The sequence below is a fragment of the Candidatus Acidiferrales bacterium genome (genome assembly GCA_035515795.1).
Classification (GTDB): Bacteria; Bacteroidota; Ignavibacteria; order Kryptoniales; family JAKASW01; genus JAKASW01.
This window is the reverse complement of sequence record DATJAY010000022.1, coordinates 1-47,104: the sequence shown is the minus strand read 5'-3', so window position 1 is coordinate 47,104 and position 47,104 is coordinate 1. Positions and strand designations below refer to the sequence as shown.

The following is a 47,104-nucleotide window of genomic DNA, read 5'->3' as shown; positions in this document are numbered from 1 at the left end:
AAATTCCTTCAAGAGGAAATTTGATCGGAGTAATTCTGGTCGCGGTCGGACTTTACCTGCTGACGTCGCCGAGCGGGCAAGGCTTTAATATTGGAGACCTGCTCACCCTTTTTTGTGCCATTTCCTACGCGATATACATTGTCTATTTGGACATTTTCTCTAAAAAACATGACGTATCGAAACTCACTCTTCTCCAGCTCGCGGTTACCTGTCTTCTCTCCATTGCGGCGGCTCCGTTCTTCGAAAGGGTGGAAGTACATCTTACAACGGGACTGATCTGGGCACTCCTTTATACTTCGATACTCGCAACTGTTTTTTCAACTTACCTGCAGACAAAATATCAGCGCGAGACCACACCGGTAAAAGCCGCGATAATTTTTTCCATGGAGCCGGTTCTCGCGAATATCATCGCGTTTTTCGCCTTCGGAGAATTCGTCGGAAATGTCGGGGCGATCGGAGGGGTTCTCATCGTGGCGGGGCTGCTTACCTCGGAACTGTTGTAGGATAACAAGATAGCGAAGCTGGAAAACTTCAACTACTCGAAATTCAATTCCCACTTTTCGTAGTAATCTTCCGGAACCACATCGATAAACCTGCTCGGCTTCGTGAAGATCCTTCCGCTTTCCCTGTCGTAGATGTTCATCGGATACGTGACATAAAGATTTTCTTTTGCCCTCGTACACGCAACGTACATCAGACGTCTTTCTTCTTCAAGCTCGTCGTCGTCCTCGCCTGCATGCAAAGATGGGAATTTCCCGTCGAGAGCCCAGATAATGAAAACGCTATTCCATTCGAGTCCTTTGGCCGAATGGATTGTCGAGAGCGCGAGCTGCTCCTGCTCCTGATCTATTTCTCCCATGTCGACTTCACTTTGCGTGGGCGGTTCCAACGCGAGGTCGGCGAGAAAATTTTGAAGCGAACGGTAACGTTCTGCAATTGAAGCAAACATAACAAGGTCCTTTTCTCGCTTGGCATAATCATCGTACTTCGACCGCATCAAAGGCTCGTAATATTTCAGCACTGACTCAACCTTTTCCGACGGCTGATTCTTTCTTCCGCCTTCTTCATTGATGAATTCGATGAGTTCAGCAGTGCTCGTAGGGATTTTTAGTCCGGGTTCTTCAACGGTACTTGCAGGTCCGCCGCCTGCAATCCGGTCGAGAACTTTTTCCGCGACTCTCGGCCCGACCCCCGGATGAAGCAGAAGTATTCGATGCCAGCCAACCGCATCCTGAGGATTTTCGATGACCCTCAGAAAGGCAATTACATCTTTTATGTGGGCGGACTCCACCAGCTTCATCCCGCCGAATTTTGTGTACGGTATATTCGCCCTGGTAAGCTCTATTTCGAGGTCGAACGATAGATAAGACGATCTGAAAAGAACGGCGATGTTGTTTAGAGAGATCCCGGCCTCGCGAAGCTCGAGTATTCTCTGCACGACGAATTTCGATTGGACATTCTCGTTTTCCGTCGCGATGACCGCGGGTTTTCCCCCTACTTTCTTCCTCGAATAGAGCTCCTTATCATACTTTTCTTTTGCTGCATCGATGACTTTGTTGGTGAAGTTGAGTATTCCCTGCGTCGAGCGGTAGTTCTCCGTAAGCTTAATGATTTTACAATCAGGAAAATACGAAGGAAAGTCGAAAATATTTTTGAAATTCGCGCCACGGAAAGAATAAATGCTTTGGGCATCGTCTCCTACGACCATGACGTTCTGCTTGTCGGCCCCAAGAAGCCTCACGATGTCTCCCTGGACTTTATTCGTATCCTGGAATTCATCGACCATGATGAAGCTGAATTTGCCTGCGATGGACTTCCTAACGGATTCATTCTGCCCCAGGAGCTCGCGTAGATTTTTCAGAAGATCGTCGTAGTCCATCAAATTATATTTCCGCTTATATTCGTCGAACTGTCTCTTCAATTTCAGAACATCGTCGAGCTGTTCAATGAACCGCGGATAATTCTTGAATACGATTTCCTCTATCGGAGCCAGAGTGTTCTCGGACTTGCTGTAAATATCGACGAGTGTTTCCTTCTTAGGAAACCGCTGGCCTTTCTTTTCGGGGCTGATTTTGGTTCGCAGGAGGTTCACGACATCCGCCGCATCGGAATCGTCGAGAATTGTAAACTGCTCGCCGTAGCCAAGCGTCTTCGCATAGCGCCTTAAAGTAGAATTTGCAAACGAATGGAAAGTCCCGCCGGACGCCTGCTCCGCCGAAGTCGACTTCAGCAGAGAAGCGGCGCGCTTCAGCATCTCGCCGGCGGCTTTGCGCGTGAAGGTGAGAAGTAAAATAGATTGTGGATTGCCCCCGAGCTCGACGAGATACGCGACACGATATGTCAGCGTCTTTGTCTTTCCTGTTCCAGCGCCCGCGATGACAAGCACGGGGCTGTCTACAGTTCGGACGACATCGAGCTGGTCGGGATTGAGGTCTCGTTCGTAATCAATTTTGAAAACCTGCCGCTGAGCCTCGCCAACCGTGCTCTTCTTGATTGTGTATTTCATCTTTTAGAAATAAAAATCATCGTACGAAAGCAAGATGCAGGGAGTCAAAACGGCTGACGTCTTGCCTTCGACTTCTGACTCCTCATTGCGGTATAGTAAAGAAAAATTTAGAACCCCGGCTGATTTCGCTTTCGGCCCAGACTCTTCCACCGTGCAATTCGACTAGGCGTCTCGTAAGCGCAAGGCCCAATCCGACGCCGCGGTACTTTTTTGCATAAGGATTCTGCGTCAACTGCTCGAACGGCTTGAAGAGCCGTTCAATGTCTTCCGCTTTTATTCCCATCCCAAAATCCTCGACGCAGAAGTGAATCGACTCCTCATTCTTTCGAACGGTCAGGTCTATTTCACTGTTCATATGGCTGAACTTCACGGCATTGGACAACAAATTTATGACTATCTGCCTGAGTTTTTGCGGGTCGGCAAAAATTTCGCCGAGCGATTCTTCTATCTCCATATGGATAGTAATTTTTTTCTCGGCGGCCATCGGCTGCACGATCTCGACAGCTTGCGCCAGCTCGTCGTACAACTTGAACCTCGACTTCTCCAGCTTGAGTCTTCCGATTTCGAGCCGCGACAGATCCAGAAGATCGTTGACGAGTTCCAGTAGATGTCTCCCGCTGTGATTGATGTGGCCGATGAACTGGTGAGTCATTTCGGGAGGCATTTCATGCAGATCCGTATTCAAAACTTCGCTGAAACCTATGATGGCGTTGAGCGGAGTTCTCAATTCGTGACTCATGTTCGCAAGGAATTCGGTCTTTGAGCGATTTGCATTCTCAGCCTTGCGCCGCTGGACTTCGAGTGCAATCGTGTTTTGCTGCATGTCGTCGAACAGCTTTGCGTTCCGCATTGCGAGCGAGCATTGATTCGCAAAAAGCTCGAGAAGCACCTGGGAATAATCTCCGTTGGGAAAAAGATAGCAGAGAATCCCTTCCGATATGTTGTCGATACTCAGCGGAACCAAAACAAATTCTCTCACCTTCCATTGGTCCAGTAAGCCAGCATCGGGGACAGGTTTGTCTCCCATATAAAAGTCGAGGAATTCGCGGCAGTCCGAGCTTATGTATGGTTTCCGGCCCGCGGCGAGTCGCTTAAGGAACTCCAATTTGTCCGCTGGAAGTTCGACATTGCGCAGATCGATGTTACTTGTTTCGACAAGTTTCTCAATAGTTTCCCCGCCCCTTCCGGAATAATAACTTGCGTTTATCATGTTGGAGCGAGAGTTAAAAAGAAAGATCGCGGAAAAATATGCTCCTGTCACTCCTTGAGCAATCGAGACTACTCGCTGTAAAACGTCTCCGAGACTTCCGGGCGAAGCGAGCACGATGCCGCTCTCCTGGAGTTTGAGAAGATGCTTCGTAAATGCTTTGCTTTGTTCCAGGTATTTTTTTTCAGCGAGTATACCCATGTATTCCGTTATACCGGGTATCAGCTTCACCATAGCGTAGCCAATCAAAGAAATTCCGGGGAGGTACAGGCCGAAATACTGAACAATGTTATAAAAGGTGGTGAAGCGGTGGGGGACAATGGGTTTCAAGTTGCCCATCACCATTCCAAAAGTTATCATAGACAAACCGATGGGAAGATACTTCCAGCCGACGAGGGTATCATACCCGCCGTGCTTTCCCTGATAAACCGTGAATGAGGTGATCGCCGCCATGACAAAAAAGACAGCGACTTGATAAATCGTGAAGACCATCTGACTAAATCGTTCTCGAATACTCCGATGTATCGAGCTTCCAGACCGGAACGCCGCAATAACGTCTTCCTTCGGGACAATACGGTTTTGTTCCGGCCATCATGCGCACCGTGCAAGGCGGGAGCAGAAATTTTCCAAGAGTCGGATGAACAGCTTTTATCTGTTCCACTTCGTCGAGAGACGCCTTCCAGATTTCTTCCTGCGCGTTGTAGCACAGCCGCATTTCTACTTTGTGATGGAGGTTCAGCAGATCTGCCGACTCCGTGAAACGAATCGGAAAGGAGTTGGGGAGAAGATAAGCTGCGTATTCTTTGCCGACATTCATAGACAGAAGTTTATTAATAGCTTCCCAGGTCATATCCATCGTCCGGCGGTAGAGTTTTTCGGCGGCTTCTTCCATCTGCACCAGTTTTGGAAGAATGTAGTCCGGCTCATCACTCATGTGCTCGGTTATGACCGGTCGGGATGCCGGGGTCATCCTATGACGCTGGTCCTGCGAATCCGCCGTGTGGCTCAACTTCTTCTTGAATGTGTATGAGGCATGGTACAAAGCACGGGACACTTTATCGTGAGTCGTCAGGACAAGCGAGTTGCCCAGGATTTTATTCTTTGCAGGATCGATCGCAAGAGAGATAGCTTCATTGTCCGGAAGTTCCGCCCGACTTCTGCCGAGAACTTCGCGAACCGAATCGGCAATAGTTTTCTCCGAATTTGCTTTGTAATCGACCAGCTTGGAAGTGTGATTCCCGATCTCGCGGTCGAATTCCGCGATAAACTCGCCGGTATCCGCCCCCATAGTCCCGCGGATGCTGGAAACATTCTCCGTGAAATAATTTTCAGGGAGGGGATCTTCCAAAACCGTTTTATAATTCTCATCGAAATTCAGAAGCTCCTGTACCATCATACCGACGACGAGCCGCTGTTCATAAGGCGTGTCCCCGGCATTACACATTTTCGCGTACCTGAGCAGTGTAATCCCGCTTATGGTGTGATAAAGATAGGAAAAAGTCGCAACCGGGAGCGCATATCTCGCAATTTCTTGGGCCTTCTTCTTCACCTCGCTTGCAAACCGTCTGTCATTTCTACGGTTCGGAAATATTTCATAATACTCGCCGGCGGCAGGTTTCATCAAAAGCTCGACCAGCTTCCGGTAGGATTCCACCTGAGCAGAAGCGGTCTTGGTGAAAAGCTCGAGCGCCTCGCCGCGCAGTGGAGGAAGAAAATAATTTCCGTCTTTCACCTCAACGTACCGCTGGCTTACCTGCTCGGAATTATAAAACGGATGCGAATGAAGAAAAGACCAGATGAACTGCCGGGAAATATTCGAAAGCTGGAATTGGAAAGTCGCATGCTGGAACGTGGTGTGGTGCCCGGCTTCGTAGATACTCAAGGCGAGGTCCCGGTATTTATCGAGATCGACCGAGTCATCCTCGATGATTCCCTTCGAGGAATAACACGTCCGCGCCGTCGCGATGACATTCTTGAAGGAATTCGCAAAAGCCTTTACAAGTTTTACTTGAGGAAGCTTTGTCTGCGGTGAATGAACCAGCGCCATCACATCATTTAATTGTTCCATCGATCTGCCGTTCCGTTATTCCATCGTTACAATATTCCTGTGAAGTAATTCCTCATCGAGAGGAGCCCGTTGAGACCGGATAATTTCTCATTTTCGTACATTATGCGATCCTTCTGATCACTACCAAGGTCTTATCGTCAGCATACGCCGACGATGCGGAGAACCGTTGTACATCTTCCATTATTCCGTAACAAATTTTTTGCGGCTCACTATCCACGAGCTCGCTTATTTTTCGCTTCAGTCTCTCTTCGCCATACAGGGAAAAATTAATATCGGTAGCCTCTGTAATTCCATCGGTGTAGAGTATGAGCAGGTCGTCCTTTTCAAAGTTCACGTTTCCGATACGGTAACGCGCATTCGGCGCAACTCCGAGAGCCGGACCGGTAGGATCGAGCTGGGAAAACTCCCCCTTATTTCTCTTATAGAATATCGGCGGATTATGACCGGCATTTACGTATAGAAACAGCCCGCTTTTACCGTCGGTGAACTCGCCGTAAAACAACGTCACGAAACGAGAATCCGAAAAAGTCCAGTTGACAAGATTGTTTATTTTTTTGACAAGTGAAGCCATGTTAGTCTGAAGCTCGACTCCCATTTTCAATGCGCCGGATACATACAGCGCCTCGACTGCCGCGCTCAATCCTTTGCTCGCAGCATCGCCAACGGCGACGCCGAGCCGTTCGCCTTCTTCACCTGACGGCAGGTAGTCGAAAAAGTCGCCGCCAACTACTCGTTCCGGGACCGAGACCCCAAACATCTCAAACGAACCGTACTTTTGTTCGTGCTCGGGAAGAATGCTCCTCTGGATCTCGCGCGCCTTGTCGATATCCTGCTCAAGCTGTTTTGTTCGCGCGAGAGCATTTCGCTCGCGCAGAACCGCAGTGACTGCGCTTCCAATGACGTTGAGCGCGTCGAAAAGCTCCGGGTTTTCACCGTTCGTGTTGAACGCCAGGACATACTGGTAAAGCGGCACGCCCTTGACTTTGACTTTCTCGCCGACTCCTGTCGCCGAATATTTCTCGATGCCTCTGCTACGAAGGTCCTGGTTCTGTTCAGTATTTAGAAGAGTTTTCTGAATCCCGATCTTGACGAAATCAGCGTAATCCGAGACCTTCAGCATGAAGTCGTCGGGCAAAGCTTTGACTTTGGCGATCTGCTTGACGAGAACATAGGCGTTCTTTCTCGGAACGAGCTTCCATATTCTTCCCCCTTTTATTCGCATTTCGTCTGAGCCGATTATTTCGCGCACGACGCTCAGAAGCAATTCCTCATCGTTGCGATAATCCTTCGATGCAGTTTTTTCTATCGTGTGGAAAAGCTGTCGCTGATTCACTTGTTCAAATTCTCAGTTCCCGATTTCGTCGCCGTCAGTAATTCACTCTGCGCCATCGTTCCACGACGCCCGCGACGTCCACCGCGGGCGGGAGGATGCTCCACTTCGTGTAGAACTCCACATCCCTGCTCCGCGGGAACGGATCAGGCGCATCAATTTTCGTTCGAAGCGGAATAATGCAGGCATCCCCTAGAAGAAGGCCTTCTCCCTGTCTCAACACCGGAACTATGTCAAGGAGGTCTCCCATCGACTCCGGAATCAGTTTCCTTATGAATGCCTGATCATCCGGGTTCGAAAGACGAAGAGTCACGAAGTTGCTGCATTGCGAAAGAATGGATTCCGCTACATCGGTTGGACGCTGGCTCACCACCATGCAGCTCACCCCGTACTTTCTCCCTTCTTTGACGACTCGCTCGATCGTTCGACGGGCCGTCTGCGATTGACCGCGCGGGTTTAGATAATTATGTGCCTCTTCGAGGACGAGAAGTATCGGAAGATTTGCCCGGACAGGATTCCACATGTTGAAGTCAAAAACCAATCGGGAGAGGAGTGAGACCAGGGCGTTCGTCACTTCCTGCGGCACGTTGCTCAGGTTGAGGACCACGACAGATTTCCCGGATTTCAATCCGAACAATGAATCCAAAAATTGAGAAAAAGTTTCGGTGGTTTTGAAACGTTTCGGCTTGAAGAGAAATTCGTACCGTTTGTCATTAAACTTGGTATCAAATTTAAAGACGAATCGAGTGAAATTGCCGAAGAACGGGCCTTCCTTTCCGTTCGGGAGCCGTTCTGTATCGAGCGCCTGCATTCTTACCTTTATGTCGGAGAGATCGAAATAGACGGGGGAATCGACGGAGAGAGAATCTTTATAAGCGAGATTTTTCAGCCTTTTGCTGCTCAATACGATTTCAGACATTGCCACAGTTTCAGTTCGCGCGAAAGGATCGTCGGGGTCGACAAAAGTTTCTACCAGCTCTTCAAAGTTCATCCCCCAATACGGCAATTCGAATTCACCGATGTTGACGCGCTCGGCGAGGTCGCCGAACGCTTCGCCGTATTCGTCGTGAAGGTCGATCATGATTATTCTCGCCCCGGGAAGTTTGGCAACTTTTTGAAGTATGGAAGCGACCGTGCAGGATTTTCCCGATCCCGTCGCGCCGACGATCGCAATGTGCCTGCTGAAAAACTTGTCGGGGTCAATATAGTTTTTCTTGCCGCTAAGAAGAGAAATTTCTCCGAGAGCAAAATCATGCTTTCGGTAAGTATTGAAGATGATATCAAGCTCGGACTCCGACGGTATCTCGATTATCGAGCCAGGCCATGGGAGGTCTTCTGTTCCTCTCTCGAATTTTCCGGCGACCGATTTCCCGAAGAGGTTGGCGACGAACCTGACCACTGCATTGGGCGCCAGCTCGACAGAGGTGACTACGCCAAGTATCTTTGTATCATGTACTGCAATTGAAATATACGCTCCTACACTGAAGTTTTCGGCCGCCGCCGTTTCGCCGACTATGGTTGAACCGCGGACCGACACCACACGACCCGTTTCCTGCATTTACTTTTCCCTTTCAATTATTTTCTTAATTTCGGCAATTTTGTTGAGAGCTTCAACCGGAGTGAGGTTGTTCACGTCAACGCTCTTTATCTTATCACGAAGTTCCTCATCGCCGAGCTGGAACATATCGATCTGCAAATCGCCTTCCTTGTTTTTCGATATAACCCTGTGCGGTCTCGGCATCTTCTGAGTGCGAAGCGAGTCCAACTTGGATTGAGACCCTGAAGCAGTCTCCGTCGCAGAAAGCTCGAACGATTCTAAGTTTGTCAAGATTTCTTTTGCGCGCGATGTCACGCTCCTCGGTAGGCCCGCCATCTCAGCGACATGAATTCCGTAACTGTGATCTGCGCTTCCTTCAACGACTCTGTGGAGAAAGATTACTTTACCGCCGTATTCACGCACGTCCGCCTTGAAATTTTTTACACGCGGATAAAGATCGGAGAGCTCGTTGAGCTCGTGATAATGTGTGGCGAACAGAGTTCGGGCATTCCGCGCGGGGTTCTGATGTAGGTATTCGACGATTGACCATGCTATCGAGACGCCATCGAAGGTGCTTGTCCCTCTCCCGATTTCGTCCAGGAGGATTAAACTTCTCGGAGTTGCATTATTCAGAATATTCGCCGCCTCCTGCATCTCGATCATGAAAGTACTCTCGCCTGCGCTGATGTTATCCGAGGCGCCGACGCGGGTAAAAATTTTGTCCACAATTCCGATCCGTGTACGTTTTGCAGGTACGAAAGAACCGGCCTGTGCCATCAAGACTATGAGGGCAACTTGTCTGACGAAGACAGATTTCCCCGCCATGTTCGGTCCCGTAATGAGCGCGATCTGCTCCTTTCCTTCAGTCAAACGCAGGTCGTTCGGGACGAAACTTTCACTGCTCGGCAAGACTTTTTCCACCACCGGGTGTCTTCCGGCTTCGATCTCGATATCGAACGACTCATCAATTACGGGACGCACGTAGCTATTTGCAACCGCTGCATTCGCAAATGAAATTAGAGCGTCAGCGAGAGCGAGAACCCTCGATGTTGCCAGAAGCGACGGCGACTGCAAAGCGACCTCGCTTCTCAACTCCTCGAATAGCTGCGCCTCCAGCTTTTGGATTTTTTCCTCGGCATGAAGAACTTTTTCTTCATACTCTTTTAGCTCCTGCGTAATAAATCGCTCCGCATTTACAAGCGTTTGCTTGCGAATATAATCAGGAGGGACTCGCGAGAGATTTGATCTTGTAATCTCAATATAATATCCGAATACGGAGTTATAATCTACTTTCAGAGACTGGATGCCGGTTCGCTGTCTTTCCGTTGATTGCATACGTGCGATCCAATCCTTAGCATTAAAAGCAAGGCCTCGAAGCTCATCCAGCTCTGTGTTGAAACCCTTTTTGATTACGCCGCCGTCGACGACTTGGGCCGGAAGATCATCCGCAAGCGAATCGTCGAGCCGTTTTAACAATGATGCTTCGAGATCGATCCCATCCTCCATCTCATGCCAGAGTCCACGATTTAGATCGCGGGCCAGGTCATGGATCATCGACTTTATTTCCGGAAGTCTCTTCAACATGGTGCGCAGTGCGCCAAGTTCGCGAGGGGAGGCCCGTTTAGTCGAAATCCTCGCCACTAATCTCTCGAGATCTCCAAAGCCCGACAAAGATTTGACCAACTCGCCGCGGGTCTCCGTTTCTTTGATCAACTCTTCGACCGCATCAAGCCGCGAATCAATTTGCTCGATGTCTTTCAGGGGCTGGAGCAAAATTCTTCTGAGGAGCCTCGCGCCCATAGGCGTTTGCGTAGAATCCAGTACGGAAAGAAGCGTTCTATTCTCGTCGGAGGCGCCGTCAACAATTTCGAGATGCTTGCGGCTTGTCCTATTGATTTCCAGAAAACCGGAAAGGCTGAATTCAGACATCCCCACAATGTGGGCAAGATTGCCGTTTTGAGTCTCCGCCAGGTAATCGAGGGCAGCCCCCGCAGCCTGGATCGCGAGGATTTTTGATTCTGCTCCAAACCCCTTCAGATTCTGAACATTAAAGTGGTGTACCAGTTTATCATAGGTATAATCGAAATTAAAAATATAATCGTCCCGGCGGGTCACGATCGATTTCTTTAAAGTGGCGTTGATTGTCGGCTCGATCTTCTCCGAAGTATTGCGCGGCAAAACGATTTCGAGCGGCTCCACTCTCGCGAGATATGTCTCCAATTCATCGAGACCGGCTTGCGCGAAGTTAAACTCTCCCGTTGTCGCGTCACAGAAAGCCATCCCGAACTCCCGTTCATCTGAGACCACAGCTGCAAAATAGTTATTCACTTTTGACGACTCGGCAGAAAAATTTACACCAGGCGTGACCACATCAACTATGTCGCGCTTGACAATTCCTTTGGCGAGTTTCGGATCCTCGAGCTGCTCACAGACCGCGACGCGATATCCGGCTTTCACAAGTTTAGGGAGATACTGGTTTATCGCATGGTGAGGAAAACCTGCAAGCGGGACTTCCGCTGCCGCGCCGTTTGCACGTCTCGTCAGAGTAATCGAGAGAACCGAACTCGCGATCTTCGCGTCCTCTTCGAAGGTCTCATAAAAATCACCCATCCTGAAAAGGACGATCGCATCAGGATAGCGATCCTTCACTTTTCGATATTGTGACATTAGAGGCGTGATCGAAACGGTCTTACTCACCGAATCCCCGACAAACGGTTTTTAGAAAATTGAATCTCAAACTTTCCTTTCGCTCTCCCGAGCGTGATCTAGTTGAGCAATGGACTCTCCCATGGAAACTATGGACACCTCTTCCTCTTGTTCTACGTGGCGCCTTCATCAAAATATACTTGAGGAAGGAAAGTTTATCAAGATTAATGGATCATGTCGGTTCTGCCCTCGTGCAAACCTTCTGCTGCTTACATTAAACTACTCTATACAGCTTCCCGGTTTGTAAACTCTATCAAGAGAAGCGGGATACATGATCAGTTGATCCGCAGGACGACGCGGTCGAACGACGAGTTCACCTCCGCAATTAGGACACACATTGCTCAGTATCGTTTCGGCACACCTGACGCAGAAGGTGCACTCGAACGAACAAATCCTCGCCTCGGTAGATTCAGGCGGCAAATCTTTATCGCAGCACTCACAATTCGGACGCAGTTGCAGCATTTTCTTTTCCTCATGTTCTACAGATTTTTTTTGAATGAAACAGATTTTGGCTGGTGTGTTTCCTGCTCCATCTGTTCCATGTTACCGGGAGCTAGTATCCGACATAACCAAGTTTTCAGTTTTTCGGCAAGGATTCCTCGCGCAGAATGAGCCACCTGCCGCCCTTTTCAATCCAATTGATCTTCATGCGTCCCGAGACTTCCACCGTCTTGCCGCTCGGGACCGTGACCTTCTGATGATAGCGCACTATTTGTGTAGCACTAGCACCCGCGACCGCGGTAGAATCGGCATCCAAAGATTCCTCAACGACTTTGTATTCGGTGAAAGACTTCAGGAATTTTCGAATCGACTCGCGACCTTGAATCGGCGACTCTCCCGGATTGTCCAGCTCACCTTGCTCGGCAAACAGGTCTGCGATTCCGTCATTGTCCATGTGGAGAATCAGATCCTGGTAACGCTGCAGGGCCCCCTTCAATCTCACTGCATCGGCTGCGCTCTTTGAAGCCGAACAAGCACTGATATGAAGCGCCGTGACGAAAATGGCGATAGAGAGGAATAAATTTGAACGCCTCATGGAACGCTCCATAGATGGATTAATTATTCCCCGGCTTGCGTCAGGGTTGTCAGTGTTCCTCTTTTTTTTCAAATAAACTGTCGCTCAGTCCCGAATTCACCTTGTAGTTTGAGTAGTATACCACAACGTTCCCATTTACTCCGCCAAACCGGCGGCGCGGGCTCGAATTGGCTTGAGATGAATCGGCCTTAGGCAAATTGATATTCACGTCTATTTCGGTCGGAAGTTCGAAACCGTCGAAGGTCCCATAATTAATTTTGGCGTCCATTATACTGCCGGGCGCCGGCTCAGTCGAAATCTCTCTTATCAACCATTCCGATTTATCTACGGTCAAAATTATCCTTCGATCTCTGTATGAATCTTTTTTTGACGAGAGTGAGAGCTTGACGGCAGGTTTTCCATCGTATTGCAGGTTTTCTTCGACGCTCACGTCAAAATTCTCGCCGCTGAACATCCGCGGATTGAACACTCCTACCTCTTTCGGCAGGAGAAAAGTGCCTTTCGAATCGAGCTTCACCTTGTCCGGGCTCTTATAATATAATGTTGCCATCATATCCTGAGCCTTGACACTTTCAAGATCCAGATGAACCCTGAGATCGACCGTGTAGTCCATAATTTTCGAAAACTTATCCGAGACATTCTGAAGATATTTCGCGCCATTATCATTTCCCTGGGCCGGGGACAAAAGGACGAATACAATCAAAATCTGCAGTAAGGTTATCAACTTTTTATATCCTTTCTCAAAAATACGAAATATGAAACAGCAAAGAACAACGCGTCATGCCCGAGAAGCGCAAGCGAATATTTGCCTACCTCACCCCAATTAATAGGATCGTCAAGAAATAGCTGCCAGATATTCATATAGGTTGTGAACAAATACGGCCGAACGGCCTCAAGTGATTCGAACGGTAGATTTCCAACGATCAAGAAAATTATCACGACGGCCATCGACCCGATGATCGGGCCGATTGAATTATCGACAAGCGTCGAGAACAAGAACGCGAGCGACCCGACTACCGACATCGAGAGAATTGCCGCGAGGAAGGCGAGAAGAGTCCTCGAGGCGGCGATATGCTCCGGTAATATGACAATGTGCGGAATTCCCGGCTGAACGTGAATCACATCTCCGCTCCCGAAAAATGCGAGCCCGATTCCGATACAAAGCACGGCAAGGAAAACTATCAAGGCTGCAGTGTAAAAAAGCATCATGATGTATTTGGAAAAAATAATTCTTGCACGAGAAGGAGGTCTGATCAGAAGAAACCTGATGGTTCCAGACATGCCTTCAGAGGAAACCATGTCGCCTGCGACAAGAGTGATCAGGAACGGGACGTGAATGTATAAAGAATTCATCACGAAAGTGGTTATGGTCCATACATTTAAAATATTTCCCGAAACGAGAAAATCCGTATTTAGATTTCCTGCAAAACCTTTCGCCATGGTGGCTTCGTTCATCTTTATGATGATTTCGAGGAGAATCACCGCACCTGCAACTGCAGCAAAGCCGATGTAGGTTCTCCAGCGCCGGAAAGTTTTCTGCGCTTCAAGGGCGAATAGTCTCATACCTCCGACGCTCCTTCCGTGATTTTCAAGAAGTAATCCTCGAGTGTCCGTTTCGCCGCGAAGGATGAAACATCAATTCCATTCATGACAAGGAGTCTATTCAGCTCAGCGGCCCTTCGTGATTCCACATGGATGTCAATTCCATTTGCGACCGAGATTATTTCGACCCAGTCAGTTTTCTTCAATAGCGCGACCGCCTTGTCCTGCGGAGACGCCTCCAGAGAATAGTAGGATGAATCTCCGTTCAAGAGATCGGATACGTCTCCTTGAGCTATAAGTTCGCCGTGATTGAGCACTGCCATTCTGTTTGCCACTGCTTCAACTTCGGTAAGCAGATGGGATGAGAGAAAAATCGTGGTACCATGCTCTCTGGAAAGCTTCATGACAAGCTCGCGTACCTCCTTCATTCCCTGCGGATCGAGGCCGGAAGTGGGTTCGTCCAGGATAATGAGATCGGGTTTTGTTAAAATAGCCTGAGCAATTCCAAGACGTTGCTTCATCCCGTGTGAGAAGCTCTTGACCTTGTCGAATGCTCTCGTCCTCAATCCGACTATTTCCAACGCATTGAAGATTTCGTCTCTTGTTACTCTGTGCGTGAGCGAGCCGAGGACTTCGAGGTTCTTGTGAGCCGAAAGGTAAAGATAAAAGTCGGGTTTCTCGACAATGCCGCACACTTTGGAGAGGACGAACCTTCGGTTTTCTTTGACCTCCTTTCCGAAAATTTTTACGTTCCCGGCAGTGGGCGAGAGGAGAGTGAGGATCATCCTGATCGTCGTACTCTTGCCTGCGCCGTTCGGCCCGAGGAACCCGAATACGTCCCCGGAATGTACCTCAAGGTTTATATCCTTCACGGCCCAGCGGTCACCGAATTTCTTACTGAGTCCATATGTCGCTAAGATAGTTTCCGGCATTTTTTTATCGTTTGTTCAGCGTTGTGAGATACTTTGGATGAAAAATCGACTATCGCCGATAAGATGTATCGTTTGTAATATTACTGATTCCGTGTAACATTTGTTTCACATCATAAAGAACCTCTCCGTCTTTCACTCAGGACGGCCGGGGATTTCGTTCGATGAAACGACCACTTCTCTAAAATCATGGGCTAAAAAATAAACTGCGGTCGCTGTTGCTCCGCAGCATGAAATTATACCGAGAGCAAGAACCACGCTCGAAATCATCTCAGCGGAATCCATCATTCCTGCCCGGTTGAAAATCCAATTCCAATCATGGATGGCGCTGTCGGAAATCAGAGGAAGTCTCCTGTACGGCGCGTCTCCGATATAGACGGAAACGTTTATCAAATTATGACCGAGCCAGTAGAGAGTCCCGATCAGACTACGCAGACTCGACCTAAGAAAAACATAAATCGCGAGCGACGGAAGAACTATCTGCATCAAAGAACCGCCCATGAAATAAATCATTTGACCCATGAAGCCGAAGAAGAAATGTCCTCCTTCATGTATGAACAAGTCGACAGTGTCGATTATCCATAACACAAACGGCATGTGGTACCGCCCGTGAAAGGTTTGATAGTCGGTGGACATGAACCATGTGAAATATCCAACCATCGCGACCAAGACTATATCGAGTACTATGACGAGCTTGTTCAACGCAGCATTCTCGGTTTTTAAAAGATAGCAGATGCAGGTTTAAATTCCACCAAGCAAACCGGGTCCACAAGGATCAACTCCCTGACCGAAGTCTATATTATTCCCCCTGATTTGCCTTGACAAATCAAGTGGCCCGATTTATATTATAAATAAACCGACTAGTCGGTTTATTTATATGACGAGAAAGGCAAGCTTAGAAAATATCGCCAAGAGAAAAGAGCAGATCGTGAGGGCCGCCATCTCGGCGATCGCTCGAACCGGCCTCAAGGAAACGAGCATGGACGATATAGTCCGCGAATCGGGATTAAGTAAAGGAGCGATCTACTGGTATTACAAAAGCAAAGATGAAATAATATCGGAGTTGATTGAGGAATTTTTTAATCCAGAGGAAATCAACAGAATGGAGAAGTTGCTGGCACGAGGTACAGCAGTAGAGCGGATGGATAGATTTATTGAGTATATGATTGAAGAGATGAAGAAAATGCAACGATTCAGACCGGTTATTCAAGAATTGTTCGTCATTGCATCTAGAGATCAAAAAATCAAGAAGATGATGAGGCGGGATTTCCGTGCGGGTGTGATTCTTTTGCAGAATATAATCGAGGACGGAATTCACAAGCGAGAGTTCCGTCGCGTCGATCCGAGCATAGTCACCATCACAATATATCAAATCATCGAAGGGGCGGCACTTTTCTGGACACTCGGGATAGAAATGGATTTCGAAAAACAGGTCCGCGGAGGAATCAAATTGATAATGGATGGAATCAAGACTCATAAATAAGATGTCAAGGAGTTGCAACATGAAGTACGCTTCATCGGTAGTCGTTTTAGCAATCATCGCAATGGCGGGCAAAGTGTACTCGCAAGATGCCAAACAAATTATTCAGAAAGCCGAAGACGCAATAAAGGGTAAATCCTCAAGCCATTCCATAATGGAGATGACGATTACCACTCCGGATTACACAAGGACCATGAAGATGGAGAGCTGGTCAATCGGCGATTCGAAGGCTCTCGTGAAAATACTCGCACCCGCGCGCGAGGCCGACAACCGTACTCTCAAATTGGGGAACGAAATCTGGATGTACCTCAGGGCAACCGAAACTACAATCAGGATTCCTCCGTCCATGATGCTCCAGTCGTGGAACGGCTCGGACTACACTTACGACGATATGGTTCGCGGAGAGACTCTCACGGAAGATTACGATATCACAATAGACGGGACCGAGAAAGTGGAAGATATAGATTGCTGGAAGCTGCAATTGATTCCGAAACCAGATGCCCCCGTAGTATGGGGAAAAATGTTCTACTGGGTAAGAAAAAAAGACAATCTGCCTTCGCTGGTAGAATATTTCGATGAAAAGGGAAAATTGATGCGAACCATGGTGATGAGCGATTTCAAAACCATGGGAGGACGAACGGTGCCTTCAGTCTGGACAATGTACAACTCCGACAAGAGCCACTCGACTGAAATCAAGATGGACGAAGCCTCCTTCGACACGAAGATCCCCAACGGCATCTTCTCATTAAAAGAGCTGGAGAAATAGTCGACAATGTTGCTCATCAGCATTGCATGGCGAAGTCTCTGGCGAAACCGCAGGCGATCATTCCTCGTCATCGCGGCAATCACTTTTGCTGCCTCTCTCACTATGATAAAAATGAACGTCGACAACGGAACTATCTCGGAAGCGATAGGAGAAGCCGCCCGGCTCTCCACCGGATTTATACAAATCCAGAAGCCGGGATATGTGGATAATCCCACCTTACAGAAGAGCTTCGTATTTTCCCCGGAATTAAAACGACTGATAGATAGGAACTTTCTCATCAAAGGCAGTTCTGCGCGAATCCAGGCGGATGGACTCTTGAGTTACAAGGACCACTCCATGGGTGTAATGATCATGGGAATCTCACCCGGCTCAGAAAAGACAATAACCGATTTCGAAAACAAAATATCGGAAGGACATTTCCTCGCGTCGAATGCTGATCAAGGCAACGGAGTTCCCGAAATCGTTTTAGGGTACAGGCTGCTTCAAAATCTGAAGGCAAGGATAGGAGATTCTGTGGTGGTGCTCTGCCAGGGATTTGACGGCGTTCTCGGGAATATGTTTGCACGGATTGCCGGCACGTACAAAACCGGATCAGACGAGTTCGACCGAATGGGTGCATTCATGACGGTAACTGATCTGCAGCCTTTTCTTTCAATGAATTACCGGGTAAATGCAGTTGCCATCTCCGTCGGCAACATGGACGATGCGCCCGAAGTTACCGCCGAGCTCAATTCCGGTTTGAAATCTTCGGGCCTCGTGGCAGTCCCGTGGCAGATTCTCATGCCTCAAATGGACCAGACGATGAAATTTAAGCACAGCGGAGACATCGTCTTCATGATCATTCTCCTCGTCGTAGTCGGCTTCGGAATTCTGAACGCGGTTCTGATGTCTGTCACTGAAAGGTTCAGAGAATATGGAGTCGTTCTATCTCTGGGAATGCGGCAGGAGAAATTGGCAGTAACAGTCGCCGTCGAAATATTCTTCATGATTGTAATCGGCATCCTGGCTGGCAACTTGGTCGGGATAGGAATCAGCTACTATATTCTCGTCCACCCGATAGTTGTCGGTGGAAATCTGGCAAAAATCTACGAACAATATGGTTTCAATGTCCCGGTAATTACCTCGACCGTATCGGCGGCAACTTCCATTCTCGCTTCGTCGACAATTCTCATTATTTCATTCTTCTCAACATTTTATCCTTTATGGAGAGTGCTGCGACTCGAGCCGCTCAAAGGAATAAGATACACTTGATGTGGAATTCACGATCCAAAACTCTAAATACAAGACAATTTATGATTTCAAAATCTCAATCGGAAGTTTGTGGTGTATTTGAATTTAGAACTTCGTACTTAAAATCTTCCGGTCCGGTCGAACACTTATGTCCTGGGACGCACCGATGATAAGCAAGATCGCCTGGCGAAATATTTTGCGGAATAAACGAAGATCGTTGATACTGACCGTTTCGATCATGGTCGGAGTCTTTGCCCTGGTTCTGACACGCGGCTTTGTCCGCGGTTTCATGGAACAGATGCTAACGAACCAGATCGGAGCCGACGTCGGCTACATGCAAGTTCATAAGGCAGGCTACCAAGCCGACCCCAGCATCGACAATTCGATACGCTCGCCCCGCCTCATAAGAAATATTCTCGATCACGACTCGACAATGGTCAAGTACTCGGAGCGTCTGCGAACTTATGGACTCGCCTGCAGCGCATATAATTCCGCCGGAGTCGCGATAGTTGGGATTATCCCGAACGAAGAAATGAAAGTGACGACGATCTCCCAATACATGGTCAAAGGACGGTATCTGAACAACGAGCCCAATCAAATAATTATCAGCACCGCAATTGCAGAAAAACTGAAAGCCGGGATCGGCGATAAGATCGTCATCATGGCTTCACAATTGGACGGCAATGTCGGTTCGGAAGGATGTCGCATCAGCGGTATTTACGAGACTTCGAATTCCGGTTTCGACCAGTCGCACGTTTACGTCACAATTGCAACAATGCAGCAAATGTTAAATGTCCACGACATGGTCTCTGAATTTGTGATCAATCCGATCCGCCGGGACCAGATTCCATCCGTGCTAAGCGGTCTCCGAAGGGAGATCCAGGCAATACCTGGTTCATCCGACAAATTTGAAACCATGAGCTACGAGGAGATGCTTCCCCTGTTTGTCATGCAGCTGGGATTTTATGATCAAATATTCTATATCATCTACGGAATCATCGCGGTCGCATTGATCTTCGGGATCATCGACGTCATGCTCATGGCGGTCTTAGAGCGGACACATGAGTTCGGTGTGGCGATGGCTGTCGGAATGTCTAACAGGAAAATATTCAGGATGATTCTGGTTGAGGCGTTCTTTCTCGGAATTGCAGGAACCATTGTAGGGCTGGCAATTGCTTACTTCATCTGCATCGATCTTTCTCGAAACGGTTGGGATCTTTCGATATTCGCGGAGAGTTTAAGATCATGGGGATCCGGTTCGAAAATTTTTCCTGCCCTTGAGACATCCGACTTCATCAAGGCTGTCGTCATAATACCGCTTGTGACCGTAATCGGAGCCGTTTATCCCGCGGTCAAGGCCATCCGTCTTCATCCTGTCGAGGCAATAAGGTCAATCTAAAATGGGATCATGGAATTCGGGAGTAATGTAATTATGGATACAGGAGAAAGCAGTTCAGAGATAATTCGTGTTGAAGGTGTTAAAAAAGTCTACCAGGACAATGGCGTGCCTGTCGAAGCACTGCGGGGAATAAACCTCGCGGTTTCGTCGGGAGACTTCTCGGTCATTGCCGGACCGTCGGGTTCGGGGAAAACGACGCTCCTCAATATCATCGGAACGCTCGACAAGCCGACCGAAGGCAGAGTCTTTCTCGACAGTGAGGATATCGGCTCGAAATCGCGGCGAGAGCTCGCCGATATAAGGCTGAGGAAAATCGGTTTCGTTTTTCAGGCGTATAATCTCAATCCCGTCCTCAGCGCACTTGAAAATGTCGAGTTCACCATGATGCTCCGCGGAATCGATCCCCGTGAACGGAAAAGGAGGAGTCTCGCCCTGCTGGAACAGCTTGGAATTGCGGAGCTCGCCCGTAAACGCCCGAACGAAATGAGCGGCGGTCAGCAGCAAAGGGTCGCAGTTGCAAGGGCGATCTCCAATGAACCGAGACTTGTTCTGGCAGACGAACCCACCGCGAATCTTGACTCGGAAACCGCAGTGAAACTTCTTGAGCTCATGGAAAACTTGAATCGTGAAGACGGAATTACATTTGTCTTTTCATCTCATGACCCGCAGGTCATCGAGCGCGCGCATCGGCTGCTCATTCTGAAAGACGGCCGGATCGCAGGCGACAAAAGAAATTAGCCTGCATGTCTTTCCGGTGTGCAATCAAATACTGTGCAATTTTCTCGGCGATATTTTATTCTGAAACAAAAGCACAGAGTTCTGACACATCGTCTACCGCTTTCGATTTCTCAGGTTATGTCGTGGATATGCCGATCTACCAGAACCTGCATGCTTCGTCAAATTCAGAATTTGCCGACCTCGCCAGGCTTCGCCTCCGCCCGATACTCCACATTGGCAACAACACGAAAATTGGAGCCGAATATGAAATTGACGGGCTGTATTACTCACAGAACTCATCCTTCGTCCTGGCTTCGACGACTCCGATGAGACAGGTGATCAGTCTTCACTGGCAGCCAATTGCCAAAAATCATTTGGCGGCATCTCATTACATCGACCGTCTGTATTTCGATCAAGACTTCTCATTCGGATCGCTCGTGATCGGGAGACAGCGCATCAGCTGGGGAACGGGTCGAGTCTGGAATCCAACCGACATATTCAACCCGATCAATCCCGCAAACTTCGGCAAGATCGAGAAGGATGGCTCAGACGCTGCATCTTTGAAATTCGATCTCGGTCAGCTTACGAATCTTCAGCTTGTCTATAACGCCGAGTATCATTTTAAATATTCAGATTATGCTGCTAGGTTCCACACCAACATCTTTGACTACGATTTTTCACTGATGACCGGATATGTAGATAAACGCCTGGTAGATGGTGGAGATTTTGCCGGTGATATCGGCGGAGCTGGAGTCAGAGGCGAGGCGCTCGTGTCTTCTGACATTCTTAAGCACACCGGGTATTTCATAAAATGGATTCTCGGTGCGGATTACCAATTCACAGATAAACTCTACGGCCTTCTCGAGTATTACCACAACGGCCAGGGTGCACTCGATCGAATCAATTATGACTTGATCGATCTATATGAAGGAAGGATTCTCAATGTCGCAAAGGATTATCTCGTTGTGACCGGATCCTATCAGCTGTCTCCGCTTACCACCGTTTCGCTGTCATCCAACTCAAACTTCAACGACGGGAGCGGCTACCTTGCAGGGACATTCGCCTACTCAGCGAGCGACAACACCTCTATCACCCTCGGCACGCTCTACACTTACGGAAAGCCCTCCACTGAATACTGGTACTATCCGCAGGCGTACTACATAAAGCTCGAATCATATTTCTAAGACGATCCATTCGCCGCAAATCAATAATTCTTCTTCCCAACCGCAAAACCTAAGAAGCAAAGCTCCGTCACTTCTGTATCAATCCGCGGTCCTCCAGTAGAGCCTTCACATCCGGGTTGCGTCCGCGAAATGCACGGTAAAGACCACCGACATCTTCTGATCCGCCTCGCGAGAGGATCATTTTCTCAAATCGTTCACCATTTGCGCGCGTCAGTCCGCCGTGGTCGTTGAACCACGCGAAGGCGTCATCATCGAGGACTTCGCTCCACAGGTATGAATAGTAGCCTGCAGCGTAGCCAGTACTCCAGATGTGCGCGAAATACGTTGAACGGTAGCGCGGCGGAATGAGAGGCACGTAAACGTGATAATTATTTAGCGAAGCAGTTTCAAACGAATCGACATTCGTCACTGCCGTTCCATAAGGCAATGTGTGCCATGCCATATCCAGCAAAGACGCTTCAAGGTACTCCATGGTCGCGAAACCTTGATTAAACGTCCGGGCATTCCTTATCTTTTCGACGAGGCTTTTCGGCATCGGCTTCCCCGTCTTATAGTGTTTCGCGTAGTGAGCCAGCACCTCGGGGTATATCGCCCAATGCTCGTTGAACTGCGACGGGAATTCGACGAAGTCTCGCGGCACGTTCGTTCCCGCCAGCCGCGGGTATTCTACGGTCGTCAGCATCGAGTGCAGCGCGTGTCCAAATTCGTGGAACATGGTCGTCACCTCGTCATAGGTAAGCAGTGCATGGTCACCCGGAGCAGGTTTTGTGAAGTTGGCGACATTGAAAACAACCGGCCTCGTGCCGAGTAGCCCCGAACCGTCTACGAAAGTGTCTTCCCATGCGCCGCCGCTCTTGTTGTCGCGTTTGAAGTAATCGCAATACCAGAGCGCAATCGATTTTCCCGCCGAGTCAAAAACCTCAAACACCCGAACATCCTGTTGATAGACGGGAATGTCTTTTCGTTCCTTGAATGTCAAACCGTACAGTTTGTTCGCAGCAAAGAAGACGCCATTTTCCAGCACGTGATTCAATTCGAAGTACGGCTTGATTTGCGACTCGTCGAGGTCATATTCGGCCTTGCGAACTTTTTCTGCATAGTACTGCCAATCCCACGGCTGAAGCTGGAAACCTCCGTTCTGACGGTCAATCATCTCCTGCATTTTCTTCGATTCTCCCTGCGCTTTTGCCGTTGCGGCTGGAACGAGATCGGTAAGAAGTTTGATCGCAGCCTCGGGCGTTTTTGCCATCTGGTCTTCCAGCACATAGGCGGCGTAGTTTGGAAAGCTGAGGAGCTTAGCGTGCTCCTCACGAATTTCGGCGAGGCGTGCGATGATGTCACGAGTGTCGTCCGTATCGCCGCGCTCGGCTCGCATCGTGGATGATTGAAACAGCCGCTCCCGGACGGACCGATCAGAGAGAGAAACCTGTGCCGGCTGTTGTGTTGTGTTCTGGAGCGGCAGAACCCATTTGCCGTCAAGTCCTCGGTCATGAGCAGCCTGTGCCGCTGCAGCAATATCAGCGTCGCTGAGTCCCGCGAGCTGGCTCTTGTCATCGATGACAAGAACGCCGGCCTTTGTCGCCCCGAGAAGTCTGTTCTGAAAATCTGTTACGAGCTTCGCTTCTTCTTGATTGAGGGAGCGAAGTTGTTCTTTGTCCGGCTCCGATAGAAGTGCTCCGGAGCGTACAAAGTCTATATAATAACGCCTGACCAAAAATTCCTGCACGGGGCCTAGATGAAGACTTTCCCTGTTGTCATATATGGTTTTTACTCGCTGGAATAATTTATCGTTGAGGTAAATCGCGTCGTTGTGAGCAGCGAGTTTCGGCGCCTCCTCGGATTGCACCCCCTGAAGTTCGTCGTCAGTGTTAGATTGGACTACGGCAAAGAAGATTTTGGCAACTCGAGTCAGGAGCTCGCCCGATCGTTCCATGGACACGATGGTGTTATCAAACGTCGCGGGTGCCGGATTGGACGCGATGCTGTCGATCTCTAACAACTGCTGCCGCATTCCTTCTTCGATGGCGGGCATATAATCGGAATTATGGATCTTGTCGAACGGCGGAGCCTGATAAAGAAGCGGGCTCGGGGCTGCAAAGGGATTCGTGACAGAAAACTTCTGGACGGCAGTATCCTGGCCGGACACGCTTTGCGGGTACGATGCTGAACTCACGGAATTAACTCCAGTTAGTAAATAAATCGATAAAACTAATGTTAAAGTTCCAAGAACTGGTGAAAAGTGCTTCATCATAGATCCTCCGATATTGTTTAGGGCTGACTCCATCTGGCGGGGTTTGTATTTGGGGTAGCATCTGATCTCACTGCGACCATGACGCAAGCTACTCTTTTGGAAGATGAGTTTCAACAAATGAAAAATTCATCGAGAGCGTGAAAGCCAACGGCGACGAGGAATCCCCTCATAACCAGGAAATAGGTCAAAGCTCCATTGCAGCTTGAGTCGCCAGGAAACAATAGTTCCTCGATTCATTTGAAGAGCAAAAGTTTATCGACTGCCATAAATCTCCGCTCTTCATTTGAAGTGACCACAAGTTTGCAGAAATATACTCCGCTCGACAAGTTGTCCGCGTCGAACATGACATCATATCTCCCGGCCTTCTCAACTTCATTTACCAGCGTCCTCACTTCCCTGCCGAGGACATCATATATTTCTAAGGTAACATGGCTGATATCTGGCAACTGATAGCTGATGGCGGTTGTCGGGTTAAACGGGTTCGGATAATTCTGGTACAACTTGAAGCCGCGGGCAATGTCGCCGCGCTCCTTAACCGCGACCAGCGTTCTTAATCTCGACATTGAATCCGCGTACTCAAGGATCACTTTTATTGTCGAGGAATCCGTATCGAAAACCGAGTTAAGTCCTTGTGCCTCCATCGGCGGGTCGCAGACAAAAGGGTCACCAACTCGCCATACATAATCGCTGTTCGGCGAGCGGCCTTCGCCGCCCCAGCCCCAGAAATTCGAGCCCGCAATCGGCGCCCCTGCACAGGCGCTGTCATAAATGGTCTGCAACAGTGCAGCGTCGTATTCGTCGCGAAAAGTCGTAGTCGAGCCGGGACTGTACTTGCCGCCGTCACGCGGCAGACCGAACTCTTCCATGACCAGCGGCTTGCCCAGCATTCGCGCATATGAAATATGCTGCTGAACGTAGCTCTCAGCGCTTGAAAGAGCACCCGGATAAGTCTGTGCCATCTTAGCGGTATCGATCCATCCCCAATTGAGCGCCCATACGTGGATAGTCGCGTAGTCTATGTACTGATTTTGATGTGCGGTTAAAAAAATACTTCCGGAGCTGTTGCATCCCATCGTCCCTTCGTTCCCGGTGGTGACAAGATGATTCGGATCAAGCGAGTGAATATATTTTGCGGTTGAATCTATCCACTGATAAAAAGAATTTGTTGAGCCGGATCCCGGACGAGGCTCATTGGCAAGCTCCCATGCCATAATGGTGGGATCTTCATAATAATGCAGGCCTGTAATTGTGTTCTGACGATTAATCAAGAAGCTGATGTAAGTTTTGAAAGTATCGTTTGCAATCGCGTTGCGATAAAACGGCGAAGTGTCATACTGGTTCGCGCTTCCGCCGAACCAACTGTTATACTGGTACATTCCCCCAGACCAGGTCCAATAATTGTTCAGGAAAATGACCGCATGCATATTTCGTTTTCCCATCTCCGAGAGAAGGAAATCGAGTCCTGCTAAAAGCGAATCGTCATAGATTCCGGGCGATATCTGGATCGCAGGCTTGAGAGACATTGCGGCATTGGAGAGCTCCGACGCGCCGAGTATTCTCAGATTATTTATCCCGGCGTCCTCCATCCGATTAAGTTCGCGGACGAGTCTCGACGTATCTCCGGTTGCCCCGGTAGAACCGATGTAGCACCCGTACCAAAAATTAGTCCCAACAAAATAGTACTGCCTGCCGTCGAGAGTAAAATGCGTCCCTTCAACCCTGACATAGTTCTGCTGCGCATGAATAAAGTTTGTTCTAAGGCAAATCAGCAGGATCGACAGTATGATTGATTTTACTCTAATAGAGTCCACCAAACTCTCTGATCCGCTATTCCTTTGTAAAACGGATTTCATCGACACACCAACACAAATTGCTCTTCGCATAAAAGAGGAGCGAGGAGTAATGCGCTCCCGGTTTTTCAAGATGACAATGCCGCAAAACGCCATGTGATCGGCAAAAAATAATATCCTGTCCCAATTGAACACAATGCATCGGATCTCCTAACTCTTGAGCTTGAGAATTACAGCGCAATTTGCGATAATAAGGTCAGCATTTTAATATAACTCAGAAAGCCCGTAATAGTGTTTGCCTAGGACTAACAAAACGATAAGGAGGTGTTCCAATGCCATTTATTGAATGGTCTCAAGACTTGAGCGTCAACATCGATGAAATCGATGATCAACACAGGAAGCTGGTGGATCTGATTAACCTTCTGTACGATTCGATGAAGGAAGGGAAAGGAAAGGATGAACTGGGGAAAATTCTGAACGACCTAGCCGACAATACTGTGCATCACTTCGAAACTGAAGAAAAGCTTCTCCAGAAGTACGATTACCCCGAGTACGCGAGCCACAAAAAGGAACATGACGATCTGGCGAGGCAAGTCTCAATCATAAAAGCCCAATACGAGAAAGGGAATACTACGATATCCATTGAGATGTTGGGCTTCCTTAAAAGCTGGCTCAACAATCACATTCTCACCTCCGACAAAAAATATTCGACATTTCTGATTGTGAGAGGCGTGGTTTGATCATAAGGTTTGCCCCACCGGTTTCTTAGACTTTGAAATGCGTTGTCGCTAGACAGTCTTCATCGACACATCGAGGTATGGTGCTCTCCGCACGAGAGAGGAGAGTGAAATGAAGTTCACGCCAGTCTCTGAAACTTTGCCGATCTCTTCTTCCCTGACGCCGGAAGCTTCTATCAAATATTGTTTCCCCGAATTACCTATCATGTCTACGGCCTTCTTCAGCGTGTCGACCGGCATGTTGTCGAGCAAAACAGCATCGACACGCCCGTCATTCAAAACCGTCTGAAGATCTTTTAAATTTCCGACCTCTATCTCAACGCGAGTAAGAAGCTTTTCTTCGCGAATTCTCCTGTCGATCGCCTCACGAACTCCGCCATAAACGGAAATGTCGTTGTCTTTGACCAAAATCCCATCGAAGAAACCTGCGCGGTGATTCTTTGCACCGCCTACTCTCACTGCGTATTTGTGCCCGGGTCTCATCAGAGGATCGCCTTTTCGTGTGTCGAGCAAGAAGACATTCCGGTTTATCCTTCCATTGGCATAATGAGCATCGATAATGCAATTGACATGCGTCGCGATGCCGGACAGCTCAGACAGCACATTGCATATCGTCCTTTCCGCCTTCAACAAAACTTCGGCGTTGCCCGCAATTTCCGCACCGATATCTCCTGCTTTGATTCTGTCGCCGTCTTTTTTCATGATCTTTACCTGCGGCTTTGACTGCGGGTCGACAGGCTCTAAGAAGAATTCTTCATCTACGAGTTTCACAATCGTCGGAACGAAAATCATTCCACAAACTATTCCATTCTCCTTGAATATCACATTGAACCGCGAATGCGGTGCGCCATCCTTCACGAAGAAATCGAACCCGAGATCGTGATGGATGCGTTCTTTCAAAATATCTTTAAAAATCATTTGCTACTTCGCTCCTAAACTAAAGCCCCGCTTGTTTTTACGGAATCCTCCCTGAAATGTACTCCTCTGCTCACTCTGTTTCTTCTGGCGTGGGTTGTGATTTCGAGTGCCGCCTCTATGCCGTTGCGGAGACCGACGAGATCATCTGAGAGTTTCGCGCGCCTGTACAGCTCTTCAACCTCGATATTGATGGATGAGAGAAGCCGCCATGCTTTTGAAAGACTTTCTTCGGATCTCACAATGCCGACATCTTCCCACATGACCCTCTTCAAATCGTTCAAATATTTCCCGAGTGTCTCTTTCGGTACGAGAGAATCCACGACGTAACTTTCGTCCCAATCCGGTATCATCCACTCGTCAAAATGTTCCTGCTCGTAACTTCCGATTATGTTTTCCGCAGATCTCATTCCCCAGACGAGACCTTCCAATAACGAAGTGGACGCGAGTCTGTTCGCACCGTGAAGTCCTGTGCATGATGCTTCGCCTACGGCGTAGAGTCTGAGAAGGTTAGTCCTTCCCCATTCGTCAACTCGTATTCCGCCGCAGAGAAAATGTGCAGCCGGGGCGATCGGGATTAGTTCCTTTCGTATGTCGACTCCGTAGTTCGCGCAATTTGCAAAGATTTGCGGAAATCTTTTTTCAAGGTCGATTCCCTTTTTCATTATTGGGCTGCAATCCAGCCACACATTCATCGATTTTGTGGACTGTATTTCCCAGAAAATTCCTCTTGCCACTTCGTCGCGCGGTGCAAGCTCCATCGCTTCCGGGCAATATCTCGATATGAATCGTTCTCCTTTGCCATTGAGAAGAACGGCTCCTTCGCCGCGCACCGCCTCCGAGATCAGAAAGGACGGACAACCCTCTTTTCGAAAAGCAGTTGGATGAAACTGAACATACTCCATGTTTATAACGTGCGAACCGGCCCGCCCCGACATTGCGATGCCGTCGCCGCGCGCACCTTCAGGATTGGTGGTATACTCATATAATCCGCCGACGCCGCCCGTCGCAATGATCGTATACGAAGCAAGTATTGCTCTCACCTCTCTCGATTTTCTGTCGAGAACATAAGCGCCGAGTATCCGGGTCGGCTGGTATACCGAGCCGCGCTTGCGAGAATGGTGCGTCGTGCTGATCAGATCGACGGCGGTATGGCCCGCCAGGATATGGATGTTCGGATGCGATCTCACTTCCCTGCTCAGTGCCGCCTCGATGGCCGCGCCCGTTTGATCGCCGACGTGAATTATCCTCCGTCGTGAATGGCCGCCCTCGAGAGTGCGGTGCAAATTTCCTGCGGCATCCCTGTCGAAATTCACCGCGAGACGTTTTATCAAAAGTGAATCGACGAGGACAGGACCTTCTTCCGCGATGATGCGTATGGCGGTAGTGCCGCCAACTTCGTCGCCGGCTTCATCGATGTCAGACTCTATCAGTTCGTATGAATCATCCTCGCCCCACCAGACAATTCCGCCCTGTGCATATCGAGTGTTCGACTCGTCAGGATCAAAGGCGCGATTTATGACGATGACGTTCTTTCCGCGGTCGGCAAGCTGGATCGCAGCAGTCAGTCCGGCGATGCCGGCACCGATAATGAGAATGTCGCAAGAAGTTCGGTCAGCATTCATCCTATGGAGAGCATCCTCTCAATCCCCTTCCTCGCCGCTTCGGCTGCAGATTTCGGTATGTGTACCACGTTATCATCCTGGTACGGCGACTTCGGGTCGCAGTGATTCTCGCAGAATACAATCTCGAGCCGATCTCTTTTCAAAGAATCCAGCAATTTATCGAATGTGTTTGCCTTCATATACTGGCACACGGCATTCTGCGAAATAGGAATAAATTCTTTCTCCGGCAACTCTTTCCGCAGGCGATAGACCATTCCTTTTTCGGTCGCCACGACAAATTTCTTTGCAGGTGAAATCTTCGCGCGTTCGATCATCTGTTCGGTGGAGAGAAAGTATGCCTTCTCGTGCGGAATCTCGCCGCTCTGAACTTTGTAGAGACATGACGATGCACATCCGCATTCCGGATGAATCATGAGTTCGGCATCGGAATTCTGCAGGAGAGCTATCTCCGCGGCATCCGGCCCGATTTGCTGGTGTACGTGACACGCCGCCCAGTACTCGCCTTTTTTATGATTGTAGATTTCAATGAGATCAGGATCGATTTCTATGTTTTCTTTTCCAAGCAGCTCAAGCGCTCTCGCCTTCATCACGTAGCCGAGAAATTTGTCCGGCAGCACCAGAATTTTCTTTCCTGGGAACATCTTCATGGCGTGGACAATTATCCTGTCGGTGTTCCGTGAAGTTGAAATAAAATCGCTGATGGATTTCGTATACGCATCGCTGTTCACATAAGTCACGAGTACGCCGTCGGGATTCTTTCGCTTCCATTCATCCAGCCAATCGTAATCGATTCCGAAGACGAGCGAACACCCGAGGACCTGCGGGTCATCTGAAACGAAAACGCTCGTCGCATCGCCGGTAATTATTTTCGCGGTCGCGCCCATGAAGAAGACACTTTCGAAGTCCACCCGTGGCGATCTCTTCTTCTGGACGTAAAAACTGAGTCCAAGCGAGTCGCCGACTTTCTCAGCTATCTCGTGGAACTCAGGATAAAGATAATTATGCGCAACTATCGTCGATTTTTTCTCTTCGGCAAGCCTTTGAATTTCATCCGCCTGCTCGGCCAATTCGAGGCATTTATTTAGAGTATACCGACCCGGGTATAGATCCTCGGCATACAATGAAAAAAGTCCGTGCCACTTAAGTCCCAATTCCCTCGTATTTACGGGAACTTCAATCATTTTCTATCTCCCATAAAACAACGTTTACCAACCATCCTTAATAAGTTAACAATTAAAGGCCAAAATTTCTTCCCGCGATCCATGATTTGATCTTCATGATCGCAGTAAGCTTCCGGCTATAAAACTTCTCGAATTTTTCCCCTTAATTGTGCTGTCAACATCCGTCAAAAGTCCTAGCTAACCAATGTAACAACAAGCATCATTTGATAATGCTGAAGGCAGCCCCGTTTACTATAGCCATGCGGCCCGACAGTCTTGCCTAGAGCATCGAGCCGGGGACTATTCTTTACGCTGCGTTCTCTTCTACACCGTTTCCACTCGTGAGGAAGTTGTGCACTGCGGCGGCGCATTTCCTTCCTTCGGAAATTGCCCAGACCACAAGCGACTGCCCGCGCCGCATGTCGCCGCAGGCGAAGATTTTTTTCACTGTCGTCGCGTGTGCGCCTTCAGAATCACCGAACTGCGCTTTCACATTCCCACGCTGGTCGAGTTCGAGTCCGATTACTTTCAGTTCATTGATTAATCCATCGTGGACCGGATGAACGAAACCGGCGGCGATAAGGACGAGGTCTGCTGTCAACTCAAAGTCGGTTCCCGGCACATCGACGAGTTTTCCATTTTCAAATTTGACTTCGTTGCACAGGAGTTTCACAACCTCACCTTTGCTGTTTCCTTTGAATTCCTTTGTGTTCACGCTCCACTTCCTCGTGACGCCTTCTTCGTGACTCGAAGAAGTTCTCAGAATCATCGGCCAATAAGGCCATGGCGTACCCGCCGGCCTCTCTTCCGGCGGCATCGGAAGAACCTCAAGCTGGGTGATCGACTTAGCTCCCTGCCGATTGCTCGTGCCGACACAGTCAGAGCCAGTGTCGCCGCCGCCGATGATCACCACGTCTTTTCCTCTCGCCGTGATCTGGTTTTTCACCTTGTCTCCGGCATTTACTTTATTCTGCTGCGGCAGAAACTCCATCGCGAAGTAAATTCCCTTCAGCTCTCTTCCGGGAATCGAGAGGTCTCTCGGCTTCTCCGCACCGCCGGCGAGAATTACCGCATCATATTGTCCGATCAATTCCTTCGCAGAAATATCCACGCCGACGTTCACGCCCGTTCGAAACTCCACGCCTTCAATCGTCATCTGCTCGATGCGCCGGTCGATGACATGTTTTTCCATTTTGAAATCGGGAATTCCATATCTCAGCAAGCCGCCGAGGCGGTCGTTCTTTTCATAAACTGTGACGAAATGTCCGCCACGACAAAGCTGCTGCGCAGCGGCAAGACCGGATGGACCGGAGCCGACTACGGCGACCTTTTTCCCTGAAAGGACATAAGGCATTCTCGGCTTGACCCAGCCTTCTTCCCAGCCTTTGTCTATGATGGTACGCTCAATTGCCTTTATCGAAACCGGCTCTTCGGTTATTCCTAACGTGCAGGCCGTTTCGCAAGGCGCCGGGCAAAGCCTGCCGGTAAACTCGGGGAAATTATTTGTCGACAAAAGGTTTTCGAGCGCATCTTTCCAGAGACCTCTGTAGACCAAATCATTCCACTCGGGAATGTAATTCTGCACGGGACAGCCCGTGTCGCCGTGACAGAACGGGATGCCGCAGTCCATGCACCGCGCGGCTTGTATTTTCGCATCTTCCCGGTGAAATCTCTTCTCAAATTCCTTGAAATTCCTGAGGCGCACCTCGACCGGCTCGTGTTCCAACGCTGCTCTTTTATATTCCTTAAATCCGGTCGGTTTACCCATTGACGATCGCTCCTTCAACCGGTTCTTTCGTAAGCACTGTGACTGTCTCTTTTTCTTTTGCCAGTTTGGCAAGAGCCTTTCTGTACTCATCAGGAATTATTTTCCAGAAATTATCTTTTTCGGTGCTCCAGTTCTGTAAGATATGTTCGGCTCGCTTCGAACCGGTGTAATCAAAATGCTTCTGTACCATGTTATGAACTTCGGCAATGTCCTCGTCGTAAATTAAATATTCGACATCCACCATGCCGTGATTGATGTATTTCTCCGCAACTTTGTTCGGATCCCAGACGTAGGCGATTCCGCCGGACATGCCAGCGGCAAAGTTACGTCCTATCTTTCCAAGTACGGCGACTCTCCCACCGGTCATGTATTCGCATCCATGATCGCCGACGCCTTCTATCACGGCATAAGCTCCGGAATTTCGCACGGCGAATCTTTCGCCCGCGACGCCGTTAATATATGCCTCGCCGCTCGTCGCTCCGTACAGGCATGTGTTGCCTATGATGATATTTTCCGACGGCTCGAAAGTCACTTCTGGCGGTACCTTCACGATCAATCGTCCTCCTGAGAGCCCTTTTCCGGTGTAATCATTCGACTCGCCGGTAAGGTCTAACTCGATGCCGCGTGCCAGGAACGCACCGAAACTCTGTCCGGCAGTTCCTCTTAATTCGATCTTGATCGTTCCTTCCGGCAGGCCTTCGTCGCCGTACCGCTTTGCGATTTCACTGGACAGCATCGTTCCGACGGTGCGGTTGATGTTTCTGATTCTTCTCTTTATTTGAACAGGTGTGCCGTTTTCCAGCGCGGGCTCCGCAAGTTTTATAAATTCGTGATCGAGCTGGTTTTCGAGTCCGTGATTCTGGCTGCGCGTCCTGTAAAGATTCGTCTCATGGAGCGGGGTCGCCTTGAACAATGGCTTCGAGAGATCCAGTCCGCGCGCTTTCCAATGGTCGTTCAGCCTCACAGGAATTATTTTGTCGGTTTGTCCTATCATTTCGTTGAATGTTCTGAAGCCCAAAGCCGCCATCAGTTCACGGACTTCTTCCGCAATGTAGAACATGAAATTGACGACGTACTCGGGCCTGCCGTGGAATTTCTTCCGCAGCTCCGGGTCCTGAGTAGCGACCCCGACAGGACATGTATTAAGGTGGCACTTCCTCATCATTATGCATCCTTGCGTGACGAGCGGTGCGGTTGAAAATCCAAATTCCTCGCCGCCGAGCAATGCGGCAATAACAACGTCTCTGCCCGTCTTCATCTGACCGTCCACGGCAAGATAGACGCGGTCTCTCAGACCGTTAAGAACAAGAGTCTGATGAGTTTCACTCAGCCCCAATTCCCACGGCGTCCCGGCATACTGGATCGACGAAATCGGGCTCGCACCTGTTCCGCCATCGTGGCCCGAAATTAAAATGTGATCGGCATGTGCCTTAGCAACACCCGCAGCAACGGTACCAACACCGGTTTCGGAAACCAGCTTGACGCTGATCCGGGCATTCGGATTTGCATTCTTCAGGTCAAAGATCAACTGCTTCAAATCTTCGATGGAATAGATATCATGGTGCGGCGGCGGACTTATCAACGTAACGCCCGGAATACTGTGTCGAACTTTCGCAATGTCTTTGCTGACTTTGTGCCCGGGGAGCTGACCGCCTTCGCCCGGCTTGGCTCCCTGCGCCATCTTGATCTGAAGCTCATCGGCATTGACAAGGTATTCTGTCGTTACGCCAAATCGTGCAGATGCAACCTGCTTGATGGCAGACCTCATACTGTCACCGTTAGAGAGTCGCTTGAACCGTTCCTGTTCTTCTCCACCTTCGCCCGTGTTCGATTTCCCGCCGATCCTGTTCATCGCGAGCGCAAGCGAAGTATGGACTTCACGCGAGATAGAGCCGAAGCTCATCGCTCCTGTTGCAAATCTTTTTACGATTTCTTTTGCGGGTTCTACTTCTTCAATTGGAACTTGCCTCCCGCCCGTATCAAGATCATAAAAGCTCCGAAGAGTCACGCGTTTCTTGTCTTGATTGTTGATCAGCTCGGTATATTCTTTAAAAGTCTTGTAGTCGCTTCGCCATGTGCTGAGCTGGAGCTTTGAAATTGTCAGCGGGTTCCAGAGATGATGTTCACCGTCTTTTCTATAATGGTACAGGCCGCCGACATCAAGCGTACTCTGGTCAATCTGCGGATCGAGGGCATGAACGTGTCTCTTCACCGTTTCCTGTTCTAGCATCTCGAGACTCAATCCCTCGACGCGGGTTGGTGTGCCGGTAAAGTAATTTTCGACGATTTCGCTGTCCAGCCCGACCGCTTCGAAAATTTGAGCGCCGCAGTACGATTGCAGCGTACTGATGCCCATCTTGCTGAAAATCTTAAACAGACCTTTGCTGACGGCTTTAACATAATTCTTTTTTGCCTGGCCATAATCCTTTATGTCTGTCAGAAAACCCTTTTCCGTCAGGTATGCGAGAGTCTCGTAAGCGACATACGGGTTGATCGCGTTTGCTCCGTAGCCGCACAGCAATGCGAAGTGATGCACTTCTCTCGGCTCGCCGCTTTCGACGATGATTCCCGTCCGGGTCCTCAGTCCGGCGCGCAGCAAAGCATGGTGCACTCCGGCCGTTGCGAGCAAACTCGGAATTGCGGCACAGTTCCTGTCAACTCCTTTGTCGGAAAGAATTATCAGGGAGATCCCGGACTTGACTGCCTCGACCGCTTCATTGCAAATCTGATCCATGCGCTCGCGCATATTGTGACGAACGCTAGGATTGAACAGAAGCGGAATGGTGACGGATTTGAAATGTCCTTTCGCAATGTTCCGAATTTTTTCCATTTGAGAATTGGAAAGAAGCGGATGCTCAAGCTCGAGCCTGTGAGCATGAAGCGGTGTTTCAGAAAGCAGATTTTGTTCGGGGCCGACGTAAGTGGTCAGCTCCATGACAAGTTCTTCCCGGATTGCATCGATAGGCGGATTGGTCACCTGTGCGAATAGCTGCTTGAAATATCGGAACAGCATCTGCGGTATCTCGGAAAGGACGGCCAATGATGCATCGCTTCCCATCGAACCAACTGCTTCCTCTCCCTTTGCCGCCATCGGAAGGATCACTTCGGACAAGTCTTCTTTCGTATATCCGAAAATCCTCTGGCGCATGTGAAGAGTCTCGAAGTCAGCGTTATAAATCGCATCGGGAGTCGGAAGATGAGACAGATTTATCATGTTGTCGTTCACCCACTTGCGATAGGGCTTCCGGGTTGCAATTTCCTTTTTCACTTCTTCGTCTTCGACTATTCTTCCCTGCTTCAGATCGAGAATAAACATCCTTCCCGGTTGAAGCTTCCCCTTCTTTGCAACATTCTCCGCGTCGACGCTGAACGTGCCCGCTTCGGAGGTAAGGACAACCAGTCCATCTTTTGTGACAACGTATCTTGACGGACGTAAGCCGTTTCGGTCGAGAGTCGCTCCGATTATATTCCCGTCTGTAAAAACCATTGCAGCCGGACCGTCCCATGGTTCCATCATGGTCGCATGGTATTCGTAGAATGCTTTTCGATCCGGGTCCATCAGATCATTTTTCGACCACGCTTCCGGAATCATCATCATCATGGCATGCGGTAAGCTTCTGCCGGTCATGACGAGAAGCTCAAGCACTGAATCAAATGTTGCGGAATCGCTTTGCCCCTCCATGATTACCGGGAGCATTCGCTTTAGGTCCTTGCCGAAATAGGGAGATTCCATTACCGCTTCTCTCGCCCTCATCCAATTCTTGTTACCCCGGAGAGTATTGATCTCGCCATTGTGAGCTATCATCCTGAACGGATGGGCCAGATCCCATGTCGGAAATGTGTTGGTCGAGAACCTGAGATGCAGCATTGTCATTGCGGATTTCATGTCTTTGTCGCTGAGATCCTTGTAAAACGCGGTGAGCTGAGGCGCAAGGAGCATCCCTTTGTACACCAGAATCTTGCTTGAAAATGACGGCACGTAATACTCGCTCCGGTCCAGATCGAGCTCCGCACGAACTCTGTGATCAATGATTCTTCTAATAAGGTACAATTTCCTCTCGAACTCCTCCTGAGACTCGATACTCTTGTTCGCGCCGATGAAGCACTGCCGAATAAATGGCTGAGTCTTTTGCGCTCCTTTTCCCGGAGCACTCGGATCGACTGGAGCGTCTCTCCAACCCAGAAATTTCTGGTTCTCATCTATGACAATTTTCTCGACGATGTTCTCGACGGCTTTTCTTAAAGTGGGGTCCTGAGGAAGAAACATCACGCCGACGCCGTACTTGCCTTCGGAGGGGAGTTTGATTTTCTTTTCAGCAGCGACTTTGCGAATGAATTCATCCGGCATCTGAATCAAGATTCCCGATCCGTCACCGGTTTCAGGGTCGGCCCCGACCGCTCCACGATGTTCGAGGTTCTTCAGAATGTCGAGCCCCTTGTCTATGATGGATCGCGACTTTCTTCCCTTGATGTCGGCGACGAACCCCATCCCGCATGCATCATGTTCATACGCCGGGTCGTACATTCCCTGATTCTTCACATCACCATGGTACAAATCCACTCGTCGATGTCCTTTATCTTCCATCTTAAAAAATCTCCTTTATCGGTCCCAAAAGCGTTCTCCGAAAACCACAGGACTTTCGAGACAGCTATACATTATATAAGTAAATTCATTGAAATCGTCAACAAAATTCTTAAGCAACATGTCGAACCCCTCTCTTACTTAATAAAGTTAAATCATTTTAAATTAAAAGTTCTTAAGTAATCTAACAATTTTTCAGCTATTGTCAATAGATATCCATGCTTATCGGGTTTGGTCATTAAATAAAGGAAGATTAGATTGATAAAATGAGCAAACGTGAACGTTTTCCTGAATATATAGCGCAAAAAGCCTTTAAAAGACAGCACGGATTGTGTGCGATGTGTGGCAAAACGCTTGTCAAATCGCATCGAAAACCCAGCCTTAAAGGAGCTTGGCAGCCTCATCATGTAAATGGAGATAGTAAGGATCATAGGCTTGCTAACTGCGCCTGTTTATGTTTGAATCCCCCCGAACGTTGCCATTTAGAAGCGCATGATGGGGATTACGGATGCGATACGATTTTGGCGAGTACTTTTTTTGATTACTGGAACGGCTAAGGTTTTTTATCTCACGGTTAGTGAATTTTAGCATTACCCGAAGCATCACTCGGATTGACCGTAGAACGGCTTCGGGGCCTTTTCGGGTTCGGATGTATCCAGCCATATATTTCTCCTGCTTTGTATAGTCCACGATAAGTTGGTGCTTCTCTAATACTTCCAATTCCAAGTATTGCGTTAAACGCTTCAAATGGAACACGCCTCCGATTATATCTGAAAACAAATTCGTTTAGGTATGCTTGAAGATGTTTCCTTGAAACTCCGTGGTGAGTTCCGTTGATCCATGTTTTCAAATTGGAAAACGCTCGGTGAATGTGAACCAATTGAGCTGCCACTTCGATTGTATCTTCCCCTTCAACGATTCTCCTTTCATATCCATGGCGTGTTACTGCGTTATATCCCTTCCAGCCGTCCGTTACAAGAACAGATCCCTTTTCGATGTTATCTTCAATGAACTTGAGAATGTTTTCGCCCGATGGAGATGAAACTTTTCGCAATCTGAGACGGCCTCCGATTTTCTTTTTGGAAGTATCTATAACTTCGACGGCCCCGAGAACAACCGCCTTGGATTCAGCACCACGGCCGTGTTTGCCTTCCACTTTCCCGCCAATATAAGACTCGTCGATTTCGATAACGCCCTTGAGTTTTGTTCGGAAAGGGTTAATCAAACCCGCTCTTAGTTTCATCAAAAGCATGTACGCTGTTTCGTAGTGAAGTCCAGCTTGCCTTGCGAATTGACGGGCGGAAACTCCAGGGGTTAGCGTTGCCATCAAATAGGCCCCGAGAAACCAAATAGATAGTTCCATGTGTGTTTGTTCCATGACGGTTCCGACAGTTATGCTTTGTTGGTATCCGTCAGGGAAAACCCATAAATTGCGGGTAGAAATGAAACTTGAAGGTTTTGTTTTCCCGTCTCGTATATCATGCACTCCATCAGGAAATCTAATTTGCTGCAAATACTCGAAGCACTTCCGCTCATCGGAAAAGCGTTTCGTAAAGTCAAATATGGACTTAGGAAAGTCAGGCATGTCTTAATATAGTGAAGGCAATGGAAATGAAAACCAAGAACGTAGTATCAATGATAATAGCAACACGAAAAGAACTCCTGAAAGAAGTTCCAATAGTCCTTCTGCTAAGTGTGGCTGAATTGGTAAGCTCGGAAATCGCGGAAGTATTTCACCTCTCGCAAATTTATCTAATACCAATACGCATATCATTCCTATTAATATTCGTATCATTGGGGTATCTCCTGTATAGACAATCCGTGAAAAAGATTTTCACGAAGAGGCTTTCGGCGACCGGCAAAGCTCAGTTGTGTTATCGGCTTTACTGGAATGTTCATCCATTTAAAGCAAGCGAAAGAGATAGGGAGGCTATTGAATTTAGCAAGCTCGGAATTATAAAAAGAATATCTCCAATCGATCCGGAGTTTGGACAACCGATAGAGTATTGGTTTGATTTTGAATCTTGGGTTATACCCTATCTGAATAAACACCCAAAACTCCTTCCCTGTGAACAAATTTTGAAAATAAGTGACCAAACCCGATAAGCATGTAGATATCTAAACGATTCTTAAATATTCTTGAATAGCGCTTCATCGATTGAGAAGACAATTCCGAAAGCAAAAATTATTTTTGAGCCTGTCTCCGACAAACGGACACGCTACCGGGTAAGGTAATGCAACAGCACGTTCAATTCTTCTTAGACATTCCACATTTGCTTTTTGAATGCACACAGGGCTTTGCAGGTTCTGAGAAGTCGCCGACAAGACACTCGCGTGTCAAATCGGATCATCGTGAATAGCGTCGGGCAAAACTCAGATTGGAGGAGGATGGTTCAGATGCGCGACAAACTCAAGTGTTCCTTTTTAACTTTCCTATTCACAAACTATATTCTACATCGCAGAGAAAAAGTTTTCAACCACGAACTAAATGGAAGAAAATCTCCATGAGGAAAAAATTTGCAAACTATTCAGCCGGTCTCGCCGTGTTTCTTTCCATTATGATATTTGGAGGAAGTATGCGGCAACCACAGAACGAGGTCCCAACATATATGGATAAAGATGATTCCATCAGCCAAAGAGTCAATGACCTTTTGAACAGAATGACTCTCGAAGAGAAGATCAACTTACTCGGCGGAACGGGATTCGGCACAAAACCCATCGAACGCCTACGCATTCCGCTGCTGAAAATGTCCGACGGACCGCTCGGAGTCAGATGGGACAAATCGACGGCATTTCCCGCGGCAACATGCATGGCAGCATCATGGGACACTTCGTTAATCAACAAAGTCGGAAAATCCATTGCTGAAGAATTGAAGGGCAAAGGAAGAAATGTGATCCTTGGACCGTGTGTGAACATTGCAAGACTGCCGTTAGGAGGACGGACCTTCGAGGCTTATGGCGAAGACCCGTATCTGGCTTCGCGAATGGCAGTGAGTTACATCGAAGGTGTGCAGAGTGAAGGAGTTGCCGCAACCGTAAAACACTTCGCCGCGAACAATCAGGAGTACGAGAGAATGTTCGTCGACGAGAAGATAGATCACCGCACGTTGAACGAAATATATTTCCCGGCGTTCAAGGCAGCGGTCGAAGAGGCTAAAGTTCTTTGTGTGATGTCCGCTTACAACAAGATCAACGGACAATATTGCAGTGAGAATGATTATTTGCTGAAGACAAAGCTGAAAGACGATTGGAAGTTCGACGGGCTTGTCATGTCGGATTGGGGGGCCGTGCACAGTACGATTCCAACGGCAAAAGGCAGCCTCGATCTCGAAATGCCGACGGGAGAATTCTTGAACGAGAAAACCTTGCTGGATTCGGTGAAGGCAGGAGTCGTCAAAGAGGAAACCATCAACGACAAAGTTCGCCGCATCTTAACCGTCATGTTTAACCTCGGCCTGTTTGAAAAAAACGAAGTGCCTGACACAGCTTTGGTTAATACTCCCCCGCACAGGCAAATCGCGTATCAGGCAGCCCTCGAAGGAATCGTGCTTTTAAAAAATGAAACCAGCATCCTCCCGCTAAATCTTGACAAAATAAAATCAATCGCGGTCATCGGGCCAAACGCCGCAGTCGCCCGAACCACCGGCGGCGGGAGTGCCATGGTATCGCCCGTTTACTCAGTAAGTCCGCTGGAAGCGCTGCAGAATAAACTTGGCGCAAGAGTAAAGATAAACTACGCAGAAGGAGCCACCCTCAGCGGAGATATCTCCGCCATAGACAGCAGGTATTTCTATCTTCCCGACAGACCCGAACATGGAATCGCTGCCGAGTATTTTGATAACCAGGATCTGAGCGGCCAACCGAAAGTCGCCGAGACCGACGATCAAATAAATTTCAATTGGCACGGACAGCCTCCGCTTCCAGGAATTCCCGGCCAACATTTCTCCGCAAGATGGACAATGAGGATTCTGGCCGATGAAACCGGCGATTACTCCCTCGACGTAGTCAGCGACGATGGTGCCAGACTCTATGTCGACGGAAAGATAGTGATAAACGATTGGAGCAGCCACGGCCCGGCGATGAACTCGTACCGCATTCATTTGGAGAAGGGGAAATTTTACGACATCAAATTGGAATATTTCCAGGATACCGGCGGATCGAGCGTGAAGCTCGGGATAAGACAAACAGGCGACAAGCTTTTCGCAACGGCAATCGATGCAGCAAGAAATTCCGATGTCGCCATAGTATTCGCAGGCACTTCCGCTCAATTTGAAACCGAAGGAAAGGATCGAGACAATCTCGGACTTCCGAACGACCAGGATGCGCTCATAAATGAAGTGGCAAAGGCAAACAAAAATACTATCGTCGTGATGATTACCGGGTCACCGGTTCTCATGAATGATTGGATTGATAACGTCGAAGGACTCGTCCAGGCATGGTTCGGCGGTGACGAAGCAGGGAATGCGATCGTGGATGTCCTGCTGGGAAAACATAATCCGTCAGGAAAACTCCCGATGACCTTTCCTATCCGATGGGAAGACTGTTCGGCTTACAACTCCTACAAAAAACAAGACAGTGTGTCAGTTTATAGTGACGGGATCTTCGTGGGTTATCGCTGGTTCGATGAGCATGACATAAGGCCTCTCTTCCCATTTGGATACGGTTTATCGTACACAACTTTTTCTTACAGTGAGATAAACGGTAAGGCTGTCGGAGATTCGTACGAAGTTACCTTCGAAGTCAAAAATGTCGGAAATGTCGAGGGAGTGGAGATCCCCCAGCTTTATATCCATGATCCCGATAAGGCGATAATCTCACCGGTGAAAGAGCTCAAGCGATTCGATAGAATTTCACTTCAACCGGGCGAGACCACAGAGGTGAAGTTCTCTCTGAAGAAAATCGATTTCGCCCATTACAACGCGGACAAGGAGGCATGGGAAACTCACCCCGGGACATATGACATACTGGTCGGAAGTTCGAGCAGAGATATAAAGCTAGAGACCAAAATAAAAATAGAATAGGCAACATTGAGTCTAAATCCTGTGAATATTTTGGAATATTCGCGGGATTTTGTTCTATGAAGGATCGTGATGAAAATTAATTCAAAGGATTTTCGTGTCGGTGAAGGCAAAAGGATCGACCTGAAACATTGGCCTACGAAGGTCAAGCCTGTTTACCAAACGAAAAAGGAATACCAGGAAGTCCTCGAAGATCATGTCCGGCGGTTGAGTACGCTGCAGAATATTCACTACGCCTCCAATCGATGCGCGATACTTCTGATTTTTCAGGCTATGGACGCCGCCGGCAAAGATGGCACGATAAGACATGTCATGTCCGGCGTCAATCCGCAAGGGTGCGAGGTCTTCAGCTTCAAACAGCCAAGCGCCGAAGAGTTGCAGCATGATTTTCTCTGGCGCACGACAAAATGCCTTCCGGAGAAAGGACGGATCGGGATATTCAACCGATCTTACTATGAAGAAGTCCTGATATTGCGCGTGCATCCGGAACTCCTCCGCGCGGAAGGCGTCACTGAGCAGGCAGCCTCCGACAAGAAGTTCTGGGAAGCTCGCTACAAATCGATCGTGCAATTTGAAAAACACCTTCATCGAAACGGGACGCGCATCGTCAAGTTCTTCCTTCATCTGTCAAAAGAAGAACAGAGGAAGCGTTTCCTCGAACGTATCGATGACCCGGAGAAGAACTGGAAGTTCAGCGAGGCGGACATCAGAGAGAGGAAATTCTGGAATGACTACATGAAAGCTTATGAAGACTGCATCGCCGCGACAAGCACCGAGGATGCGCCATGGTATGTCATTCCCGCCGACGATAAGGAAAATGCGCGGATTATCGTTTCGCAGGTTGTCGTGGATACGCTGAAGTCGCTGAAGCTTTCATATCCGAAGACACCGGAGAAGCGAAAGAAAGAATTGGAATCGATACGTAAGATGCTTGAGAAGAAAGCATAACCGAAGACAATTCACGAACAATACGCCAAAAGGCACCGGAATATGAAGAAGACCAAGTCTATTCCTGATTCTAAATTAGTAAATGACTTTTATAAATTTTACGATGTAATCGGGAAAGAAAATGATACTCTATGCGTGGTTGTGGCTGGAGCGCTTGTCGAAAGATGTCTTAATAATGCCCTGCTGCGTACATTTCGCAAAAAAAGGAATTTGTAAAAAGTAAACTATTGGATCGCACATACGCTTCCAAGAATGATTTACTTTACGTGTTAGATGTTATAAACCTCCAGTTCTATAACGACATTAGACTCATTGGTTACATCAGAAATTGTTTCGCGCACAGCCATGTAGAAACTTCCTTTTCCGACAAAGAAGTCCAAAGGTATTGCAACGAATTATTCTTGTGGGAAAGACCAAAAGCTCCATTCGAGATAGACGAGTGGATAGAGAAAAGGAATAGATGAAAACCGGAAATCTGCAGAACGAAATTTATTGATTCGGCAGTGGTAGTAATACAAGACTTTCTTGCAAAAGGACTAATCCATAAAATCATCTATCATAAAAATTATTGAGAAAAAAACTTACGTTGCCAGACATCTTATGGGCCATTATGCAGGATATTGATCATTCCTTCCCTCTCATCGAATCCCAGAGCGCGTAGCCGCAAAGGACGAGAAACATTACCAGCCCGACGATCTCGCCGCTTGTCGATCCTGCCCAGCGCGCATTGTACCAATTATTGTAGCCGAAAGCCCACTGCTGATCGATAAATTTCAGGAAGGCATTCAGAACACCCAGGAGCGCTCCGCCGGCAATAAAACCTGAGGCGATAAGTGTGCCACGATGCAGACGAGCCGTATTCAACTTCTCGTTTTTGCTGCGCGTAGAAACGAACCATGCAATAATGCCGCCGATGAGCAGCGGAGTATTCAGTTCCTGCGGGATATACATGCCGAGTGCAAACGCGAGCGGCGGGACTTTAAGGATCACAAGTAGCAGAGCTATCATCGCACCCACGATGTACAGAACCCAGGGTGTTTGAGCATTCGACATCAGCGGTTTGATAACCGCCGCCATGGCATTGGCCTGCGGGGCAACGAGTGCGTTGTCGCCTGTGAAACCATAAGCTTTGTTCAGAATTACTATTACTCCGCCGACCGTCGCAGCGGATACAAGCACGCCGAGAAATTTCCACGTCTCCTGTTTCTTCGGAGTCGAGCCAAGCCAATAACCGATCTTGAGATCGGTTATAAATGATCCTGCGACGGAAAGGGCCGTGCACACAACTCCGCCAATTATCATCGCACTCAGCATCCCGGGTTGTCCGGTCAGCCCGATCTGCACGAGGACAACCGAAGAAAGGATCAGCGTCATTAACGTCATGCCTGAAACAGGATTTGTTCCGACGATGGCAATTGCATTTGCCGCAACTGTCGTGAACAGAAACGATATGATCATCACTACCAGCAGAGCCACGAGCGCCTGCCCGGCAGTCGGCACGACGCCAACGACGAAGAAAGAAAAAATTGCTATCCCGGCTAAGAGAATTAGAGTGACCACCCAGAGCATTCTGACGTCGGTCTGGGTGCGCGAGGCTGCCGCATCTTCTGCTGACTTACGGTGAACTATTTCTCTGTACGCGAGCTTGAATGCGCCCGCAATTATTTTAGATGATCTAATAATTCCGACGATCCCGGCCATCGCTATTCCGCCGATGCCGATCTGTCTCACATAACTCCTGAAAATTTCCTCCGGACTCATTTGAGAGATCAGCTTCGCCGCGGTGGTCCCGACAGGAGTTGTCAGATATTGACCGATTTCATGAACAAGCGGGACCAGAACGAACCATGATAAGAACGATCCTGCGACGATGATCGCCGAGTATTCCAATCCAATGATATATCCGAGTCCGAGTACCATGGCAGAGACATCGATCTTTAAAACCATCTTGAACTTGTCCGACAACGCCTGTCCCCACGGGATCATTCTTGACGTTATTACTTCCGACCACCAGCCGAATGCGCTGAACATGAAATCGAATGCGCCGCCGATCACTCCGCTGATAACGAGCACCATGGCTTCCTTCCCGCCCTTTTCTCCGGCGACTAGAATCTCTGTCGTCGCGGTTCCCTCCGGAAACGGAAACTTGCCATGCATGTCCTTGACAAAATATTTGCGGAATGGAATCAGGAACAGAATACCGACAAAGCCTCCAAGTGCCGATGCCATGAACATCCGGAAATAATTTGCAGGCAATGCGAGGATGTATAATGCTGGAATTGTGAAAATCGCTCCCGCCACGACGCTCCCTGAACACGAGCCGATAGATTGGATAATAACGTTTTGTCCGAGACCGCCCGGTTTGCGCGCAAGTCCGGTGACGCCGACGGCAAGTATCGCAATCGGGATTGCAGCTTCGAACACCTGGCCGATCTTCAATCCCGAATACGCGGCAGCCGCCGAGAACAGCACGGCCATCACGAGCCCCCATCCGACAGACCATGGTGTCACTTCGGGAAAAGTTTTTGTCGGACACATTATCGGCCGGTATTCTTCGCCGTCTTCTAATTCTTTGAATGCATTATCAGGAAGAGAAATATGATTTTGTGTCTCTACGTCTTGTATTTCCGTTCGCCCCGCTGACATAAGACCTCCTTTTGAAAAAATGAGATTACAGTTTGCTAATGACTTTTGTTTCTTACCCCTTTGCCATCATTCGCTTTTCTCCGCCCAAATCCTTGCAACGTTAAGAATTGTCTCAACGGCCTTCTCCATTCCCCAGACGTTCACCCATTCGGTGCGGCTGTGAAAATTTGCGCCGCCGGTGAAAATATTCGGAGTCGGAAGACCGGCCTCGGTCAACTTTGAACCATCTGTTCCGCCGCGAATCGGTTTCCATTCGGTCTTGATACCTGCGCGTTCCGTCGCTTCGAAGAGATAATCTGCAACGCGAGTGTCCTTCTCGACCCCTTCGCGCATGTTGCGGTATTGTTCCGTGATCCGTACTTCGATCTTCGCTTTCGGAAACATCGGATGCACTTCAGAGACCACTTTATCGACGACCTTTTTCAATTCAGTCAAACCCTCGGTCTTAAAATCGCGGAAGAGAATTTTCACGGAAGATTTCCCCACGCCGCCTTCGAGAATGTAAGGATGAATATACGGCTCGTAACCCTCCGTCATTTCCGGCGAAATGTTTTTCGGAAGGCGGGAAATAATTTCTGCAATGACACGGACCGAATTAACCATGATGCCTTTCGCCGTTCCCGGGTGAATATCGCGACCGTGGACGGTAATGACGCACGAGTTCGCACTGAAAGTTTCCTTGTTCAATTCGCCCGGCGTATCACCGTCGACCGTGTACGCAAATTTGGCGCCGAATTTCTTTATATCGAAATATTTTGTGCCTGCCCCGACTTCTTCGTCGGGAGTGAATCCGATTTTTATTTCGCCGTGAGGAATTTCCCGATCGCGCAGCAATTCCTGGACTGCGGTCATGATCGCAGCGACTCCGGCCTTGTCGTCAGCACCCAATAACGTTGTACCATCACTCGTCACGATCGCTTTCCCGATCGCAAGCTTCAACGACGGATTTTCCGATTCCCGAATGATGATGTTCTTGTCCCCCGGCAAAGCGATATCGCCGCTTTTATAGTTCTTGATCACCTGCGGTTTCACGTTCATACCGGTCACTTCGGGCGAAGTGTCAACGTGCGAGATAAATCCTATCGCCGGCACATTCTTCTTGACATTCGAAGGAATCCGCGCCGTCACATAACCGTGCTCGTCGATACCGACGTCGGATGCTCCGAGCGATTTCAATTCGACCGCCAGAAGTTTCAACAGATCAAGCTGCTTTGCCGAGCTTGGATAGGTTTCGGAATCTTCTTTGGATTGCGTGTCAATTACAACATAACGGAGGAATCTGTCGAGAACCGTTTCAGCCATGATGTTATCCTTTCATCGCCACAATTTGTACGACTTATAGTGAAAAGATAGCACAAGGATTAAATAGATAAAACAGATTCTCGCAGACTAATTCCCCGGCACCGATCTTTATCTGCGCATATCCCCCGCAGTTTGTGTCCTGCTTCGGTCTTGGATCAGAACTAATGAATTAAGATGTAAATGTAATTCTAAATCGACAACTTTTCCCGCCGCGCTTCAAAGATTCAAGAAGCTCGACGTTCACCGTTCCGCCGGTATATGTCTGAAACATCTCCTTGACATACCCGACCGAACATTCGCAGTACGTTCCGGACAGCCCTTCCGGCCCGGACTCTACGAGCGGACAAAGACAATACCCATCCGCTACTCTCAAACCTCTCGGGTTAGAGACGTAATGAAAATCCACGACGTTTCCGTCTCTCTTGGCGGCAATCTCGCCCGTCCCCTTGTTGATCCCTTCGATCAAAGCGTCAATGTCAACGGGATTCACTTTCTTATCTCCCAGTGAGCCCTGAAAACACATCTTGCCGCAGCTCTTCATAATTTCTTTTTTCTTCCCATCGTCAAGATCTTTGTCAAATACGTCGAAGAATCTCTTCACCCATTTCTGAGAGAATCTCTCCTTCTCTTCACATGGAGTCACCGGGGCACTATTCTGAAACGAACTTGCCGCGGCGCCCACCGCACCCGGCACTAAACAGGAGCCCATGCTGACCAAGCCACAG

General features: G+C 48.7%; 35 protein-coding genes. 12 read left to right on the top strand and 23 right to left on the bottom strand.

Features of this window, described 5'->3' with window-relative positions:
- The coding region (locus VLX91_09790) for a DMT family transporter (protein ID HUI30496.1) at window positions 1-503 on the top strand (503 nt) is incomplete at its 5' end.
- Between the two features lie 32 nt (window positions 504-535).
- Here VLX91_09790 and VLX91_09785 read toward each other — a convergent pair.
- The 12 genes from VLX91_09785 to VLX91_09730 all read right to left on the bottom strand — a co-directional run bounded on the left by VLX91_09785 (window position 536) and on the right by VLX91_09730 (window position 15,563).
- Window positions 536-2,506 carry an ATP-dependent helicase gene (locus VLX91_09785; GenBank protein HUI30495.1) on the bottom strand — a complete coding sequence of 657 codons (1,971 nt, stop codon included), beginning with the start codon at window positions 2,504-2,506 and terminating at the stop codon, window positions 536-538.
- A gap of 82 nt (window positions 2,507-2,588) precedes the next feature.
- Window positions 2,589-4,205 carry a GAF domain-containing sensor histidine kinase gene (locus VLX91_09780; protein HUI30494.1) on the bottom strand — a complete coding sequence of 539 codons (1,617 nt, stop codon included), beginning with the start codon at window positions 4,203-4,205 and terminating at the stop codon, window positions 2,589-2,591.
- 4 nt (window positions 4,206-4,209) lie between these two features.
- On the bottom strand, window positions 4,210-5,781 hold the full coding sequence (locus VLX91_09775; GenBank protein HUI30493.1) for an FAD-dependent thymidylate synthase: 1,572 nt from the start codon (window positions 5,779-5,781) through the stop codon (window positions 4,210-4,212).
- A 100-nt stretch (window positions 5,782-5,881) separates the two neighbouring features.
- Window positions 5,882-7,114 carry a PP2C family protein-serine/threonine phosphatase gene (locus VLX91_09770; GenBank protein ID HUI30492.1) on the bottom strand — a complete coding sequence of 411 codons (1,233 nt, stop codon included), beginning with the start codon at window positions 7,112-7,114 and terminating at the stop codon, window positions 5,882-5,884.
- A 34-nt stretch (window positions 7,115-7,148) separates the two neighbouring features.
- The gene (locus VLX91_09765) at window positions 7,149-8,669 is read right to left on the bottom strand and encodes a helicase HerA-like domain-containing protein (protein HUI30491.1); all 1,521 of its coding nucleotides are present in this window, start codon (window positions 8,667-8,669) and stop codon (window positions 7,149-7,151) included.
- A complete protein-coding gene (mutS, locus tag VLX91_09760; protein ID HUI30490.1) occupies window positions 8,670-11,345 on the bottom strand; it encodes a DNA mismatch repair protein MutS in 2,676 nt (891 codons plus the stop codon). It lies immediately after the preceding gene.
- Between the two features lie 228 nt (window positions 11,346-11,573).
- Window positions 11,574-11,816 carry a DUF1272 domain-containing protein gene (locus VLX91_09755; protein HUI30489.1) on the bottom strand — a complete coding sequence of 81 codons (243 nt, stop codon included), beginning with the start codon at window positions 11,814-11,816 and terminating at the stop codon, window positions 11,574-11,576.
- A gap of 115 nt (window positions 11,817-11,931) precedes the next feature.
- Window positions 11,932-12,390 (bottom strand): nuclear transport factor 2 family protein, encoded by a 459-nt coding sequence (locus VLX91_09750; GenBank protein HUI30488.1) that lies wholly within the window; start codon window positions 12,388-12,390, stop codon window positions 11,932-11,934.
- Window positions 12,391-12,439: 49 nt separating this feature from the next.
- The gene (locus VLX91_09745; GenBank protein ID HUI30487.1) at window positions 12,440-13,114 is read right to left on the bottom strand and encodes a hypothetical protein; all 675 of its coding nucleotides are present in this window, start codon (window positions 13,112-13,114) and stop codon (window positions 12,440-12,442) included.
- Window positions 13,111-13,953: an ABC transporter permease subunit gene (locus VLX91_09740; protein ID HUI30486.1), complete on the bottom strand. Its 843-nt coding sequence runs from the start codon at window positions 13,951-13,953 to the stop codon at window positions 13,111-13,113. The genes VLX91_09745 and VLX91_09740 overlap by 4 nt, the downstream gene beginning before the upstream one ends.
- The gene (locus VLX91_09735) at window positions 13,950-14,864 is read right to left on the bottom strand and encodes an ABC transporter ATP-binding protein (protein ID HUI30485.1); all 915 of its coding nucleotides are present in this window, start codon (window positions 14,862-14,864) and stop codon (window positions 13,950-13,952) included. The genes VLX91_09740 and VLX91_09735 overlap by 4 nt, the downstream gene beginning before the upstream one ends.
- Window positions 14,865-14,996: 132 nt before the next feature.
- On the bottom strand, window positions 14,997-15,563 hold the full coding sequence (locus VLX91_09730) for a hypothetical protein (protein ID HUI30484.1): 567 nt from the start codon (window positions 15,561-15,563) through the stop codon (window positions 14,997-14,999).
- Window positions 15,564-15,738: 175 nt separating this feature from the next.
- Between VLX91_09730 and VLX91_09725 the strand changes: the two genes are divergently transcribed.
- The 6 genes from VLX91_09725 (at window position 15,739) to VLX91_09700 (ending at window position 21,637) form a co-directional block, all read left to right on the top strand.
- The gene (locus tag VLX91_09725) at window positions 15,739-16,344 is read left to right on the top strand and encodes a TetR/AcrR family transcriptional regulator (protein ID HUI30483.1); all 606 of its coding nucleotides are present in this window, start codon (window positions 15,739-15,741) and stop codon (window positions 16,342-16,344) included.
- A 19-nt stretch (window positions 16,345-16,363) separates the two neighbouring features.
- Window positions 16,364-17,107 (top strand): outer membrane lipoprotein-sorting protein, encoded by a 744-nt coding sequence (locus VLX91_09720; protein HUI30482.1) that lies wholly within the window; start codon window positions 16,364-16,366, stop codon window positions 17,105-17,107.
- 6 nt (window positions 17,108-17,113) lie between these two features.
- Window positions 17,114-18,358, top strand: a complete 1,245-nt coding sequence (locus VLX91_09715; protein HUI30481.1) for an FtsX-like permease family protein — start codon at window positions 17,114-17,116, stop codon at window positions 18,356-18,358.
- Window positions 18,359-18,503: 145 nt separating this feature from the next.
- Complete coding sequence (locus VLX91_09710) at window positions 18,504-19,736, top strand: ABC transporter permease (GenBank protein HUI30480.1); 1,233 nt, start codon at window positions 18,504-18,506, stop codon at window positions 19,734-19,736.
- A 33-nt stretch (window positions 19,737-19,769) separates the two neighbouring features.
- Window positions 19,770-20,474 carry an ABC transporter ATP-binding protein gene (locus VLX91_09705; protein HUI30479.1) on the top strand — a complete coding sequence of 235 codons (705 nt, stop codon included), beginning with the start codon at window positions 19,770-19,772 and terminating at the stop codon, window positions 20,472-20,474.
- Window positions 20,475-20,479: 5 nt separating this feature from the next.
- Window positions 20,480-21,637 (top strand): hypothetical protein, encoded by a 1,158-nt coding sequence (locus VLX91_09700; protein HUI30478.1) that lies wholly within the window; start codon window positions 20,480-20,482, stop codon window positions 21,635-21,637.
- Window positions 21,638-21,704: 67 nt separating this feature from the next.
- Here VLX91_09700 and VLX91_09695 read toward each other — a convergent pair whose 3' ends face one another.
- Together VLX91_09695 and VLX91_09690 are read right to left on the bottom strand one after the other, a co-directional pair.
- The gene (locus VLX91_09695) at window positions 21,705-23,810 is read right to left on the bottom strand and encodes a M3 family metallopeptidase (GenBank protein ID HUI30477.1); all 2,106 of its coding nucleotides are present in this window, start codon (window positions 23,808-23,810) and stop codon (window positions 21,705-21,707) included.
- Between the two features lie 311 nt (window positions 23,811-24,121).
- A complete protein-coding gene (locus VLX91_09690; protein ID HUI30476.1) occupies window positions 24,122-25,699 on the bottom strand; it encodes a T9SS type A sorting domain-containing protein in 1,578 nt (525 codons plus the stop codon).
- 311 nt (window positions 25,700-26,010) lie between these two features.
- On the opposite strand from VLX91_09690, the gene VLX91_09685 reads away from it, so the two are divergent.
- The gene (locus tag VLX91_09685) at window positions 26,011-26,418 is read left to right on the top strand and encodes a bacteriohemerythrin (GenBank protein ID HUI30475.1); all 408 of its coding nucleotides are present in this window, start codon (window positions 26,011-26,013) and stop codon (window positions 26,416-26,418) included.
- Between the two features lie 48 nt (window positions 26,419-26,466).
- On the opposite strand, the gene nadC is transcribed toward VLX91_09685, so the two are convergent.
- From nadC to gltB, 5 genes are all read right to left on the bottom strand, one after another.
- Entirely contained in the window at window positions 26,467-27,333 is an 867-nt protein-coding gene (gene nadC, locus VLX91_09680) for a carboxylating nicotinate-nucleotide diphosphorylase (GenBank protein HUI30474.1), read from the bottom strand.
- 14 nt (window positions 27,334-27,347) lie between these two features.
- Window positions 27,348-28,955 (bottom strand): L-aspartate oxidase, encoded by a 1,608-nt coding sequence (gene nadB, locus VLX91_09675; protein ID HUI30473.1) that lies wholly within the window; start codon window positions 28,953-28,955, stop codon window positions 27,348-27,350.
- Window positions 28,952-30,136, bottom strand: a complete 1,185-nt coding sequence (gene nadA, locus VLX91_09670) for a quinolinate synthase NadA (protein ID HUI30472.1) — start codon at window positions 30,134-30,136, stop codon at window positions 28,952-28,954. Before nadA ends, nadB begins: the two co-directional genes overlap by 4 nt.
- A gap of 286 nt (window positions 30,137-30,422) precedes the next feature.
- Window positions 30,423-31,883, bottom strand: a complete 1,461-nt coding sequence (locus VLX91_09665; GenBank protein HUI30471.1) for a glutamate synthase subunit beta — start codon at window positions 31,881-31,883, stop codon at window positions 30,423-30,425.
- The gene (gltB, locus tag VLX91_09660; protein ID HUI30470.1) at window positions 31,876-36,468 is read right to left on the bottom strand and encodes a glutamate synthase large subunit; all 4,593 of its coding nucleotides are present in this window, start codon (window positions 36,466-36,468) and stop codon (window positions 31,876-31,878) included. Before gltB ends, VLX91_09665 begins: the two co-directional genes overlap by 8 nt.
- Before the next feature lie 263 nt (window positions 36,469-36,731).
- Between gltB and VLX91_09655 the strand changes: the two genes are divergently transcribed.
- Window positions 36,732-37,022: a hypothetical protein gene (locus VLX91_09655; protein HUI30469.1), complete on the top strand. Its 291-nt coding sequence runs from the start codon at window positions 36,732-36,734 to the stop codon at window positions 37,020-37,022.
- Between the two features lie 17 nt (window positions 37,023-37,039).
- On the opposite strand, the gene VLX91_09650 is transcribed toward VLX91_09655, so the two are convergent.
- Window positions 37,040-37,951: an IS1595 family transposase gene (locus VLX91_09650; GenBank protein ID HUI30468.1), complete on the bottom strand. Its 912-nt coding sequence runs from the start codon at window positions 37,949-37,951 to the stop codon at window positions 37,040-37,042.
- A gap of 125 nt (window positions 37,952-38,076) precedes the next feature.
- Between VLX91_09650 and VLX91_09645 the strand changes: the two genes are divergently transcribed.
- The 3 genes from VLX91_09645 to VLX91_09635 all read left to right on the top strand — a co-directional run bounded on the left by VLX91_09645 (window position 38,077) and on the right by VLX91_09635 (window position 42,431).
- Entirely contained in the window at window positions 38,077-38,571 is a 495-nt protein-coding gene (locus VLX91_09645) for a hypothetical protein (GenBank protein HUI30467.1), read from the top strand.
- Between the two features lie 398 nt (window positions 38,572-38,969).
- The gene (locus VLX91_09640) at window positions 38,970-41,486 is read left to right on the top strand and encodes a glycoside hydrolase family 3 C-terminal domain-containing protein (protein ID HUI30466.1); all 2,517 of its coding nucleotides are present in this window, start codon (window positions 38,970-38,972) and stop codon (window positions 41,484-41,486) included.
- A 69-nt stretch (window positions 41,487-41,555) separates the two neighbouring features.
- Window positions 41,556-42,431, top strand: a complete 876-nt coding sequence (locus VLX91_09635) for an ADP-polyphosphate phosphotransferase (GenBank protein HUI30465.1) — start codon at window positions 41,556-41,558, stop codon at window positions 42,429-42,431.
- A gap of 624 nt (window positions 42,432-43,055) precedes the next feature.
- Here VLX91_09635 and VLX91_09630 read toward each other — a convergent pair.
- The 3 genes from VLX91_09630 to VLX91_09620 form a co-directional block, all read right to left on the bottom strand.
- Window positions 43,056-45,077: an oligopeptide transporter, OPT family gene (locus VLX91_09630; protein ID HUI30464.1), complete on the bottom strand. Its 2,022-nt coding sequence runs from the start codon at window positions 45,075-45,077 to the stop codon at window positions 43,056-43,058.
- A 66-nt stretch (window positions 45,078-45,143) separates the two neighbouring features.
- Entirely contained in the window at window positions 45,144-46,379 is a 1,236-nt protein-coding gene (gene pepT / locus VLX91_09625; protein HUI30463.1) for a peptidase T, read from the bottom strand.
- Between the two features lie 169 nt (window positions 46,380-46,548).
- The coding region (locus tag VLX91_09620) for a DUF6144 family protein (protein ID HUI30462.1) at window positions 46,549-47,104 on the bottom strand (556 nt) is incomplete at its 5' end.

Coding starts and splice junctions, on each gene's coding strand:
- VLX91_09705 (HUI30479.1), top strand. CDS start 19,770: ATGGATACAGGAGAAAGCAGTTCAGAGATAATTCGTGTTGAAGGTGTT.
- VLX91_09635 (HUI30465.1), top strand. CDS start 41,556: ATGAAAATTAATTCAAAGGATTTTCGTGTCGGTGAAGGCAAAAGGATC.
- VLX91_09725 (HUI30483.1), top strand. CDS start 15,739: ATGACGAGAAAGGCAAGCTTAGAAAATATCGCCAAGAGAAAAGAGCAG.
- VLX91_09735 (HUI30485.1), bottom strand. CDS start 14,864: ATGCCGGAAACTATCTTAGCGACATATGGACTCAGTAAGAAATTCGGT.
- nadB (HUI30473.1), bottom strand. CDS start 28,955: ATGAATGCTGACCGAACTTCTTGCGACATTCTCATTATCGGTGCCGGC.
- pepT (HUI30463.1), bottom strand. CDS start 46,379: ATGGCTGAAACGGTTCTCGACAGATTCCTCCGTTATGTTGTAATTGAC.
- VLX91_09710 (HUI30480.1), top strand. CDS start 18,504: ATGATAAGCAAGATCGCCTGGCGAAATATTTTGCGGAATAAACGAAGA.
- VLX91_09755 (HUI30489.1), bottom strand. CDS start 11,816: ATGCTGCAACTGCGTCCGAATTGTGAGTGCTGCGATAAAGATTTGCCG.
- VLX91_09645 (HUI30467.1), top strand. CDS start 38,077: ATGAAAACCAAGAACGTAGTATCAATGATAATAGCAACACGAAAAGAA.
- VLX91_09775 (HUI30493.1), bottom strand. CDS start 5,781: ATGGAACAATTAAATGATGTGATGGCGCTGGTTCATTCACCGCAGACA.
- nadA (HUI30472.1), bottom strand. CDS start 30,136: ATGATTGAAGTTCCCGTAAATACGAGGGAATTGGGACTTAAGTGGCAC.
- VLX91_09765 (HUI30491.1), bottom strand. CDS start 8,669: ATGCAGGAAACGGGTCGTGTGGTGTCGGTCCGCGGTTCAACCATAGTC.
- VLX91_09665 (HUI30471.1), bottom strand. CDS start 31,883: ATGGGTAAACCGACCGGATTTAAGGAATATAAAAGAGCAGCGTTGGAA.
- VLX91_09640 (HUI30466.1), top strand. CDS start 38,970: ATGAGGAAAAAATTTGCAAACTATTCAGCCGGTCTCGCCGTGTTTCTT.
- VLX91_09785 (HUI30495.1), bottom strand. CDS start 2,506: ATGAAATACACAATCAAGAAGAGCACGGTTGGCGAGGCTCAGCGGCAG.
- VLX91_09685 (HUI30475.1), top strand. CDS start 26,011: ATGCCATTTATTGAATGGTCTCAAGACTTGAGCGTCAACATCGATGAA.
- VLX91_09720 (HUI30482.1), top strand. CDS start 16,364: ATGAAGTACGCTTCATCGGTAGTCGTTTTAGCAATCATCGCAATGGCG.
- gltB (HUI30470.1), bottom strand. CDS start 36,468: ATGGAAGATAAAGGACATCGACGAGTGGATTTGTACCATGGTGATGTG.
- VLX91_09715 (HUI30481.1), top strand. CDS start 17,114: ATGTTGCTCATCAGCATTGCATGGCGAAGTCTCTGGCGAAACCGCAGG.
- nadC (HUI30474.1), bottom strand. CDS start 27,333: ATGATTTTTAAAGATATTTTGAAAGAACGCATCCATCACGATCTCGGG.
- VLX91_09780 (HUI30494.1), bottom strand. CDS start 4,205: ATGGTCTTCACGATTTATCAAGTCGCTGTCTTTTTTGTCATGGCGGCG.
- VLX91_09700 (HUI30478.1), top strand. CDS start 20,480: ATGTCTTTCCGGTGTGCAATCAAATACTGTGCAATTTTCTCGGCGATA.
- VLX91_09630 (HUI30464.1), bottom strand. CDS start 45,077: ATGTCAGCGGGGCGAACGGAAATACAAGACGTAGAGACACAAAATCAT.
- VLX91_09750 (HUI30488.1), bottom strand. CDS start 12,390: ATGAGGCGTTCAAATTTATTCCTCTCTATCGCCATTTTCGTCACGGCG.
- VLX91_09740 (HUI30486.1), bottom strand. CDS start 13,953: ATGAGACTATTCGCCCTTGAAGCGCAGAAAACTTTCCGGCGCTGGAGA.
- VLX91_09655 (HUI30469.1), top strand. CDS start 36,732: ATGAGCAAACGTGAACGTTTTCCTGAATATATAGCGCAAAAAGCCTTT.